General features: G+C 68.3%; 49 protein-coding genes (2 of these 49 only partly in view). 27 read left to right on the forward strand and 22 right to left on the reverse strand.

From position 1 onward, the window contains the following. The 5 genes from EV147_RS09855 to EV147_RS09875 form a co-directional block, all read left to right on the forward strand. Positions 1 to 2,515, forward strand: the 3' portion of a protein-coding gene (locus tag EV147_RS09855) for a diguanylate cyclase (RefSeq protein ID WP_130390890.1). The gene continues 851 nt to the left of window position 1, outside the view; only the last 2,515 of its 3,366 coding nucleotides appear in the window; its start codon lies beyond the left edge, outside the window; it ends in the stop codon at positions 2,513 to 2,515. A gap of 340 nt (positions 2,516 to 2,855) precedes the next feature. Then, complete coding sequence (locus tag EV147_RS09860; RefSeq protein ID WP_130390891.1) at positions 2,856 to 4,163, forward strand: dicarboxylate/amino acid:cation symporter; 1,308 nt, start codon at positions 2,856 to 2,858, stop codon at positions 4,161 to 4,163. A gap of 238 nt (positions 4,164 to 4,401) precedes the next feature. Next, a complete protein-coding gene (locus EV147_RS09865; RefSeq protein ID WP_130390892.1) occupies positions 4,402 to 6,294 on the forward strand; it encodes a sensor histidine kinase in 1,893 nt (630 codons plus the stop codon). Then, complete coding sequence (locus EV147_RS09870; RefSeq protein ID WP_130390893.1) at positions 6,284 to 7,627, forward strand: sigma-54-dependent transcriptional regulator; 1,344 nt, start codon at positions 6,284 to 6,286, stop codon at positions 7,625 to 7,627. Before EV147_RS09865 ends, EV147_RS09870 begins: the two co-directional genes overlap by 11 nt. A gap of 515 nt (positions 7,628 to 8,142) precedes the next feature. Beyond that, the gene (locus EV147_RS09875; RefSeq protein ID WP_130390894.1) at positions 8,143 to 8,739 is read left to right on the forward strand and encodes a helix-turn-helix domain-containing protein; all 597 of its coding nucleotides are present in this window, start codon (positions 8,143 to 8,145) and stop codon (positions 8,737 to 8,739) included. A gap of 9 nt (positions 8,740 to 8,748) precedes the next feature. Here the strand turns inward: EV147_RS09875 and EV147_RS09880 are convergent, their stop codons facing one another. Both EV147_RS09880 and EV147_RS09885 read right to left on the reverse strand, forming a co-directional pair. Then, positions 8,749 to 9,816, reverse strand: coding sequence for an ornithine cyclodeaminase (locus EV147_RS09880; protein ID WP_198680197.1), 1,068 nt, complete (start codon positions 9,814 to 9,816; stop codon positions 8,749 to 8,751). Positions 9,817 to 9,870: 54 nt separating this feature from the next. Next, positions 9,871 to 10,749: a dimethylarginine dimethylaminohydrolase family protein gene (locus EV147_RS09885; RefSeq protein ID WP_130390895.1), complete on the reverse strand. Its 879-nt coding sequence runs from the start codon at positions 10,747 to 10,749 to the stop codon at positions 9,871 to 9,873. 154 nt (positions 10,750 to 10,903) lie between these two features. Here EV147_RS09885 and EV147_RS09890 point away from each other — a divergent pair, with 154 nt between their 5' ends. Continuing rightward, the gene (locus EV147_RS09890) at positions 10,904 to 11,326 is read left to right on the forward strand and encodes an Lrp/AsnC family transcriptional regulator (protein WP_130390896.1); all 423 of its coding nucleotides are present in this window, start codon (positions 10,904 to 10,906) and stop codon (positions 11,324 to 11,326) included. Here EV147_RS09890 and EV147_RS09895 read toward each other — a convergent pair. After that, positions 11,314 to 13,107, reverse strand: a complete 1,794-nt coding sequence (locus EV147_RS09895) for a chloride channel protein (RefSeq protein WP_130390897.1) — start codon at positions 13,105 to 13,107, stop codon at positions 11,314 to 11,316. The two genes, EV147_RS09890 and EV147_RS09895, sit on opposite strands and share 13 nt — an antisense overlap. A gap of 192 nt (positions 13,108 to 13,299) precedes the next feature. Between EV147_RS09895 and EV147_RS09900 the strand changes: the two genes are divergently transcribed. The 10 genes from EV147_RS09900 to EV147_RS09945 all read left to right on the forward strand — a co-directional run bounded on the left by EV147_RS09900 (position 13,300) and on the right by EV147_RS09945 (position 24,725). Next, complete coding sequence (locus tag EV147_RS09900; protein WP_130390898.1) at positions 13,300 to 14,457, forward strand: HPP family protein; 1,158 nt, start codon at positions 13,300 to 13,302, stop codon at positions 14,455 to 14,457. Between the two features lie 88 nt (positions 14,458 to 14,545). Then, positions 14,546 to 15,649, forward strand: a complete 1,104-nt coding sequence (locus EV147_RS09905; protein WP_130390899.1) for an AI-2E family transporter — start codon at positions 14,546 to 14,548, stop codon at positions 15,647 to 15,649. Further along, positions 15,646 to 16,329, forward strand: coding sequence for a paraquat-inducible protein A (locus tag EV147_RS09910; protein WP_130390900.1), 684 nt, complete (start codon positions 15,646 to 15,648; stop codon positions 16,327 to 16,329). Before EV147_RS09905 ends, EV147_RS09910 begins: the two co-directional genes overlap by 4 nt. Continuing rightward, positions 16,326 to 17,099 (forward strand): paraquat-inducible protein A, encoded by a 774-nt coding sequence (locus EV147_RS09915; protein ID WP_130390901.1) that lies wholly within the window; start codon positions 16,326 to 16,328, stop codon positions 17,097 to 17,099. The genes EV147_RS09910 and EV147_RS09915 overlap by 4 nt, the downstream gene beginning before the upstream one ends. Continuing rightward, positions 17,086 to 18,720, forward strand: coding sequence for a PqiB family protein (locus EV147_RS09920; RefSeq protein ID WP_130390902.1), 1,635 nt, complete (start codon positions 17,086 to 17,088; stop codon positions 18,718 to 18,720). The genes EV147_RS09915 and EV147_RS09920 overlap by 14 nt, the downstream gene beginning before the upstream one ends. Beyond that, the gene (locus EV147_RS09925) at positions 18,717 to 19,373 is read left to right on the forward strand and encodes a PqiC family protein (RefSeq protein WP_130390903.1); all 657 of its coding nucleotides are present in this window, start codon (positions 18,717 to 18,719) and stop codon (positions 19,371 to 19,373) included. Before EV147_RS09920 ends, EV147_RS09925 begins: the two co-directional genes overlap by 4 nt. A 342-nt stretch (positions 19,374 to 19,715) precedes the next feature. Beyond that, a complete protein-coding gene (locus EV147_RS09930; RefSeq protein WP_130390904.1) occupies positions 19,716 to 20,294 on the forward strand; it encodes a fimbrial protein in 579 nt (192 codons plus the stop codon). Positions 20,295 to 20,380: 86 nt separating this feature from the next. Beyond that, entirely contained in the window at positions 20,381 to 21,151 is a 771-nt protein-coding gene (locus EV147_RS09935) for a fimbrial biogenesis chaperone (RefSeq protein WP_130390905.1), read from the forward strand. Beyond that, a complete protein-coding gene (locus EV147_RS09940) occupies positions 21,148 to 23,712 on the forward strand; it encodes a fimbria/pilus outer membrane usher protein (protein WP_130390906.1) in 2,565 nt (854 codons plus the stop codon). Before EV147_RS09935 ends, EV147_RS09940 begins: the two co-directional genes overlap by 4 nt. Further along, complete coding sequence (locus EV147_RS09945) at positions 23,709 to 24,725, forward strand: fimbrial protein (RefSeq protein WP_130390907.1); 1,017 nt, start codon at positions 23,709 to 23,711, stop codon at positions 24,723 to 24,725. The genes EV147_RS09940 and EV147_RS09945 overlap by 4 nt, the downstream gene beginning before the upstream one ends. Here EV147_RS09945 and EV147_RS09950 read toward each other — a convergent pair. The 3 genes from EV147_RS09950 to EV147_RS09960 all read right to left on the reverse strand — a co-directional run bounded on the left by EV147_RS09950 (position 24,706) and on the right by EV147_RS09960 (position 28,205). Then, a complete protein-coding gene (locus EV147_RS09950; protein WP_130390908.1) occupies positions 24,706 to 25,227 on the reverse strand; it encodes a nucleoside 2-deoxyribosyltransferase in 522 nt (173 codons plus the stop codon). The genes EV147_RS09945 and EV147_RS09950 overlap by 20 nt on opposite strands. Before the next feature lie 70 nt (positions 25,228 to 25,297). Further along, complete coding sequence (locus tag EV147_RS09955; protein WP_130390909.1) at positions 25,298 to 26,116, reverse strand: tetratricopeptide repeat protein; 819 nt, start codon at positions 26,114 to 26,116, stop codon at positions 25,298 to 25,300. Positions 26,117 to 26,120: 4 nt separating this feature from the next. Beyond that, entirely contained in the window at positions 26,121 to 28,205 is a 2,085-nt protein-coding gene (locus EV147_RS09960) for a bifunctional 2',3'-cyclic-nucleotide 2'-phosphodiesterase/3'-nucleotidase (protein ID WP_130390910.1), read from the reverse strand. A 266-nt stretch (positions 28,206 to 28,471) separates the two neighbouring features. Between EV147_RS09960 and modA the strand changes: the two genes are divergently transcribed. Genes modA through EV147_RS09975 form a run of 3 tightly spaced genes read left to right on the forward strand, consistent with a single transcriptional unit; the run spans position 28,472 to position 30,708 of the window. Continuing rightward, positions 28,472 to 29,242: a molybdate ABC transporter substrate-binding protein gene (modA, locus tag EV147_RS09965; protein ID WP_130390911.1), complete on the forward strand. Its 771-nt coding sequence runs from the start codon at positions 28,472 to 28,474 to the stop codon at positions 29,240 to 29,242. Positions 29,243 to 29,261: 19 nt separating this feature from the next. Beyond that, a complete protein-coding gene (gene modB, locus EV147_RS09970) occupies positions 29,262 to 29,978 on the forward strand; it encodes a molybdate ABC transporter permease subunit (RefSeq protein ID WP_130390912.1) in 717 nt (238 codons plus the stop codon). Between the two features lie 7 nt (positions 29,979 to 29,985). Next, entirely contained in the window at positions 29,986 to 30,708 is a 723-nt protein-coding gene (locus tag EV147_RS09975; protein WP_130390913.1) for an ATP-binding cassette domain-containing protein, read from the forward strand. Here EV147_RS09975 and EV147_RS09980 read toward each other — a convergent pair. The 5 genes from EV147_RS09980 to EV147_RS10000 all read right to left on the reverse strand — a co-directional run bounded on the left by EV147_RS09980 (position 30,696) and on the right by EV147_RS10000 (position 35,457). Then, positions 30,696 to 31,217 (reverse strand): class IV adenylate cyclase, encoded by a 522-nt coding sequence (locus tag EV147_RS09980; protein WP_130390914.1) that lies wholly within the window; start codon positions 31,215 to 31,217, stop codon positions 30,696 to 30,698. The two genes, EV147_RS09975 and EV147_RS09980, sit on opposite strands and share 13 nt — an antisense overlap. Before the next feature lie 6 nt (positions 31,218 to 31,223). Beyond that, positions 31,224 to 32,030: a TOBE domain-containing protein gene (locus EV147_RS09985; RefSeq protein ID WP_130390915.1), complete on the reverse strand. Its 807-nt coding sequence runs from the start codon at positions 32,028 to 32,030 to the stop codon at positions 31,224 to 31,226. A 44-nt stretch (positions 32,031 to 32,074) separates the two neighbouring features. Beyond that, positions 32,075 to 32,317 (reverse strand): RNA recognition motif domain-containing protein, encoded by a 243-nt coding sequence (locus EV147_RS09990; protein WP_130390916.1) that lies wholly within the window; start codon positions 32,315 to 32,317, stop codon positions 32,075 to 32,077. Positions 32,318 to 32,407: 90 nt separating this feature from the next. Next, positions 32,408 to 33,187 carry an enoyl-ACP reductase FabI gene (fabI, locus tag EV147_RS09995; protein ID WP_130390917.1) on the reverse strand — a complete coding sequence of 260 codons (780 nt, stop codon included), beginning with the start codon at positions 33,185 to 33,187 and terminating at the stop codon, positions 32,408 to 32,410. Between the two features lie 2 nt (positions 33,188 to 33,189). Then, positions 33,190 to 35,457 (reverse strand): DUF3141 domain-containing protein, encoded by a 2,268-nt coding sequence (locus EV147_RS10000; protein WP_235844644.1) that lies wholly within the window; start codon positions 35,455 to 35,457, stop codon positions 33,190 to 33,192. Positions 35,458 to 35,727: 270 nt separating this feature from the next. On the opposite strand from EV147_RS10000, the gene EV147_RS10005 reads away from it, so the two are divergent. After that, on the forward strand, positions 35,728 to 36,675 hold the full coding sequence (locus EV147_RS10005) for a phosphate acetyltransferase (protein ID WP_130390918.1): 948 nt from the start codon (positions 35,728 to 35,730) through the stop codon (positions 36,673 to 36,675). 22 nt (positions 36,676 to 36,697) lie between these two features. After that, the gene (locus EV147_RS10010) at positions 36,698 to 37,987 is read left to right on the forward strand and encodes an acetate/propionate family kinase (protein WP_130390919.1); all 1,290 of its coding nucleotides are present in this window, start codon (positions 36,698 to 36,700) and stop codon (positions 37,985 to 37,987) included. Here the strand turns inward: EV147_RS10010 and EV147_RS10015 are convergent. After that, positions 37,972 to 38,748, reverse strand: coding sequence for a tyrosine-protein phosphatase (locus EV147_RS10015; protein ID WP_130390920.1), 777 nt, complete (start codon positions 38,746 to 38,748; stop codon positions 37,972 to 37,974). The two genes, EV147_RS10010 and EV147_RS10015, sit on opposite strands and share 16 nt — an antisense overlap. 62 nt (positions 38,749 to 38,810) lie before the next feature. Then, a complete protein-coding gene (locus EV147_RS10020) occupies positions 38,811 to 39,050 on the reverse strand; it encodes a hypothetical protein (RefSeq protein ID WP_130390921.1) in 240 nt (79 codons plus the stop codon). 11 nt (positions 39,051 to 39,061) lie between these two features. Here EV147_RS10020 and EV147_RS10025 point away from each other — a divergent pair, with 11 nt between their 5' ends. The 3 genes from EV147_RS10025 (at position 39,062) to EV147_RS10035 (ending at position 41,886) form a co-directional block, all read left to right on the forward strand. Continuing rightward, complete coding sequence (locus EV147_RS10025) at positions 39,062 to 40,567, forward strand: DASS family sodium-coupled anion symporter (RefSeq protein WP_130390922.1); 1,506 nt, start codon at positions 39,062 to 39,064, stop codon at positions 40,565 to 40,567. A gap of 57 nt (positions 40,568 to 40,624) precedes the next feature. Then, positions 40,625 to 41,320: a transglycosylase domain-containing protein gene (locus tag EV147_RS10030; protein WP_130390923.1), complete on the forward strand. Its 696-nt coding sequence runs from the start codon at positions 40,625 to 40,627 to the stop codon at positions 41,318 to 41,320. Between the two features lie 95 nt (positions 41,321 to 41,415). Next, positions 41,416 to 41,886: an MgtC/SapB family protein gene (locus tag EV147_RS10035; protein ID WP_130390924.1), complete on the forward strand. Its 471-nt coding sequence runs from the start codon at positions 41,416 to 41,418 to the stop codon at positions 41,884 to 41,886. On the opposite strand, the gene EV147_RS10040 is transcribed toward EV147_RS10035, so the two are convergent. The 5 genes from EV147_RS10040 to EV147_RS10060 form a co-directional block, all read right to left on the reverse strand. Then, positions 41,876 to 42,139, reverse strand: a complete 264-nt coding sequence (locus EV147_RS10040; RefSeq protein ID WP_130390925.1) for a formate dehydrogenase subunit delta — start codon at positions 42,137 to 42,139, stop codon at positions 41,876 to 41,878. The genes EV147_RS10035 and EV147_RS10040 overlap by 11 nt on opposite strands. A 10-nt stretch (positions 42,140 to 42,149) precedes the next feature. Continuing rightward, positions 42,150 to 42,998: a formate dehydrogenase accessory sulfurtransferase FdhD gene (fdhD, locus tag EV147_RS10045; protein ID WP_130390926.1), complete on the reverse strand. Its 849-nt coding sequence runs from the start codon at positions 42,996 to 42,998 to the stop codon at positions 42,150 to 42,152. Positions 42,999 to 43,018: 20 nt separating this feature from the next. Then, positions 43,019 to 45,892, reverse strand: a complete 2,874-nt coding sequence (fdhF, locus tag EV147_RS10050) for a formate dehydrogenase subunit alpha (protein ID WP_130390927.1) — start codon at positions 45,890 to 45,892, stop codon at positions 43,019 to 43,021. Between the two features lie 90 nt (positions 45,893 to 45,982). Next, positions 45,983 to 47,548 carry a formate dehydrogenase beta subunit gene (locus EV147_RS10055; RefSeq protein WP_130390928.1) on the reverse strand — a complete coding sequence of 522 codons (1,566 nt, stop codon included), beginning with the start codon at positions 47,546 to 47,548 and terminating at the stop codon, positions 45,983 to 45,985. Next, on the reverse strand, positions 47,545 to 48,069 hold the full coding sequence (locus tag EV147_RS10060; RefSeq protein WP_130390929.1) for a formate dehydrogenase subunit gamma: 525 nt from the start codon (positions 48,067 to 48,069) through the stop codon (positions 47,545 to 47,547). Before EV147_RS10060 ends, EV147_RS10055 begins: the two co-directional genes overlap by 4 nt. 135 nt (positions 48,070 to 48,204) lie before the next feature. On the opposite strand from EV147_RS10060, the gene EV147_RS10065 reads away from it, so the two are divergent. Beyond that, the gene (locus EV147_RS10065; RefSeq protein WP_130390930.1) at positions 48,205 to 49,296 is read left to right on the forward strand and encodes a helix-turn-helix transcriptional regulator; all 1,092 of its coding nucleotides are present in this window, start codon (positions 48,205 to 48,207) and stop codon (positions 49,294 to 49,296) included. A 6-nt stretch (positions 49,297 to 49,302) separates the two neighbouring features. Here the strand turns inward: EV147_RS10065 and EV147_RS10070 are convergent, their stop codons facing one another. From EV147_RS10070 to EV147_RS10085, 4 genes are all read right to left on the reverse strand, one after another. Continuing rightward, on the reverse strand, positions 49,303 to 51,006 hold the full coding sequence (locus EV147_RS10070) for a M30 family zinc metallopeptidase (RefSeq protein ID WP_130390931.1): 1,704 nt from the start codon (positions 51,004 to 51,006) through the stop codon (positions 49,303 to 49,305). Positions 51,007 to 51,241: 235 nt separating this feature from the next. Beyond that, positions 51,242 to 52,192, reverse strand: a complete 951-nt coding sequence (ppk2, locus tag EV147_RS10075) for a polyphosphate kinase 2 (RefSeq protein ID WP_130390932.1) — start codon at positions 52,190 to 52,192, stop codon at positions 51,242 to 51,244. A 117-nt stretch (positions 52,193 to 52,309) separates the two neighbouring features. After that, positions 52,310 to 53,359, reverse strand: a complete 1,050-nt coding sequence (locus tag EV147_RS10080; RefSeq protein WP_130390933.1) for a transporter — start codon at positions 53,357 to 53,359, stop codon at positions 52,310 to 52,312. 41 nt (positions 53,360 to 53,400) lie between these two features. After that, positions 53,401 to 55,002 (reverse strand): sigma-54 interaction domain-containing protein, encoded by a 1,602-nt coding sequence (locus EV147_RS10085; protein ID WP_130390934.1) that lies wholly within the window; start codon positions 55,000 to 55,002, stop codon positions 53,401 to 53,403. Between the two features lie 285 nt (positions 55,003 to 55,287). Between EV147_RS10085 and EV147_RS10090 the strand changes: the two genes are divergently transcribed. After that, a complete protein-coding gene (locus tag EV147_RS10090; protein ID WP_130390935.1) occupies positions 55,288 to 56,679 on the forward strand; it encodes a GntP family permease in 1,392 nt (463 codons plus the stop codon). A 10-nt stretch (positions 56,680 to 56,689) separates the two neighbouring features. Continuing rightward, positions 56,690 to 56,914: the start of a 3-hydroxybutyrate dehydrogenase gene (locus EV147_RS10095; RefSeq protein ID WP_130390936.1), read on the forward strand. 552 nt of this gene lie beyond the right edge of the window; only the first 225 of its 777 coding nucleotides appear in the window; the start codon lies at positions 56,690 to 56,692; its stop codon lies beyond the right edge, outside the window.

Raw genomic sequence — 56,914 nt, forward strand, 5'->3', positions numbered from 1 at the left:
GGTCTGCATCGCGTTCATGACCGAGCAGAACCGCAAGGGCCGGCATGACCTGCGCAGCAGCGAGCAGCGCTTCCGGCAGGCGCTCGAACATTCGGCCATCGGCATGGCCATCGTGGGACTGGACGGACGCTGGCAACTGGTGAACCGCGCCATGGTCGAACAGCTCGGCTATACCGCCGACGAACTGCGCGACCTGCCGTTCCAGCTGATGACCCACCCCGACGACCTGGCCGCCGACCTGCGCCAGATCGAGCGCATGCTGGCTGGCGAGATCGACTCGTACCGGCTGGAGAAGCGCTACCGCCACAAGGACGGCCACTATCTCTGGACGCTGCTGGCCGTCTCGCTGGTGCGCGACGACGACGGGCGCCCGGACCACTTCATCTCGCAGGTCGAAGACATCCACGCGCGCAAGCTCGCCCAGCAGCAGCTGGAGGAACTGGCGCGCCGCACGCAGCTCGCCGTGGAAGCGGGCGGCGTGGGCATCTGGGAATGGGATTTCTCGCAGGCGTCGATCACCTGGGATGCGCGCATGCACGGCCTCCACGGCACCCACCCCGAACTTGGCCCGCCCACGCTGGCGCAGTGGATCGCCATGGTGCACCCCGAGGATGTGAGCCGGGTCAGCACCGAGATGCGCCAGGCCATCCGTGGCGTGCGCCGCTTCGACACCGAATACCGCATCGTGCGTCCCACCGGCGAGATCCGCCACGTGCGCGCCATGGCCACCACCTCGCGCCACGACGACGACACCACCAACGCGCTGGTCGGCACCAACTGGGACATCACCGAGCAGCGCAACCTCACGCGCGCGCTGTTCGAGGAAAAGGAGCGGCTGCACATCACGCTGCGCTCGATCGGCGATGCCGTGATCTGCACGGACCCGGTCATGCGCGTGACGTTCATGAACCCGATCGCCGAACAGCTGACCGGCTGGAACATGGACGCCGCGATGGGCCAGCCGCTGGACCAGGTGTTCCGGATCGTCGACGAGGACACCGACCTGACCATTCCGAGCCCGGTCGAGCAGTGCCTGGAGACGCTGCGCCCGGCCTACCTGCAGGAAGGCGCGGTGCTGCAGAGCCTGACCGGCGAGCGCCACGACGTGCAGGATTCGGCCGCCCCGGTGCTGGCCAACGACGGCGGCGTGCTTGGTGCGGTGCTGGTGTTCCAGGACATCACCACGTCGCGCGCGCTGCAGCGCGAGCTCGCCCATTCGGCCACCCACGACGCACTGACCGGCCTGCCCAACCGCGCCTGGTTCGAGAAGCGGCTGCGTGAAGCGTGCGAGCAGGCCCGCTCGAACGGCCACCGCGCGGCGCTGTGCTTCATCGACCTGGACCGCTTCAAGATCGTCAACGACACCGCCGGCCACGGCGCCGGCGATGTGCTGCTGCGCGAACTCGGCCACGTGATCCGCCATCATGTGCGCCCCGACGACCTGCTGGCCCGCCTGGGTGGCGACGAATTCGCGCTGCTGCTCAAGGATTGCAGCATCGAGCACGCCGAGCAGGTCTGCCAGAAGGTCATCGACGCAGTGCGCGAGCGCCGCTTCCCGTGGAACGGCCGCGTCTACGACGTGGGCGCCAGCATCGGCATCGCCGCCATCGACCTCGACGTGCCGGCCGTGGGCGAACTGATGAGCCGCGCCGACGTGGCCTGCTACGCCGCCAAGGCGGCCGGCCGCAACCGCGTCTCGGTCTACCGCCGCGACGAGAGCGACGCGCGCCGCCATCACCGTGAACTGGAGGTGGCCGCGGGCATCCACTCGGCGCTCGATTCGAACCGCTTCCGGCTGTACGCGCAGGAGATCCGCTCGCTGCGCCCGGGCCAGGACGACGCCCAGCACGTGGAAATCCTGGTGCGCATGGTGGACGAACAGGGCACGCTGATCATGCCCGGCGCGTTCATCCCGGCCGCCGAGCGCTACGACCTGATGGGCCACATCGACCGCTGGGTGATCCGCAACGTGCTGCAGCAGTATGGCGAGCGGCTGGTGCGGGTGCCGGGGCTGTCGGTGTCGATCAACCTGTCGGCCAACTCGCTCGGCGAGCCATTCCTGCTGCCGTTCCTGCACGCCGCGCTGGAAGACTCGGCGCTGCCGGCCAACCGCATCCGGCTGGAAATCACCGAGACCGCGCTGATCAACAACATGACCGCCGCCAGCCGCGTGGTGGCCGACATGCGCAGCGCCGGTTGCACGGTGGCGCTCGACGACTTCGGCGCCGGCCTGTCGTCGTTCGCCTACCTCAAGCAGTTCCCGGTGGACTATCTGAAGATCGACGGCAGCTTTATCCGCAACCTGGCCCGCAACGCCGTGGACCGCGAGATCGTCAGCTCAATCAACGACATCGGCCACCGTCTGGGCGTGCGCACCGTGGCCGAGTGGGTGGAGGACGAATCCACGCTCCATACGCTGCGGGCCATCGGCGTGGACTACGCACAGGGCTACGCGATCGGCAAGCCGATGCCGCTGGAAGCGTTTCTCGATAGTTGCGAGAGCGCGGCGGCTTGAGCCTTGTGCTTCCCGGTCGGTTTTAGCTCCCCTCTCGCGCCATGCGGGAGAGGGGAACAAAAAAGGACGCGGGACAGGGGAGCCAACCAGGCATCACAAACGCCTGACCCAACGTTCGGAAACCCGAACACCCCACCCCTCCCCAGTTCGGATTCCCGGACATTACGTCATCGTCATACTAAAAATCCCTTTGTATTCATCGCCTTACCGGTGCATACAACCGCCCCGGAGCTGGCATGCCTCGTGCAATCTAGGCGCCGCCGCAGGGCCAACCGCCTGGCCGCGCCGCCACAGAGTGCCGTGCGCGCCATGCCAGAGACAAAGGAGGGATGTACCCACGATGACAAAACGACTGCCAACCCTGATCTTCATCGCGATGCTGCTCGGCGTGCTCGCCGGCACGGCCGCGCACAACCTGGCGCCCGATGCCGCCGCCGCCAAGGCCATCGCCGACAAGCTCTCGATCCTGACCGACGTGTTCCTGCGGATGATCAAGATGATCATCGGCCCGCTGGTGTTCGCCACGCTGGTGTCGGGCATCGCCAGCATGGGCGACGGCAAGGCGGTGGGCCGGATCGGCCTGAAGGCCATGGCCTGGTTCATGGCCGCCTCGATCACGTCGCTGCTGCTGGGCCTGATCATGGCCAACGCGCTGGCGCCGGGCCATGGCATGAACCTGCCGCTGCCGGCCGCCGACGCCGCGTCGAACCTCAAGACCGGCGCGCTGAACCTGCGCGACTTCATCGCCCACATGTTCCCGAAGAGCTTCGTCGAGGCGATGGCCACCAACGAGATCCTGCAGATCGTGGTGTTCTCGCTGTTCTTCGGCTTCGCGCTGGGCACGATCAAGGACGGCGTGGGCAAGCCCGTGCTGGCCGGCATCGACGGCCTGGGCCACATCATGCTCAAGGTCACCAACTACGTGATGGCCTTTGCGCCGTTCGGCGTGTTCGGCGCCGTGGCCGCCGTGATCACCGCCCAGGGCCTGGGCGTGCTGGTGGTGTACGCCAAGCTGCTGGGCGCCGTGTACCTGTCGCTGGGCCTGCTGTGGATCGCGCTGATCGCCGGGGGCTTCTTCTTCCTTGGCCGCGACATCTTCACGCTGATCCGCCAGTTGCGCGCGCCGCTGATGATCGGCTTCGCCACGGCCAGCTCGGAATCGGCCTACCCGAAGGTCATCGACCAGCTCACGCGCTTCGGCGTCAAGCCGCGCATCACCAATTTCGTGCTGCCGCTGGGCTACTCGTTCAACCTGGACGGCTCGATCATGTACACCTCGTTCGCCGCGCTGTTCGTGGCGCAGGTGTACGGCATCGAGCTGTCGCTGACCCAGCAGATCACGATGCTGCTGGTGCTGCTGGTCACGAGCAAGGGCATCGCCGGCGTGCCGCGCGCCTCGCTGGTGGTGGTCGCGGCCGTGCTGCCCATGTTTGGCCTGCCTGAGGCCGGCATCCTGCTGGTGCTCGGCATCGACCACGTGCTCGACATGGGCCGCACCGTTACCAATGTGCTGGGTAATGCCATCGCCACGACCGTTGTCGCCAAAAGCGAGAACGCGATCGGCGCACCGGAACTGGACGACGAGGAAAACACCTCGGCGGACGCCGCTTCCGGCCTGACACCGGTTCAGGCCCTGGCCAGCAAGTAAGCCGCTGGCAGGTGCGCCGGGGCCCGGTTGCCGATCAGGCGGCCGGGCCCTTTTTCTTTCGCGGAGCGCCTATTCGCGCACATCTCGTCCGGTTACCGCCCGCCTTGCGGAACCGTATCACCCGTTCGGGTCTTTGGCGGTAGCGCGGGTATGGTAAAACGTCGCCTTGCCGGTGCCGCGTGTCGGACCTCAAAATGCCCGATACGCCACCCGCAGTGCTCGCCATCGCCGATTCCGCATGATTTTTTCCCCTTCCGACGGCGCCCCGCCAGCCACCTCGCCGTGGCGCCGCATCGTCCCGTTTGTCGCCCTGCTCGCGCTGGCCATCCTGGTGACCGGGGCCGGCTGGCTGGGCTACCGCTATACGTATGACGCCGCGCTGGCGCGCCAGGCCGAGCGCGGCCAGGTGCAGATGCGGCTCTACGCGCAGGCGCTGGAAAGCGAACTGGCGCGCTACGACTATGTGCCGAGCCTGCTGTCGCTCGACGCCCGCATCGACGCCCTGCTGCGCCAGCCGGCCGCCCCGGGGCGCGTGGCGCAGGCCAACGACTACCTGGCCGCGCTCAATGGCCGCGCCGGCACCCGCGTGGTCTACGTGCTCGATGCGCGCGGCAAGGTACTGGCCACCAGCAACCATCAGCGCCCCGACAGCTACCTGGGCGAGGACCTGAGCTTCCGGCCGTACTTCCGCGCGGCCATCGAAGGCCAGCTGGGACGCTTCTACGGGGTGGGCACCACGCGCAGCGAATCGGGCTACTACCTCTCCGCGCCACTTGGCGACCGCGACAAACCCCTCGGCGTGGCCGTGGTCAAGATCGGGCTCGAACCGCTTGAAAACCGCTGGCAGGGCAACGACAGCCAGATGCTGCTGGCCGACGAGAACGGCGTGGTCATCCTGGCCTCCGACCCCTCATGGAAGCTCGCCGCGCTGCGCCCGCTCTCGCCCGAGCAACGGCAGACGCTGGACCGCTCGCTGCAGTACAACCGCGCCCCGCTGCCGCAACTGGCACTCTCCATGGTGCGCCCGCTGGCCAACGGACCGGCCCAGGGCGGCGACGCGCTGGTGCGGCTGCGCCAGGGTCCGCCGATGCTGGCGCAGCACCTGGCGCTGCCCGGCACCGACTGGGACCTGACGCTGCTGACCAACACCTCGCAGGCGCGCGTGGCCGCGCTGAACAGCGCCGCGCTGGCCGGTGTGCTGGCCGCGTTCGTGCTGCTGCTGGGCGCCGCCTGGAACGTGCGCCGGCGCATCGCCAGCGAACGGCTGGCCGCCCGCGCCGCGCTCGAGGCCGCCAACAGCGAACTGGAGCGCAAGGTGGCCGAGCGCACCGCCGACCTCTCGGCATCGAACCATCTGCTGCAGGCCGAAGTGGCCGAGCGGACGCGCACCGAAGCCTATCTGCGCCAGGCGCAGGACGGGCTGACCCAGGCCGGCAAGCTTGCCGCCGTGGGACAGATGTCGGCCGGCATCGCGCACGAACTGAACCAGCCGCTGGCCGCGCTGCGCACGCTGTCGGGCAATACTGGCAAGTTCCTGGCGCGCGGCGACTACGACACGGCACAGCAGAATCTTGAAAAAATCATCGGGCTGGTGGAGCGGATGGGCCGGATCACGGGCGCACTGAGATCGTTCGCGCGGAACCCGGCCGCCGGCCAGGGCCATGCCGCCAGGCTGGCAGACGCGGTCGACAACGCGCTGTTCCTGCTCGACACCCGCGTGGCCGCCGTGGCGCCGCGCATCGAGCGCGAGATCGCCCCGCACCTGGTGGTGGCCTGCGATCCGAACCGGCTCGAACAGGTCTTGGTCAACCTGATCGGCAACGCGCTCGACGCCATCAGGAACCAGCCCGCGCCGTTGCTGGCACTGCATGCGTACGAGGCGGGCGGCATGGTGCACCTGACCGTGCGCGACAACGGCCCGGGGCTGTCCGAGGCCGCCTTCGCACGGCTGTTCGAGCCGTTCTTCACGACCAAGCCCGCCGGCGAGGGACTGGGGCTCGGCCTCACGCTGTCGGCCGGCATCCTCAACGAGAACGGCGGCAACTTGACCGCGATCAACCATCCCGACGGCGGCGCCTGCTTCACGCTGGCACTGCCTCCCGCACACGAGGCCCCACGGCATGTCGGCTGAGAGGTACGACCACTCCAACCCGCTGGCCGTCCTGATCGTCGAGGACGATGCCGACGTGCGGCTGGGCTGCGAGCAGGCGCTGGCCCTGGAAGGCATCGCCACGCGCGCGGTGCCAAGCGCCGAGGCCGCGTGGCACGAGATCGGGGCCGGCTTCGCGGGCGTGGTGGTGACCGACATCCACCTGCCCGGCGCCGATGGCATGTCGCTGCTGCGCGACACCGTGGCGCGCGACGCCACGATGCCGGTGATCCTGATCACCGGCCATGGCGACATCACGCTGGCCGTGCAGGCCATGAAACAAGGCGCGTATGACTTCCTGGAGAAACCGTTCTCGCCGGAACGGCTGGTCGCCACGTGCCGCCGCGCACTCGACAAGCGCCGCCTGGCGCTGGAAGTGGCCGACCTGCGCGCCCGGCTGGCCAGCCGCGACGGCGCAGTCGCCAGCCTGATCGGGCATTCGCCGGCCATCGAACGGCTGCGGCGCATGATTGCCACGGTGGGCGGCACGGCGGCCAACATCCTGATCCACGGCGAGACCGGCACCGGCAAGGAACTGGTGGCCCGCTGCCTGCACGAGGCCAGCGCCCGGCGCACCCGGCATTTCGTGCCGATCAATTGCGGCGGCCTGCCCGAACAGCTGTTCGAGTCAGAGATCTTCGGCCACGAGGCCGGCGCGTTCACGGGCGCCGCGCGGCGCCGCATCGGCAAGATCGAGCACGCGGAGGGCGGCACGCTGTTCCTCGACGAGATCGAGAGCATGCCGATGCCGATGCAGATCAAGCTGTTGCGGGTGCTGCAGGAACGCGTGGTCGAACGGCTCGGCTCCAACCAGCCGGTGCCCGTGGATACCCGCGTGGTGGCCGCCACCAAGGCTGACCTGCGGACGCTGGCCGATGCCGGCCAGTTCCGCGCCGACCTGTATTACCGCCTCAACGTGGTGACGCTGGAACTGCCGCCGCTACGCGAGCGACGCGAGGATGTGCCGCTGCTGTTCGAGCATTTCGTGGCCCAGGCCGCGCTGCGCCACGAACTGGAAGCCGTGCCCGCCAGCCCCGCCGAACTGGCCGCACTGGTGGCGTATGCCTGGCCCGGCAACGTACGCGAGCTGCGCAACCTGGCCGAACGCCACGTGCTCGGCCTGGGCTGCGACCCGCGGCACGGCACCGGAGCCACCACGGCCATGCCGTTGCCGCAGGCCGTGGAACAGTTCGAGCGGGCGCTGATCGCCGATGCGCTGCGCCGCCACGACGGCAACCTGACGCGTACCGCCGAGGCATTGGGCGTGGCCAAGACCACGCTGTTCGACAAGGTTCGCAAATATGGACTGTCGTGATGGGAAAAGCCGCGACAGTGAGCGCTCATGTTGCGCCTGCCGCAGATCTCCAACGATCGCGCCGGCAACGATGCGGTTGTAGCAAATGTATTCCCGCAGGGAACCGCCGAGCGCCGCACGGAGTCTCTCTTGAGCGCGCATGGGCGCAGGCCATGTCTGCATACATGTCGATCGTCATCGGGTTGTCTACCGAATGGGCGCGATGTTCGTTAAACAACAAAAGTGTGACGCCAATCATTGCTTTCCCTGTGGCGACGAATCATCTTGAAGTCATACTATTCGCATCAGCGGTCCGGGCATGGCTGGCGCGCATATTCGCAGCAGACGCGCACGGCAACGTGTAGCGGTTGCTACGTCAACAGGTACCAAAGCAACAAAGGCCTGCCGGGGAGCGGGCTGCAAGCAGCAGGGTCAGAAATACAAACGGCAAGCCCGGCCTCAGGCCGGCGTGGCGTGTCCGAGGGCGCCACGCAGTGCAATGCACTGTGCTGCCGATCGACACTACGGGTGATTGGATGAAACTGGATCCGGAACTGGCTGAAAAGCCGTACTACAGCACGCGCACCGCCGCCAAGCTGCTCAATGTCTCGCTGGGAACGGTGCAGAAGATGGTCGAGCGCGGGGAACTCGGCGCATGGAAGACCAACGGCGGCCATCGCCGCATCCACAAGGAGACGGTGCACCGGCTGCTGGCGAGCCGGGCCATGCCCGACTCCGGCGTGGAGCACGACCTCGACCTCGTGGTCTTCCACCCGAACCATTCCGAGGCGCAGCGCATCAGCGCCCAGCTCGGCAAATGGTCGCTCCCCCTCAAGACGCAGGTGCTGGAGGATGTGGTCGACACGGTGATCACTTCCGTCGATGCCCATCCGCGCGTGGTGCTCTACTACGTCGAAGAACTCAACGACGCGGAATCCGCCACGATCGAGAAACTACAGAACTTCTTCGCGCGCCAGCGCGTGATCTTCGCGGTCATCACGAACCGCCAGGCGTACGAGGGCGTGGCCGATGCCCTGCAGCAATGGGGCATCATGGTCTTCCTGAAGACGCCGTCGCTGGAAGAGATCAAGGGCTTCCTGCGCGCCCAGCTGATGATGGGACGCGGGGGGTAACTGGAGAAATTACGATGCATAGAGCCCGGACACGAGTCCGGGCTTTTTTATTGGTTCTTCCGTCTCCCGAAGCATCCACCCATACAGATCCCTCGGCTCGGGCGGCATGGCAACCAGTTCGATGAACTGCCCGGCGTGCCGCGCCAGCGCCGTGGCGTGCAGCCAGCGCAGCGCCGAGTAGTCTTCCAGCGCAAACCCGACCGAATCGAACAACGTCACGTCCTCCGGCGCCACGCGGCCCGGCGCCGTGCCCGACAACACCTCCCACAGCTCGCTGACGGGCGCCTCCGGCCACTGCTGCACCTCGCCCTCGATGCGCGACTGCGGCGCATATTCCACGACGATGCGGGCGCGATGGAGGATGTCGGCATGCAGTTCGGTCTTGCCGGGGCAGTCGCCGCCCACTGCATTGAGATGCACGCCGGGACGGATCATGTCGGGCGACAAGATAGTTGCGCGTGTCTTGTCGGCAGTGACTGTCGTGACGATGTCGGCACCGTCGAGCGCATCGCGCACCGAACCGGCCGGCGTGATCGCAAGTCCGGGTACGTCCGCGAGGTTGCGAATCAGCCGGCGCGTGGCCACCGGATCGATGTCGAACGCACGGATAGTGGAGACGCCAAGCATGGCGTGAAACGCCAGTGACTGGAACTCGGCCTGGGCGCCGTTGCCGATCAGCGCCATGGCGCGCGCGCCGGGACGAGCCATGGCACGCGCGGCCAGCGCCGAGGTGGCGGCGGTACGCAGCGCGGTGGCGAGCGTCAGGTCGGCCAGCAGCAGCGGAAAGCCGGTCTGCACTTCCGCCAGCATCCCGCACGCCATGACGGTGGGCAGCGCATACACGGCATTGCGCGGATGGCCGTTGACGTACTTGAAAGCGAACTGCACGCCATCGCTGACCGGCATCAGTTCGATCACGCCAACCGGTGAATGGCTGGCGAGCCGCGCCGATTTTTCGAAGGCCGGCCAGCGCAGGAAATCCTGCCGCACGAAGTCGGCCATCTGCACGATGGCCTGGCTGACGCCCACGCCGCGCACCAGCGCCGCCACGGCACTGGCGTCGAGAAAGCGCGTCATCGCATTTTCCTTAAACTCGCGCGTTTTCATCATTTGTTTCATGATGGGCTCCGGTCACGCTGCCACGGCCCGGCGGGCGGGCGTGCTGGCGCGGTCGAGCCGCAGCGTCATGCAGTAGGCGCCGCCGCCGGACATCATGTACGGCGACAGGTCCACCTCGCGCAGCCGGTAGCCGCGCCGGCCCAGTTCGTGGCGCAGGTGCGGCGTGGTGCAGGTCATCACCACCTGGTCGTCGAGGTTGACCGCGTTGACGCTGAAATGGCGCAGGTCATCGGCGGTGGCCTCGATGCGCTGGCCTGCCGGCACGCGGGCGCGCAGCGTGGCCAGCGCGGCGTCGCTCAGCGCGGGCGGGAAATAGAGAATGTCGCCGCCCGCCAGCGGGCAGAAGCAGACGTCGAGGTGGTAGCTCTGCTCGGTGGCCAGTTCCAGCGCAACCACCTCCTGGCCGAAGTGGCGCGACATCGCATCGGCCGCCTCGCGCGACGAGCGCGGCCCATACCCGGCCCAGAAATGCCCGCGCCGGGCGTCCCAGATGCAATCGCCCGCGCCTTCCTGGAAGCAGCCAGCCGGCAGCGTCTCCACCGTATCGATCAGCCCCCGGCGGCGCAGCCCGTCGAAGATCGCCGCAAACGGCGCTTCCTCGCCGCGCCGCTGCGGGTAGCGGAAGCGCGCCAGCACCGCCTTGCCGTCGAGCACCACGGCGGCGTTGGCCGGGAACACCATGTCGGGCTGGCCCGGCGTGCCCTCGGCCACCTCGACCGCGAAGCCGGCGGCGCCCAGCGCCTCGTGCAGCGCATCGAACGACGCGCGGGCGCGGCCGTGCATGCCGGCCGGATCGCGCGACCACGCGGCAGGGTCCATCCACGGATTGATGCTGTAGGACACGTCGTAGAACGTGGGGGCAACCAGCAGGATGGTAGGGGTCTCGATCATGCGCGGGCTCCTGTGGGTAGTCGTTTCTCCATAAGTGAATTGTGGTGCCCGCACGCGTTAGCGAATAGTTGGCAGACTGGACAAATTGCGATGCCGATCTGACAATCCGCCACATCGGCCTGACATTTCGCCAGGCCGCTGCCAGGAGGCTGCGATGGATGCCACGGATCGTCAGTTGCTGGGGTTGCTGCGCGATAACGCCCGGATGCCGGTCACGGCGCTGGCCAAGGCGCTGCGCGTATCGCGCGCCACGGTACAGAACCGCATCGGCAAGCTGGAACAGGAGGGGCAGATCGTCGGCTATACGGTGCGGCTCAGGCCCGAGGCCGAACCGCACCGCATCCGCGCCTGGATGACGGTGGCGGTGGAGGGAAACAAGGCGCGCCAGGTGCTGCAGGCGCTGCGCGGCGATCCCAACGTGCAGACGCTGCACACCACCAATGGCCGCTGGGACATCATTGCCGAGTTGCGCGCCGATACACTGGAGCAGTTCGACCGGACGCTGGACCGCATTCGGCTGGTCGATGGCATCTCGGCCACCGAAACCAGCATCCTGCTGTCGACCTACAAGCTCTGAGCGCCGCGCAGCCGCTCGCGGCGCGTTTCCTCGTGCAGCACGTCGCCGCTCGGCGCCAGCAGGTCGCGCAACGACACCATGCCCACCAGCCGCATCGACGCCAGGCTGTCGACCACGGGCAGGCGCGCCACGCTCAAGGCCGCCATCTGGCCGGCGGCGGCACGGCCAGTCTGGTCTGGCAACAGGGCCGCCGCAGCGGCGCCGCCCTGCCCGGCCAGCAGGTCACCGCATCGTAGCTTCTCCAGATCGCCGGCCTCGGCCGCCAGCGCCGCGCTGCGGTGCAGCACGCCAAGCACGCGGCCGTCGGCCACCACGGGATAGGCGCGGTGCGCGGCATGATCGCCGAAGTAGCGCGGCAGCGCCTCGGCCAGCGGCAGCGCGGCGTCGATGGCTACCACGTCGCGCGTCATCAGGTCGGCCACGTGGGCGCGTTCGAGCGGGTCCACGCCGTACTCGCGATAGATATGCAGGCCGCGCCGCGCGATCTTCTCGGTCATGATGCCGCGCTTCATCGTCAGCACCGAGAAGCCGTAGGCCACCGCCGTGGTCAGCAGCAGCGGCAGCAGCGCCTCGCCGTCGTGGGTCAGGCCGAACGCGAACACGATGGCCGTCAGCGGGGCGCCGAGCACGCTGCCCAGCACGCCGGCCATGCAGACCAGCGCCCACAGCGCGGGCGAGCCACCCGGCAGCACCGGCGCCAGCACCACGCCCAGCCCTGCGCCCAGCATCAGTAGCGGCGCCAGTACCCCGCCCGACGTGCCCGAGCCCAGCGCGGCAATCCAGATCACGGCCTTGACCGTCAGCAGCGCCACGGCCACGCCAAGGGCCAGCCGGTTGTTGAGCAGATCGCCGATCACGTCGTACCCCACGCCCAGCGCGCGGGGCTCCAGATAGCCGCCGATGCCGACGATCAGGCCGCCGATGGCCGGCCACCACATCCAGTGCACGCGCAGCTGGCTGAAGGCGTCCTCGGTGCGGTACAGCGCCAGGGTCAGTGCCGCGCCCAGCATGCCGCACAGCAGCCCGGCCAGCACGCAGGAGCCCAGCGCCACGGTGCCGGCCGGCGCGGTCTGCAGCGGGAACAGCGGCCCGGCCTCGAACACGAACGGACGCAGGAAGCCGGCCACGGCACAGGCCAGCGCCACCGGCAGCAGGCTGCGCGGGCGCAGTTCGAACAGCAGCAACTCGATGGCCAGCAGCACCGCGGCCACCGGCGTGCCGAAGATCGCGGTCATGCCGGCGCAGGCGCCCGCCACCAGCAGCGTCTTGCGCTCGGCGGCGGTCAGGTGAAGGTATTGCGCCAGCAGCGAGGCGATCGAGCCGCCCGTCATGATGATCGGCCCTTCGGCACCGAACGGCCCACCGCTGCCAATCACGATGCCCGACGACAGCGGCTTGAGCACCGCCACTTTCGGCGACATCCGGCTCTTGCCAAACAGCACGGCCTCGATGGCCTCGGGGATGCCGTGGCCGCGGATCTTGTCGCTGCCGTAGCGGGCCATCAGCCCGACGACCAGCCCGCCAAGCGCCGGCACCAGCACGACCCAGGCGCCCAGCGTATGGTGGGCGGGCGAGCGCTCGGCGAACGACAGCGTCTGGAAGAAGAACAGGTTGGTGAAGAAGCGGATCAGGTTGACCAGCACGAACGCGGCGCCGGTGCTGATGGCGCCGATCAGCAGCGCAACGCCGGCCAGCATCGGCAAACGGCCGTTTGAGGCGTAATCGCGCTTCTGGGCGGCGTGCAAGGCATGCGGAACGGATGACACGGGCAATTTGGACATGGGGCGAGCAAGCCTTGAGCGGCTGGGAGATAATGCGGGGGCGTACAGCCGGCGCAATATATCATGCTGTGATATATTGCGCCGGCACCGCCAAGGCCCAATGCGGCCACAGAAGTCACGAATCGGCCCCCCGATTTGCTTCCGATTCGCCCCCGACAACCTGCCCCCGGCCGCCCCCAGCCCCCGACTTCGATGCCCACCGCATTCGACCCTACGCAATCCATTGCCGCCGCGCGTGACTGGCTGCGCACTTTTGTCCCGATGCCGATCGCCGCCAACCGGTTCGAGCGGCTCAAGAGCTGCCTTGGCGCGCTGATCGGCCTGGCGCTCACGGAGTGGATCTGCCGCCAGTTCCTGCAAGGCTTCAACCCATGGTTCATCGCGCCGATGGGCGCCTCGGCCGTGCTGCTGTTCGGCGTGCCGGCCAGCCCGCTGGCCCAGCCATGGTCGATCATCGGCGGCAATCTGGTGGCCGCCACGGTCGGCGTGGCCTGCGCGCGCTGGATTCCGGACCCCGGGCTGGCCGCCGGCGTGGCCGTGGCGGGCGCCATCGCGCTGATGTTCCAGTTGCGTTGCGTGCACCCGCCCAGCGGCGCGGTGGCCGTGACGGCGGTGTTCGGCGGACCGGCCGTCACCGCGCTGGGATTCGGCTTCGTGGTGATGCCGGTGGCCATCAACTCGATGCTGCTGCTGCTGACCGCGCTGGCCTTCAACAACCTGGCGCGGCGCCGCTATCCGCACCGCCCGCCCGAACCTGCCGCCCAGCACCACACCAAGGATGCACCGCCGAGCAAGCGGGTGGGCTTCACGCGATCCGACCTTGACGCCGTGCTGGCGGCGCGCGGCGAATTTCTCGACATCGAGGAAGACGACCTGGAAGCCATCCTGGTGGCGGCCGAGCTGCGCGCGTATTCGCGGCGCTTTGGTGATGTGCGCTGCGGCGACATCATGTCGCGCGACGTGGTGGCCGTGCGCCCCGGCCAGCTGGCCGCCGACGCCGCCGCGCTGCTCACGCGCCACCATATCAAGGCGCTGCCCGTGATCAATCGGCAGCGTCGGCTGCTCGGCATCCTGACCCAGAGCGATTTCTTCCACGCCCACCGGGTGAATTCCCGGCGCGTGAACGGGGCGGTGCGCGACCTGATGACGCGCACCGTGGTGACGGCGCGAGCCGACCAGCCGATCGTCGAACTGGCCCAGGCGTTCTCCGATGGCGGCCTGCACCACGTGCCCGTGCTCGACACCGACCGGCGCGTGGTGGGCATCCTCACGCAGTCCGACCTGGTCGCCGCGCTGCTGCGCAACACTGCCACGCCAACGTCACAGGAGGCGCCAGCCGCGGCCACCTGAACGGGGGCCGGGGAAAACCCGGAGAATCCATCGAATTCCGCTATGCTTACGGCGTTTTCCCCACCTGGACGCCTGGCGGCGCGCAACGATGAGTTCCGGACAACTGATTGAGAAGCTTGCCGCGGTCTTCGCGCTGATTGCGCTGATCGGCGGCTCGCTGCTGGTGCTGGCGCCATTTGCCACGGCCCTGGTCTGGGGCGCGATCCTGGCCTACAGCTCGTGGCACCCCTACACCGTGCTGTCGCGCTGGCTCGGCAACCGGCGCGGGCTGGCGGCGCTGGTCTGCGTGCTGCTGGCGGCCGTGATCGTGCTCGGCCCGTTCGTCTACGCCGGGGCCAGCTTCTCGGCCCACCTCGACGAGCTGACCGCCCTCTTCAACCGCTACACCGAGAACGGCTTCCCGCAACTGCCCGAGTGGCTCAGCGGCCTGCCCTACGTGGGCCCGCAGCTGCAGTCGGCCTACGACCAGGTCATCCACGCCGATTCCGAGATGGTGGCCAACCTGCGCAAGCTGATCGCCCCGGTGGGGCACCTGCTGCTGGGCGCGGGGCTGTCGATCGGCGGCGGCCTCGGGCAACTGGCGCTGTCGATCGTGCTGGCGTTCTTCTTCTACACGGGCGGCGAACTGGCCGTCGACTGGCTGCGCGGCGGCATGCGGCGCGTCAGCGGCGAGCGCGCCGACCACCTGCTGGCGCTGGCCGGCAACACCGTCAAGGGCGTGGTCTACGGCGTGCTGGGCACGGCGTTCATCCAGGCGGTGCTGGCCGGCGTAGGCTTCTGGATCGCCGGCGTGCCCGGCGCGGCCATCCTCGGCTTTGTCACATTCTTCCTGTCGGTGGTACCGATGGGCCCGCCGCTGGTCTGGATTCCGGCCGCGCTGTGGCTTTATCACGGCGGCGAGACGGGCTGGGCCATCTTCATGGTGGTGTGGGGTGCCGTGGTGGTCGGCATGGCCGACAACGTGATCAAGCCGCTGCTGATCAGCAAGGGCACCGGCCTGCCGCTGATCTGGATCATGATGGGGGTGCTGGGCGGCGCGCTGGCCTTCGGCTTCCTGGGGGTGTTCCTCGGCCCGACCGTGCTGGCGGTTGCCTACGCGCTGCTGCGCGACTGGACCATCGGCACGCAGGAACGGGCGCCGGTGACGGCGGTCACGCCCGCGCCGCCGACCCAACTGACACCCGACGCATGACGCAGCCGCAACCGGACGCCCCGCCCGGCGCAGCGCAGGATTTCCACCGCCTGGTGGCCTGCGAGTACTGCGACGCGCTCTACGAGCGCACCGCGCTGGCGCCGGGCGAGCGCGCCATCTGCCTGCGCTGCGGCGGCGCGCTGTACCGCGAAAGCTCGCGCGCCTACCGGCGGCTGCTGCCGCTGGTGGTCACGGCGCTGATCCTGTTCCTGATCTCCAACCTGTATCCGATCGTCGAGATGGACCTCAAGGGCGTGCGCACCGAGACCACGCTCTGGGGCGCCGTGCAGGCGCTGCATGCCGACCACATGACGCTGGTGGCGCTGCTGGTGTTCGGCACCACCATCCTGTTTCCGCTCTCGGAAATGCTGATGATGTGCTATCTGCTGATCCCGATGACGCAGCACCGCATGCCCTACGGCTTCGACCGCATCGTGCGCGGCATCCGCCAGACGCGGCCGTGGGGCATGATCGAGGTCTTCATGATCGGCGTGCTGGTGACCGTGGTGAAGCTCTCGACCATGGCCCAGGTGATTCCCGGCGTGGCGCTGTGGTCGTTCGGGGCGCTCGTGGTGGTGCTGGCCGCGATGCTGTCGTTCGATCCGCGCGAACTGTGGCACTACCTGGAGCCGGCCGGGGCTGACGAGGCCCCCGCGCGCCGGCCCGGAGACGCCGCGTGACCGCCCCGCTACGCCCTTCGCGCACCGCCCGGGCCCGCGAGCGCCTGGCCCGCTCGCGCCGCGCCGCCGCCGAGGTGGTGGCGGAACTGACCGACGACGACGAACGCACACCGCTGGCCGAGGTGCCCACGGCGGCCTCGCGCGGGCTGGTGTCGTGCCACGCCTGCGACCTGCTCAGCCCCGTGGCGCTCGACGGCGAGCCCTGCCCGCGCTGCGGCGCCACGCTGCACCGGCGCAAGCCTGCCAGCCTGGCGCGCGCCTGGGCCTTCCTGCTGTCGGCCTATATCCTGTACATTCCGGCCAACCTGCTGCCGGTGATGGTGACCGAGTCGATCCTCGGCACGCAGCGCGACACGATCATGTCCGGGATCATCTACCTGTGGCTGTCCGGTTCGCACCTGCTGGCCGGCGTGGTGCTGATCGCCAGCATCATGGTGCCGCTGCTCAAGATGATGATTCTGACGCTGCTGCTGGTGTCGGTGCATTTCAGGTCCACCTGGCGCATCCGCCAGCAAACCCGGCTCTACGGCCTGGTGGAAATCATCGGCCGCTGGTCGATGCTCGACATCTTCGTGGTGGCGCTGCTGGCCTCGCTGGTGCGGGCCGGGGCGCTGGCCACGATCATTCCCGGCGCGGGCGCGCTGGCCTTCGGTGCCGTTGTCGTGCTGACGATGCTGGCATCGCTGTCCTTCGACCCGCGCCTGCTCTGGGACGCCCTCGACGCGAAGGCCCCACCGAAATTGCCGGAACCCGACAATGCCCGATCCTGACAACCTCCCTCCGAATCCCGGCGTGCCGCAGCCGGCGCGCAGGCGCCGCGCCCGCTGGCTGCCGTCGCTGGTCTGGCTGATCCCGATCGTGGCGGCCGTGGTCGGCGTTTCGCTGCTGGTCAACACGCTGGCCTCGCGCGGCCCCGACATCACCGTCACGTTCCGTACCGCCGAGGGGCTGACGCCGGGCAAGACCGCCGTGCGCTACAAGGACGTCGATATCGGCCTGGTGAAGTCCGTGCGGCTGGCGCTGGACCGCTCGCACGTGGTGGCCAATATCGAACTGACCAAGGACGCCGAGAGCTTCGCGGTCAAGGACACGCGCTTCTGGGTGGTGCGGCCGCGCTTCGCCATCAGTGGCGTGTCGGGGCTGGAGACGCTGCTGTCGGGCGCCTATATCGGCGTGGACGCCGGCAAGTCAGTGGAAAGCACGCGCAGCTTCACCGGGCTGGAGGTGCCGCCCGTGGTCACGACCGATGCCTCGGGACGCCAGTTCGTGCTGCGCGCGCAGGAACTGGGCTCGCTCGACATCGGCTCGCCGGTCTACTACCGGCGCGTGCAGGTGGGCCAGGTGGTGGCGTACCAGCTCGAACCGAACGGGCGCGACATCACGCTGCGGGTCTTCGTCAACAAGCCCTACGACAAGCTCGTCACGGCCGATACGCGCTTCTGGCACGCCAGCGGCGTCGACCTGAAGCTCGACGCGGGCGGGCTCAAGCTGTCCACGCAGTCGCTGGTCACGGTGCTGCTGGGCGGCGTGGCCTTCCAGGCGCCGGAAAACACCACAGCCACCGATGCGGCCGCCGAGAACACCCAGTTCCTGCTGGCCGGCGACCAGGGCGAGGCCATGAAGGAGCCCGAGGAACTGGCGCCGACGCTGGCCGTGCTGAACTTCGACCAGTCGGTGCGCGGGCTGGCCCCGGGCGCCCCGGTGGACTTCCGCGGCGTGATCGTCGGGCAGGTACGCTCGATCGGCATCGAGTACCAGCGCGAGCGCAAGGCGTTCCGCATGCCGGTGGTGGTGGAGCTGTACCCGTCCCGGATGGGGTTCCGCGAGCGCGACGTGGCCGACCAGGCGCGCCAGCGCACCATCGTCCAGGGGCTGATCCAGCGCGGCATGCGCGCGCAGCTGCGCACGGGCAACCTGCTGACGGGCCAGCTCTACGTGGCGCTCGACTTCTTCCCGAAGGCGCCGCCGCCCCGCGACCTGAATCTGGACGCGCCGCTGCCGGAGTTCCCGACCACGCCGGGCACGTTCGACGAACTGCAGGCCAAGCTGGGCGACATCGTCAACAAGATCGACAAGGTGCCGTTCGACCAGATCGGCCAGGAGGCGCGCACGGCCATGGTATCGATGAACCGGATGCTGGACAGCGCCGACAAGCTCGTGGCGCAGCTGAACGGCGACGTGGCCCCGCAGGTGCTGGCCGCGCTGCAGGACGCGCGCCGCACGCTGACCGCCGCCAACGGCACGCTGGCTTCCGACGCGCCGCTGCAGCAGGACACGCGGCGCATGCTGCAGGAACTGACGCGCACGGCCACCTCGCTGCGCGCGCTGACCGACTATCTCGAACGCCATCCCGAGGCGCTGCTGCGCGGCAAGACGGAGGACCGGAAATGATCGCCAGAAACACCCCGGAGCGTGCCGCGGCACGCCCGCTCGCCGCGGCCGCGCTGGCCGCCCTGACGGTGGCCGTGCTGCAGGGCTGCGCCTCGCCCGAGCCGCGCTACTACACGCTGGCCACTGGCGCCATTGGCGCCACCGGCGCGGCCCGCCCGGCATCCGCCACCGCGCAGCCGCTCTGGATCGAGGTGGCGCCGGTGCGCGTGCCCGAGCGGCTCAACCGCGCGCAACTGGTGGTCAGCGACGGCAATCCCGGCGGCGTGCGGCTGCTCGACCAGTCGCGCTGGCTGTCCCCGCTGCCCGACGAGATGCGCGACGCGCTGTCGCAGCAGCTTCAGACCAATCTGGGCGCGGTTGACATCTACCAGCAAGGGTTGTCCGAAGTCGGCACGCTGTTCCGCATCACTACCGAGGTGGTGCGGCTCGATGCGGAGCCGGGCCAGCGCGCCGCCGCCAGCGTTGCCTGGACCGTGCGCCGCCTGCCGGACGGCAACCTCGTCAGCGGCCGTACCGAGGCCGAAGTGCCCGCACCGGGCCAGGTCGATGGCGTGGTGGCGGCCTACCGGCAGATCGTGGCCGCCACCGCCGCCGAGATCGCCGCGGGCGTGCAGTCGCTGCGCCAGCAACCGAACACCGCCACGGCACGCTGACCCTGGCCGGACGCGCCCCGTGCGCGTCCCTTCCCGCTGCCGGCCGCTCGCGCCGGCCAGGACTTGCGCTCCCCTTCTCCACCCCCTGTACTCGCCGAAGGCCCTTCAAGCGTCATGGCCGTCGTGCGTGCCGCGACATGACCTAGATCAGATTTTCCTCACGCGCGTTCAGATTTCTCCGAAGCTGCTTGATCGATATTTCGTAGCATTCCTATATCCGGTCAGCTTCTGAGGTCTTAGCCTTCGTCCGCCACGTTGCAAAAGTGAGCGGACAGGATGAGATGCCGTCCCGCCGCCACCGCAGCCCGTGACGACATTTCATTCACTCTCGAAGGCCAGAAAATGAAACATCTCAAGGCAACGCTCTGCGCGGCAGCAGCGACCCTCGCCACCATGGCGCCCCAGGCATTCGCCGCCGACGGCACCATCACCTTCACCGGCGCAGTCAGCGGCCAGACCTGCACGGTGAATGGCTCTACCAGCGGCTCCGACTTCACCGTGGCATTGCCCGCGGTCCGCGCCGCGTCGCTCGACGCCGATGGCGATACCGCCGGCCGCACGCCGTTCACCATCGCGCTGACGAGCTGCAACCCCACCACCGGCACCGTCGCCGTGCATTTCGAGACCGGCGCCAATACCGATGTCGTCACCGGACGCTTGCGCAATACGGTTGTCACCACGGCAGCCACGGAAACTGCCGCTGCTGTAACCGGCGCCGGCAACGTCCAGGTGGGCCTGCTGAACGCCGACCAGTCGGCGATCGTGCTCGGCGCGGCATTCGGTGCGCAGAACAGCCAGACCGTGGCACTGGCCTCGGGCGCGGCCAACCTGCAGTACTACGCCCAGTACGTGGCCACGGGCGCCGCCGCCACCGCCGGCACGCTGAGCACCTCGACGACCTACACGATCGTGTACCCGTAAGGGTTTCACCTTCACGCGGCATGCCGACGCATGCCGCGCTTTCGTCCTGCTCCGCAGGAACCGAACGCATTCCCGAGATAGCCGTCATGTCATGCATTGCAAAGATCCGGGCACCGCTCGCGGGCCTGCTGCTGGCCCTTGCCGCCCACTCCACGTCTGCATCGGTGGTCCTGACCGGCACCCGCGTGGTCTACCCGGCGGAGGATCATGAGGTCACGGTGAAGCTGACCAACGAGGGCCAGGCGCCCGCGCTGGTGCAGGCGTGGATCGACGACGGCGATGCCGGTACGGCGCCCGACGAATCGACCGCCCCATTCCTGATTGCACCGCCGCTGTTCCGGCTCGAACCGCAGAAAGGCCAGTCGCTGCGCATCATCGCGCTGGACACGTCGCAGCCGGCTGACCGTGAATCGGTCTACTACCTGAACGTACTCGAAGTACCGCCGATGGGCGATGCCAGCGGCGACACCGCGTCCAACACGCTGCAGTTCGCGCTCCGCTCCCGCGTCAAGCTGTTCTACCGGCCCACAGGGCTGGCGGGACGCGCCGACGATGCACCCACCCGCGTGACGTGGCGGTTTGCCCGTAACGCGGAGGGCCGCCCCGTACTGGCCGCCCACAACCCGTCGGCGTTCCACATCACGTTCACGCGCGTCCATGCCACGCTGGGCGCCCGCGAGTTCAGCAATGCCGATGGCGGCATGGTGGCGCCCGGCGGCACCATGGAATTCGCGGTAGGCGACGGGGCGCCTGCCGAAGGCCAGCCCGACCGCGTGCGCTTCATCACGATCAATGACTTTGGCGCGGACGCGACGGCGGAGTACGAACCCCGCCGCACGGGCGCCGCGGCAAGATGAGAGCCCGCCCGCAGAGACCGGCCGCGCCGCGCCGCCTGGTGGCGCACTGGCTGCTGGCCGCCGCGATGCCCGCTGCCGCAATGGCCGGCGAGGAGCCCGGCGGCATCAAGGTTGCCGAGGTCCAGTTCAACCCCGATTTCTTCCGCCGCCCCAACGGGTCGAGCGTCGACGTACGCCGCTTTGCGCGGGGGAACACCATCACGCCGGGCGATTATCCGGTGGACGTCTATCTGAACGGTCGATGGGAGGCGCGGCAGTCGGTGCGCTTCCGGACGCGGGACGGGGAGCGGCAGCCCACGCCGTGCATGGACCGGACGCTGCTCGGCACCCTCAACCTCGACGAGCGGGCGCTGTCGCCCGCGTACGCCGCCGTGATGGCTGGCGAGAACGGCGCCTGCGTGCAGCCCGCCGATATCGCCGATGACTTCACGTGGTCGTTCGATTTCAACGAACTGCGGCTCGACCTGAAGGTCGCGCAGACGCTGCTGCGCCGCAGCCCGCGCGGCACCGTGGACCCATCGCTGTGGGAAGAAGGCGTACCCTCGGCCACGGTAGCGTACAACCTCAACACCTTCCACGCCACCGGACAGGACAGCACCTACCTTGGCGTCGACAGCGGCATCAACATCGGCCGCTGGCACCTGCGCCAGCGCTCGTCGATGACCTGGCAGGGCGGCGCCGGCACGCGCTCCTACGACTATCAGAACATCGCCGCCTACGTGCAGCGCGACATCGAGCCGCTGCGCAGCCAGCTGACGCTGGGCGACGCCTTCACCGATGGCGCGGTCTTCGACAGCTTCTCGGTGCGGGGCGTCAACCTAGCCACCGACGACCGCATGCTGCCCGATTCGTCGCGCGGCTACGCGCCGGTCGTGCGCGGCGTGGCGCGCTCCAACGCACGCGTCACGGTCACGCAGAACGGCAACAAGCTCTACGAAACCACCGTGGCGCCCGGGCCGTTCGAGATCGACGATCTCTACGCCACCGGCTACGGCGGCAACCTGATCGTCACGGTGACCGAGGCCGACGGCAGCCAGAGCAGCTTCACGGTGCCCTATTCCTCGGTCGTGCAATTGCTGCGGCCCGGCACCACGCGGTACTCGGCCACCGTTGGCGAATACCGCAATGGCTCCTCCGGATCGAACAGCCGCGAGAAGCTGGTGCAGGCCACGGTGCAGCATGGCTTCAGCAATTTCGTCACGGGCTACGGGGGGCTGGTGATGTCGGAAGGCTATCAGGCCGGCATCGCCGGGGCGGCGTTCAACCTGCCCATCGGCGCGCTCGCCCTGGACGGCACCTATGCGCGCGCCAGCATTTCGGACACGGAACGCACGAGCGGCCAGAGCCTGCGCGTGAGCTACAGCAAGTACGTGCCATCGACCAGCACCAGCGTGGCGGTTGCGGCCTATCGCTACGCCACGCGGGGCTTCTGGACCATGCGGGACGCCTTCCAGGCCCGCTCGGACCCGGGGCGCGGCGCCTTCCTGGACCGCGCCCGCAGCCAGGTGCAGCTCACGCTGAACCAGAACCTTGGCGAGCGCTGGGGCAACGTGTACCTGACCGGTTCGTCGGTCACCTACTGGAACCGCGATACCTCGGCACTGACATTCCAGGCCGGCTACAGCAACGCGATGAACCTGCTGGGCCTGTCGGTCTCGTACAACCTGTCGGTCTCGCGCCAGCGGGACGCGTTCACCGGCAGCTACAGCACCCAGGCGTTCCTGAACCTGATCGTGCCGCTGGGAGGCGGCCGCCACGCGCCGATGCTCACGATGGGCGCCACGCGCGACGGCTCGGGCCAGACCTCGCAGCAGCTTCGCCTCAGTGGCACCGCCCTCGAAGACAATGCCTTCACCTACGGGCTGAACGCGGACCGCAACCGGGGATCGACAACGACGGGGGCCAATGTGCAGTACCGCAGCCCGTTCACCACGCTGTCGGCTTCGGTGACGCGGGCCGACAGCTACACGCAGTACTCCGGTGGCCTGCAGGGCGCGCTGGTGGCCCACGCGGGTGGCGTGACGCTGGCCAACTTCCTGGGCGACACGATTGGCATCGTCGAGGCCAAGGGCGCCGCCGGCGCGGCGGTGCTGAACTCGCCCGGCGTGCGCATCGACCCATTCGGCTATGCCATCGTTCCGTACCTCCAGCCGTACAACATGAACGCGATCGAACTCGATCCACGCGGCATGCCGCTCGACGTGTCGCTGGACGCTACCAGCATGAAGGTGGCGCCGCGCGCCAATGCGGCGGTGAAGATCGCCTTCGCCACGCTGAAGGGGCGCTCGGCCATCCTCTCCGCGCCGTTGCCCGATGGCACCCCGCTGCCGTTTGGCGCGGCCGTGGCGGACGGGAAAGGCGGCGAGGTCGGCATGGTGGGCCAGCGCGGCATCATCTTCGCGCGCGGGCTGGAGGATGTTGGCCGCCTGGAGGTGACGTGGGGCAAGGGCGCGGCCGAGCGCTGCGAGATCGCATACCGGCTGCCGGAGTCATCCGGCAAGGCTGCCAGTTACGCACGCGTCAAGGCCGTGTGCCGGACCAGCACCGAGGAGAAGTCATGAACCAGACCGTACGCCAGCCGATCCGGCTTGCATTGCCCGCTGCCGCCCTGGCCTTGCTGGCATTCGGCCCGTCCGGCGTCCTGGCCCAGGGGGTACAGTGCCAGATCACTACCTACCCCCGGCCGCTCGCGTTCCGTGACATCGCCATCGCCCGCGATGCGGCGGTGGGCGCTCCGATCAGTGAGGAACTGATGGTCCGCTCGCTGATCCGCTGTCCGCGCAACGCCAGCTTTGTGCGTGGCAGCGTCGGATTCGAGGTCCAGATGATCCCCACCCAGGGTGGTTCCCGCACCGTCAGCAATGCATGGGAGACAGGTATTCCGGGGATCGGAGTGCGTGTCTTCAGCGTGAGCCTTGGCAGGACGATTTCGGGCCCTTCCCCGGCGAACGCCATTCCCACCATCAACAACCGCAATCCCACCACGGCGAACTACTTTTTCCGGCATCAGCTGGTCAAGACGGGACCGATCTCGCTCACCGGAAACATCACCGGGCGCACGATCTATACGATGCGCAACCGGATCGCTTCCAGCGGCCGGATCACGGACACGCTGGACACCGTCAACCTGGGGACGCTGTCGGTGACCTCCCGCACCTGCACCGTCACCACGCCCAGCGTCAACGTGCCAATGTCTCGTGCGCTGGCGTCGACGCTGTCCCGGATTGGCGAGGTCACCGGCACCACGAACTTCACGATTGGCCTGCAGTGCGAGTCCGGATTCGCGGTACATATCACGCTGACCGACGCCACCACGCCAGGCAACCGTACGGACATCCTCACGCTGGCCCCGGCTTCCACGGCGGAGGGTGTGGGCATCCGCATCCGCAAGGCCGACAACATGCCAGTCAGCTTCGGACCGGATTCCGCCGTTCCCGAGAATACCAACCAGTGGCTGGTGGACGTATCGGATGGCCTGAGCAGTATTCCGATGACGGCCGAGTACGTGGCGACGGGCGCCGTCACGCCAGGCACCGTGCACGGCCTGGCGACCTTTACGATGAGCTACCAGTAGCGCGGCGCCCGGCTTCGGCCAGTGCCGCGAGGCATGCTTCGGCATCGCCGTGCACAAGGTGGACGCTGCACGCCAGCATCAGGTTCATGGGCAGGCCGAAGTCCTCGACCAGATAGCCGCGGGCGTCGTGCGCTTCGCCCTCGGCATTGATGCTGGCAGGCACGCGGTCCCGCAGCGTGCCGGCTTCGGCCGCATAGCCCCAGACAGGCTTCTGCAGGGCCACGGCGAAGCCCACTTCGAACGCCGTGCCGCTGTCCGGCTCGCCTGGGCCACGGAAGTCGCCGAGGTTGGCCAAGACCAGATCGGCACGGCGAATCAGCGCCACGTTGGCCTGGTAGATCCAGCGCGCGGTGTCGGGGCCGGAAAGCCCCTCGGGGGCCGCCTGGTCCAGCGGAAAAAGCCCTTCATAGCCATGGCGCGCGCACAGCGCCTTCAACTGCTCGCCCCAGGCCAGGGCATCCTTGCGGAACACGTCGAATCCGGCAAGGTAGATCGTCTTCATGGCGGCGGGTCCTCGGGGGGCTGGTGGGTTCGGGGAGGATACACCGCGGCTGGGATGGCTGGCTGGGTCTCTACGGATTCAACGCCGGATGCTTCAGCGCGTGGGCGGCCTCGGCCATGTGCTGCCGGTACTGGTCCTCATCCGGCGGCAGGTCGAGCTCGCCGTTGCGGTAGGCCATCGCCAACGCCTGCAGCGCGGCCGGATGCTCGCGTTCGCCGGCCGCCTCGTACCACGACACCGCGCGAGCGGTATCGCGCGCCACGCCGTCGCCGTCGCGGTAGGCATTGGCCAGCAGGAACATCGCCTGTGCCACGCCACCCTCGGCGGCCGCCTGGAACCAGCGCGCGGCGCGTGCCGGATCGGGCTGGCGGCCGTAACCGCCCCGGTACAGCAGGCCCAGATAGTAGGCCGCGCCGAGATCGCCCGACTTGGCGGCGGCATCGAGCCATTGCCACGCGAGCGGCAGGTCGGTGCGGCCAGCAGCCAGCGTGCCGAGCATCGCCGCCTTGCCGAGCACGAATTGGGCGCGATGGTGCCCCTTGCCAGCGGCCGCGCGCAGCCAGCGCTCGCCCTCGGCACGCGTGGCGGCATCGGCATGCGCCAGCAGCGTCTCGCCAAGCGCCGCCTGCCCCGCTGTCTCCCCGGCCGTTGCGGCCTGTTGCAAGCGCTGGAGCGCACCGGCATCGGCCGCCGTCGCAGCCAGGTGCTGCCATTGGGCGATGTCGGACTGGCGCGCATCAGCCTGATGGCGCCAGGCAGCGGCGCCGGCCACGCCCGTGGCGGCCACCACAACCGCCAGCGTGGCGGCCGCGAACAGCGGGTGGATACGGAAACCGCGGCGATGGCCAGCCAGGCCGGGCGGAACTGCGGAGGTGGCGTTGGCTTGCATGGCGTTACTGGTTCAGATCGATCTTGTACTTCGACAGGTTCTTGTTCGCGCCATCGTCGGCCGCCACCAGCGTCACCCCGGACACCCCGCCGGCCGACGCCTGCGCCAGCACACCCACGGCCGAGCTGAAGACCACGTCGCCGGCGGTGGCCACCTTGGTGAAATGCCAGCTGCGCGCGCTGCCGTTGGCCGCACGCGTGACGCCGCCGAGGTCCTTGATGTACTGGATCAGCACGTCGCGGTTGGCATCGGGCGAAGCATAAACAATCTTCGTGCCATCGAGCCCCGGGAAGCTGCCGCCGCCGCTGGCGCGGTAGTTGTTGGTGGCGACGATGAAGTCCTGCGCCGCCGTGACCGGCGTGCCCTGGTAGGTCAGGTTCCTGATGCGGTTGCCCACGGGCTGGGTGACGTCGATCTCGTACTGCATGTCGGCGTCGGTGAACATGTCGAAGTTGTAGCCCGGGAAGCTGCTGATCAGCTGCTGCTCGGTGGTCTTGGCCGGATCGATCTGGTTGAAGCGCCTGGCGGCCGTTTCCAGCCACGCCTTGACCTCGTCGCCGTTGACCTTCACTGCGTAGACCGTGTTCGGATACAGGTACAGGTCGGCCGCGTTGTTGATCGCCAGGTTGCCGGCAGCCACGTCGGTGTAGTCACTGCCGCCGCCAAAGCCGCTCTTGAACGGCGCCGACACCGACAGCACCGGCAGCGAGGCCAGCGCCGGCAGGTTGGCGGCGATGTACTGCTTCACGTAGGCGGCCTGCGCCAGGTTGACGATCTGGATCGCGCCCGGGTCGCCCACATCGGCGAAGTAGCTCGTCATGCGGTAGTCCGTGGTACCGATCGGCGTCTTCACGTACTGGATGGTGGCCTGGTGCTCGGTGTCGATGGCCGCGGCCACGCTGGCGTCGGCGGCCACGTAGGTCTTGTCGGCGTTCTGGATCGAACGCGCCTCGACCCGGGTGTTGGCGCGGTCGACGCTCCACTTCGTGCCGTCATGCGTCAGCGCCAGGCTGACCACGCCGAGGTGCTTGCCCCAATAGTTGGCCATCACGGTCGGCACGCCATTGACCGTGCCCTTGACCTTGTCGACGCCCGGCAGGTTGAACTGGCCCACCGTGCTGGCGGCGTCCGGGAAGATCTGGTGCGAGTGGCCGATCAGCATGGCGTCGACGCCGGCCACGTTCGACAGGTGGTAGCTGCCGTTCTCCATCGTCGGCGAGTACGTGGAGTTGTCTAGCCCGCCATGCGAGATCACCACGATCAGGTCGGCACCCTTGGCGCGCATTTCGGGGATGTACTTCCGGGCCGTTTCCACCACGCCCTCGGTGTAGACCTTGCCGTCGAGCCAGCGCTTGTCCCAGCTCAGGATGGCCGGCGGCGCGAAGCCGATGATGCCGACCCTGACCGGCGCGGTAACGGACTTGCCGTCCGGGCCCGTGGCCGTGATGGTGCGTTCGAGGATCGCGTAGGGCTGGAACAGCGGCGCGCGCGTCTTGACGCTGTAGACGTTGGCCAGCACCTGCGGGAACTTCGGACCGGCGCAGGTGGGCTGGGCGGCCGGCTCGGGCAGGCCGTCGACGTTGAAGCGGTTGCCCGTGACCTGGCTCAGGTACTGCAGGCCGTAGTTGAACTCGTGGTTGCCGATGCCACCGCCGTCGAAGTTCGCGGCGTTCATCACCTTGTACATCGCCAGCGTCTCCACGCAGCTCACGGGCTTCACGAGTGCCTGATAGTCCGACAGCGCGGTGCCCTGGATCGTGTCGCCGTTGTCGAGCAGCAGCGTGTTCGGAAACTCCGCGCGGGCGGCCTTGATCAGCGTGGAGACCCGCTCGAAGCCCATCGACTTGTCTTCGGCCAGCTTGAAGTAGTCGTAGCTGAGCACGTTGGTGTGCAGGTCGGTGGTCTCCAGCAGTGCCAGCGTGGCCCTGGTGCCGGCCGCCACGGTGCTGCCGCCATTGCCGCCGCCGTTGCCGCCGCCGCCGTTGTTGCCGCCGCCCGCGTTGTTGTCGTCGGAGCCGCACGCGGCCAGCGCCGTGGCGCCAGCCACCATGGCCGCCAGCATGGCGGTTCGGATGCCTCGGAATTGCATGGTCTCGGATTCCCTGTGGATGTTCTTGTGTGCTGTGCTGCTGCAACGGGGCATTTTGGGAAGACCGGATGGCAGGAAAGTGGCGAAATGGCGGCAATTCCATGACAGCGACGTCATATATGACATATTCGGCATATCTCCGGGCGAGCGACGGGCGACCCGGCCTATCCCCCGGCCAATTGCGCTCCGTTATATAGATCGGTATATTGCGCATGGAATCGCCGTGCCTTTGTCTTCTCTTTCCTGACTCTACGAGCCCGATCACCATGCGTCTGCCCTCCTTCCTGCGCCGCACCGTCTCCGGCGCCGCCCTGCTCGCCGTGGCCCTTGCCACAACGCCCGCCTCGGCCGCCGATCTCGTGGTGTCCGCCGCCGCCAGCCTGACCAATTCGTTCAAGGCGCTGGCCGAGCAGTACGAGCGCGCCCATCCGGGCACGAAGGTGGTACTGAATTTCGGGGCATCCGACGTGCTGATGCAGCAGATCGTGAAGGGTGCGCCCGCCGACGTGTTCGCCTCGGCCGACCAGGACGCGATGAACAAGGCCGCCGCCGAACAGGTAGTGCTGCCGGCCACGCGCAAGGACTTTGCCGCCAACGCCATCGTGCTGATCGTGCCGCGCGACAGCCGGCTCGGCATCGCCGGCCCGAAGGATCTGACCCGCGCCGAGGTCAGGCGCGTGGCGTACGGCAATCCGTCGTCGGTGCCGGTGGGCCGCTATACGAAGGGTGCGCTAGAGGCGCAGGGCCTCTGGGAGGCCGTCTCGGCCAAGGGCGTGCCGGCGCAGAACGTGCGGCAGGCGCTGGATTACGTGGCGCGTGGCGAGGTCGACGCCGGCTTCGTGTTCGCCACCGACGCCGCCGTGATGCCGGACAAGGTCACCGTGGCCGCGCGCGTGCCGGCCACCACACCCGTGACCTACCCGATCGCCGTCACCGCCCAGTCGAAACAGGCTCCGGCGGCCGGCAGCTTCGTCCAGTACGTGCTGTCGCCCGAGGGGCAGGCCACGCTGGCGAAGTTCGGCTTCCAGAAGCCCTGAACGGCGCCGCCTGACCGCCATGGATGCCGTCTGGGTGCCGCTGCTGCTGTCGCTGAAGGTGGCGGGCTGGGCCACGCTGCTGAATACGATCCTGGGAGTGGCTGCCGCCTACGCCATCGCGCGCTGGCGCTCGTCGGCACGCGATATCGTCGACGCCATCCTCACGCTGCCGCTGGTGCTGCCGCCCACGGTGCTCGGCTACTACCTGCTGGTGCTGGTGGGGCGGCGCGGCGTGTTCGGGGCGTGGCTCGAAAGCCTTGGCATCGAGCTGGTGTTCACGTGGCAGGGCGCCGTGCTCGCGTCGACCGTGGTGGCGTTCCCGCTGGTGCTGAAATCGGCACGCACCGCCTTCGAGGGGGTCGACCACCAGTTGGAAAACGCCGCGCGGGTGCTCGGCATCTCCGAGGCGGCGATCTTCTTCCGCGTGACGCTGCCGATGGCACTGCCCGGCATCGTGGCCGGCGTGCTGCTGGCTTTCGCCCGCGCGCTGGGCGAGTTCGGCGCCACGCTGATGGTGGCCGGCAACCTGCCGGGCCGCACCCAGACGCTGTCCGTGGCGATCTACGAGGCCGTGCAGGCCGGCAATGACGATACCGCCAACCTGCTCGTGCTGGTGACGTCGGTGACCTGCGTGGTGCTGCTGGTAGTGGCCGCGCGGCTCGTGCCGCCGGCGCAGCGCGGCACGGCCAACCTGTTCGAGCGCCGCCGCTTCCGGCGCGACGCCCGCGTCCGGTGAGCGCACGATGAGCATGCACATCGCCATCCGCAAGCAAATGGCATCGCAAGATCGCCAATTTGCGCTCGATATCGCCTTCGAATCCGACAGCGGCCGCATTGCGCTGTTCGGGCCGTCCGGCGCTGGCAAGAGTCTGACGCTGCGGGCCATTGCCGGCCTCATGGCCCCCGACAGCGGCCGCATCGTGCTGAACGGGCGCACGCTGTTCGACAGCGAGACCGGCGTCGATGTCCGGCCGCAGGAGCGCCGCGTGGCGTACCTGTTCCAGGATTACGCGCTGTTTCCGCACCTGACCGTCGCCCAGAACATCGGGTTCGGGCTGCGGCGCGGCTGGCGCAATCCCGCGCGCCGGTCGCTGCCGCCCGAGGCCGCACGCTGGGTCGAGGCGTTCGGGCTGCGCGAGATCGTCAACCAGTATCCGGCCCAGATCTCGGGCGGGCAGAAGCAGCGCGTGGCGCTGGCGCGTGCGCTGGCGGCACGGCCCGACATCCTGCTGCTCGACGAGCCGTTCTCGGCGCTCGACCCCGCGTTGCGGGCCCGCATGCGCACGGAACTGCGCGCGCTGCAGGAGAGCCTGGACGTGCCGATGCTGATGATCTCGCACGACCCCGAGGACGTCGAGGCGCTAGGCGACCACGTGCTGGAGATTCGCGACGGGCGCATCCACGCCAGCGGCCGCGATCATCGCCATCCGCCCGTCTACGCCCCCGCCCACGCTCAGGTGGTCTGACCCTGCCTCAACAGATCGAGGTAGGCGCCCTCGACCAGCGCGCCCGGCGCCACGCCAAGTTGCGCCATCAGCGCGTGGGCCTCAACCACGCCGGCGTCAGCCGTCTCGCCGTCGCCGAGCACCACCTCCAGCTCCAGGAAGTCGCCCAGCCCTTCCACGCGGTCCAGATGGATGCGCGTCCGCCCGGCCAGGAACAACGTGCGGTGCTTGCGCACCCGCCCGCTCGTGCCGTGCGCGGCGGTCAGCGCCTCGCGCAGCGTGTCGGGCGAGGATGTCGGCGACAGGATGTAGAAGCTCTCCTTGGGCCCGGCCTGGTCAGGCCGGGCGTAGAAGATCAGCTGGCCCTGCTGCCCGTTGAACGCCCGGAGCTTCAGCCGCCCATGCGGGCATGGAAAGAACGTGTCGTCCTGCTCGATCAGGTCCGGACCCTGCGTGGCGATGGCGGCGGCGCGTGGCGCCACGGCCTCGATGCTGTCGATACGCGCCTTGATTTCGATATTGCGGGCCATCGGCGCTCAGGACATCGTGCCAAGGATCACGCTGGACGCCTTGAAGATGGCCAGCGCGCGGACACCCTCCTTCAGGCCGAGATCGCTGACCGCGCCATTGGTGATGATGGCCGCCACCGTGCCGCCGCCGTCGAGGTCGAGCGCCACTTCGGCATTGACCGCACCGGGCGTCACGCGCGCCACCACGCCGGGCAGCTGGTTGCGCGCCGAGAGGCGCAGCGCGGGATCGGGCAGGCCGATCATCACCGATGACGCCTTGATCAGTGCAAAGGCTTCGGCGCCGGGCGCCAGGCCCAGTGTTTCCACGCTCTCGTGGGTAATGGTGGCTACGATACGCTGGCCGCCCGCCAGCGCGAGCGTGACTTCATCGTTGACGGCGCCGCCGCGCACGGCATCGACGCGGCCAAACAGCTTGTTGCGGGCACTGGTCTGGATCATGATTCGTTGCATCAGGTGAAGGTCGTCGGAATCGGCCTGCGCCATGGCGCTGCCGGCTTTTTCGAGATGGGCGATGAAGCGCGCGTGCTCGGCCTCCAGCGCGCGATAGGTGGCGATGAGCCGCTCGGCGCGCGCCGTGAGCCGCGTGCCGCCACCGCCCTTGCCGCCGGCGGCGCGTACCACCAGCGGCTCGCCGGCACTGTTGTTCATCGCGTCGATGGCATCCCAGGCACCCTTGTAGCTGATGCCTGCCGCGCGTGCGGCGGCGGTGATCGATCCATGTTCGCCGATGGCGGCCAGCAGCGCGATGCGCTCCTTGCCGCCCCAGGCGTGCTGGCCGGCGCGCAGCCAGAGGGCGCCCTGGAGTTCAAGCATGTGAGGTGGTTCCGGCAGTGGCAAATGCCGTATGGTAGCGCCTGTCAGCTCTGATGGGCGGGGATGTACCAGCGCATCACGCTGCCGGCAAAATACTGCTTGTCGAATTGCCGCAGCAGCCGCCAGGCGGTGAACGGGTCGATGGCCAGATCCACCCAGGCCCACGGCCGGTCCGGGTCGCCCTCACGCACGATTTCCACCGAATTGACCGGCGCGTAGTCCTTCAGCTTCTCGCGCAGCATTTCCTCGGTCACATCACGGTGCAGCCCGCGGATCAGTACCTGCATTGCAGCCTCTCCCTGTGCTGGAAGTGGTGATGCCTGTAGTGTAGGCCGCACGCCGGCGCCCGGCGCCGGCCGATGCGGCTATCGCACGAATCACGCCATGATGTGCACGCCCCCGTCCACGTAGACCGTATTGCCCGACAGGCGGCGCGCATACGGCGTGGCCAGGTAGGCCGTGGCGAACCCCACGTCCATGATGTCGACCAGCTCGCCGAGCGGCGCGCGGCCGGCGGCGTCGGCCAGCAGCAGGTCGAAATCCCTGAGCCCGGAGGCGGCACGCGTCTTCAGCGGCCCCGGCGACATCGCATGGACGCGAATGCCCTGCGGCCCGAGTTCGTGCGCCAGATAGCGGCAGCTGGCCTCCAGCGCGGCCTTGACCGGCCCCATCAGGTCGTAGTTCGGCACCACGCGGTTGGCGCCCTCGTAGCTCATGGCGAACAGCGTGCCGCCCTGCGTCATCAGCGGCGCCGCGCGGCGGGCCATGCGGATGAACGAATGGCACGAGATATCCATGGCCCGCGCGAAGCCCTGCGCCGACGAGTTGATCAGGCCATTCTGCAGGTCGTCCCTGGGCGCGAACGCCACCGAGTGGACGGCCGCGTCGAGCCGGCCCCAGACCTCGGCAAGGCGCGCGAACAGCGCGTCCATCTGGGTGTCGTCTTCCACGTCCAGCGGCATCAGGATCGGCGCGCCGATCTGCTCGGCCAGCGGCGCCACATGCGGACGGGCTTTCTCGTTGAGGTAGGTCATGGCCACCTCGGCACCGAGTTCGTGGAAGGCCCGCGCGCAGCCCCACGCGATCGAATCCTGGTTGGCCACGCCCACCACCAGTACGCGGGCGCCGGACAGCGGCGGATTGGGTACCTGGACCATGTTCAGTCTCCCGCCTTGTCGGCCTTGCCGCCGCCGTGGTCGGTGCCGAGCACCGCGGCCACCTCGCGATAGCGCGCCAGCCACTCGTCGTCGAGCGGGCCGCCGATGGTCAGCACGCGGTGCGCCAGCACCATAACCTGGCGGCGCGCCTTCATCTCCGGCACCAGTTCGGGCAGCGCGCGCAGCGCGGCTTCCGGATCGAGGCTGACGATATAGCTCTGGCGCCGCACCGACTCCTTGAACTCGGCCAGCGTGATGCGTGTCTCTGGCGGGTTCTCGCGCGCCAGCTTGCGCAGCAGGTTGAACGGCCGCTCCTCGATCGCCGAGCGCCCCTGCGTCACGTACGACAGCACGCGCAGGAACGCGTCCAGCGCCGTGCCGGTGCCGATCTGGCGCTGCGCCTCGCGCTGGCGCAGTTCGGCAACCTCCTTGCGCAGCGCCGTGATGGCAGGCGATTCGGCCCGCTTCGGCGAGGCACCCATGCCGAGCAGCGCCGGCAGCCATGGCCCCGCATAAATCGATTCGAACAGCCGCTCCTGGAACGCGTCGCGCGCATCGCGGTACTGGTCGAGCGACCGGACGATCTGCGCCGAGGCTGCCTGCTGCATCTGCAGGAACGGGTTCTCAGGCGACACCGGCTGGCGCGCGTCGCGCACCATGGGCGCCATGGCGGCCACCCACTGCATCCACGGGTTGGTGTCGCTCAGCGCCGAACGCTCGACACGCGACGGATGCACCGCCCGGATCGCCTCAGCCGTGGTCTCGTTCGACATCGCGCGCACGAACGGCGACGCGAAGGTGTCGTAGAGGTGCTGGTTGATTTCGGCCACCCGGCGCACCACCTCGAACGGCTGCTCGTCATCGCGGCCATCGTCGAGCGCGAGGATATCGTCGATGGTCCGGCGCTCGAAGCGCACCAGGTAGCGCCCTTCGATCAGTTCGCTGTGCGGGGAATCGGGCGCGAAATCCTCGATACGGGCCTCGTAGAGGCCAGGCGGCAGCACGTCGATCAGGTCCAGCGCGCAGAACAGCTCGGAGTGCTCCTTGTTGGCCACGCTGCCGGACACGAAGATGCCCAGGTGGCCTATCGACGGATGCAGGCAGTAGACGATGGTCTGGTCGTTGGCCACGATCTCGTCGACGTTCGCGTAGAGATCCGGAATCCAGTTCAGCGCCTGCTGCGGCGGCGTGATGTTGTCACCCCAGGACGCGAAGACGATCACCGGCGAGCGCACGTTGCGCAGGTCGATCACGTGCTCGCCGTCCTTGCTGCGCACCTCGCCGGCCGTCAGGTGGTTGCCGACGAACAGGTTCTGCACGATCCAGTCGATCTCGGCACGGTTCATCAGGAAATGCCCGCCCCACCAGCGCTCGAACTCAAGGAAGCGCGGCCCTTCGGTATCGGCGCGGGCGTAGACGTTGTAGAGCTTCTCCCAGAGCGTATTCGAGGGGTTCAGGTTCTCGAAGTTCTGCACCAGCCAGGCGCCGTCGAAGCGCCCGTTGCCCATGTCCGCCGCGAGCGACGACAGCCACGTGCCGCCAAGCAGCCCGCCCGCGTAGCGCATCGGGTTCTTGCCGCGCACGCCGGACCAGTACGCCACGGGCGCGCCGGCGAGCAGGATCGGGCCGGTCACGTCGGGCGCCGCCGCCGCGAGCATCAGCAGCGCCCAGCCGGCCTGGCAGTTGCCCACCACGAACGGCTTGCCCGGCGCGTCGGGATGGCGGCTGGCCACCTCGCGCAGGAAGATGCCTTCGGTGCGCGCCACGTCCTCGATGGTCTGGCCCGGGCAGGGATCGCGGAAGAACGTGATGAAGTAGCACGGATGGCCCGAGCGGATGGCGTTGCCGATCTCGCTGTCGGCCTTGAAGCCGCCGATGCCGGGGCCGTGGCCGGCGCGTGGGTCCATCACCACGAATGGCCGGTTGGTCATGACCGTCGGGAACTCCGGCGCCGGCACGATGCGCAGCAGCGCGTAGTTCACCGGTCGCGGCAGGTCGCGCCCGTCGATCAGCACCTCGTGCCCGAAGGCCAGCACGGCCGGGAAGCCGCCGCGCTCATGTTCGAGGGTCTCGTTGCCGCGGCGACGCAGGATGTCGAGAAACAGGACCGAACGCTGCCAGGCGTCGATGCCGTATTCCCAGGCTGCGTGGGCAAGCGGGAGCGGCGCGAAGGCGGCGGGAAAGGACGGGACGGGGGCGGCGGAGCGGTCGGCCTCGGCAGGAACATCCTGCGTCGGCGCCTGCCCGGCCATGGGCTGGCGTGCATTCATTTCCGTTTCTCCTTGGGGATTGGCGGAGCCCTGCGGCTGCAGTGGGGCGCGAATTCGCTTGCTGCGATGCAACAGCAAAAATCTACCAGCGAAGCGGGCGCATGACAACCGGCGCGATGTCCCAGCCCGCTGACCGCGCCGAATATGACAGGTCGATGTCGTCCCCGCGGCACCCGCGTTCGCCTATACTGCCCGCAGACGTTTGCGCAACGCAGCATCCGCCTGGCCCCGGGATGCTGGCTCGCCACCCTTCCGTCACGGATGCCTGCCATGCCGACTCCCTCCACCACCGACAAGTACGCCCGCCTGCTCGCCCGCTGCGAGGGCCAGCCGCCGATTCCCACTGCCGTCGCGCATCCCTGCGACTATTCCTCGCTCGATGGCGCACTCGAAGCCGCCCGGCTCGGCCTGATCGTGCCGCTGCTCGTCGGCCCGCCCGACCGCATTCGGCAGGTGGCCCGCGAGCACGGGTTCGATCTCGGCAGCACGCAGATCATCGAGGCGCCGCACAGCCACGCCTCCGCCGAAGCCGCCGTCGAGGCCGTGCGCACCGGGCAGGCGGAACTGCTGATGAAGGGCAGCCTGCACAGCGACGAACTGCTGCAGGCGGTGACGCGCAGTACCAGCGGTCTGCGCACCGCGCGGCGCCTGTCGCACGTCTTTGCCATGGACGTGCCCAGCTACCACAAGCCGCTGTTCATCACCGATGCCGCGGTCAACATCTTCCCCACGCTCAACGACAAGGCCGACATCGTGCGCAACGCCATCGACCTCGTGCGCGTGCTCGGCATCGAGCGGCCCAAGGTGGCCATCCTCTCGGCGGTGGAGACAGTGACCGACAAGATCCCGTCGACGATCGAGGCCGCCGCGCTGTGCATGATGAGCCTGCGCGGCCAGATCGAAGGCGGCATCCTCGACGGCCCGCTGGCCTTCGACAACGCCATCAGCCGCGCTGCCGCGGACACCAAGGGCATCCGCTCCGACGTGGCCGGCGACCCCGACATCCTGCTCGTGCCCGACCTCGAAGCCGGCAACATGCTGGCCAAGCAGCTGACCTTCCTGGCCGGCGCCGAGGCCGCCGGCATCGTGCTCGGGGCGCGTGTCCCCATCGTGCTGACCAGCCGCGCCGACAGCGTGCGCGCCCGCATTGGCAGCTGCGCGATTGCGGTGCTGCTGGCCCACGCCCGCCGGGTCATGGACACGTCGGCCAAGGTCTGAACCCGCGTTTCGAGGAACGAGCATGAGCACTGCCCACGCTGCACACCCAGCCCACCACCACGCCAATCCGGTCATCCTGGTCGTCAATGCCGGGTCGTCGAGCATCAAGATCTCGATCTACGTGGTGCCCGACGCCGCGCACGACAACATCGACGTGCAGCCGACACTGGCCGCGCACGGCCAGATCGAAGGCATTGGCGTGGCCCCGCACCTCGTGGCGCGCATGGCCGACGGGCGCGTGGTGGCCGAGGAACACTTCCCGGTCGAGCAGGTGGCCGACCACAACGCCGCGTTCCGGCTCATCCGGCTGACGCTGAGCGTGGGCCTGCGCGATTCGCCGCCCGTGGCGATCGGGCATCGCGTGGTGCACGGTGGCATTGGCTATACCGACGCGGTGCGCATCGACGATGACGTGATCGCCACGCTCGAAGCACTGGTGCCGCTGGCCCCGCTGCACCAGCCGCACAACCTGACCGCGATCCGCGCGATCCGGGGTGCGGCGCCCGACCTGCTGCAGGTGGCCTGCTTCGACACCGCATTCCACGCCGGCCACGATCCGCTGGCGCAACTGATGGCGCTGCCGTACGAGTATTACGAGCGGGGCGTGCGCCGCTACGGCTTCCACGGCCTGTCGTATGCCTATATCGCCCGGCAGTTGCGGCAGGTGGCGCCGGACATCGCCTCGGGCCGCGTGGTGGTGGCGCACCTCGGCAACGGCGCCAGCCTGTGCGCGATGCGCGACGGCAGGAGCGTGGATTCGACAATGGGGCTGACTGCGCTCGACGGCATGCCGATGGGCACGCGCTGCGGCTCGATCGACCCCGGCGCGGTGCTCTACCTGGCCGCACACGGCATGGGGGCGGACGAGATCCAGGCGATGCTGTACGGCAAATCAGGGCTGCTCGGCATTTCCGGCATCAGCAGCGACATGCGCGCGCTGCTGGCCAGCGACGCGCCGCGCGCCCAACTCGCGATCGATTTCTACGCCTACCGCGCCGCGCAGGAGATCGGCAAGCTGGCGGTAACGCTGGGCGGCCTCGACGCGCTGGTCTTCACGGCCGGCGTCGGCGCCAACTCGCCCGAGGTGCGCGCGCGGATCTGCGCGCACCTGGCCGATATCTTCGGCGTAAGGCTCGACCCCGCCGCCAACCAGGAGAACCGCCAGCGCATCAGCAGCGCCAGCGCACGCGACGCGAGCCGCATCCCGGTACTCGTTCTGCCGACCGACGAGGAAGGGATGATCGCGCTCTCGACCGCACGCATCCTGCGCGAAAGCGGCGGCCTGCCCGGCGGGGGTCAGGCTTCGAGATAGTGTCCGCGCAGGCGGTCGAGGTCGATGCCCAGGTGATCGCCGACAAAGCCCTCGACGCTGCCGTACGCCGTGACGATGGCGTCCATTGACGCCTCCAGGTACTCGGGCCGCACGTCCAGCAGCGGCTTCATGGCCTCGGCCGACACGCCGTGGTGCGAGGCGCCAGCCAGCATGCGCTCGTTGAAGCCGGCGTTCCAGTGGTTCGATTCCAGATAGTTGGCGACGATATCGTCCTGCGCCACGCCCAGCGCCCCGAGCAGCAGAAGCGAGGCGAAGCCGGTGCGGTCCTTGCCGGCCGTGCAGTGGTACAGCAGCTTGCGGCCCGCCTCCGCGTGGCGCAGGAACGTGCCGAACGCGTCGCGGTAGCGGATCGGGAAGTCGCGGTAGATCTCGACCATGAACGCATGCATCTGCGCCGCCGTGCTGGCCCGCACACGCGGCATCAGCACGTCCATGGCCATGGCGCCTTCGAGCACCGGCACGGCCAGCCACTGGAAGCGCTGGCCGAACGCCGACTCCGCCGCCGACTTCTCGCCGGGCGAGCGGAAATCCACCACGATATCGAGTGCCAGCGCGTGCAGGGCATCGAGGTCGGCCGCGCAGGCCAGCGCCGGGTTGGCGCTGCGGAACAGCTTGCCGTGCGCCACACGGCGTCCGCCGCTGGCGGCAAGGCCGCCGAGATCGCGGGCGTTGGCGATGGTTTCCAGCGCCAGGCAGGGCCGCAGGGCTGCCATCGCGCGTGGTTCGGATCGATTGTTCATCTGGATCTGGGCTTGGGCGCGTCGGCAGACACGCGTTCGAAATTGTTCAGCATCGACGGCAATTATTTCAGATCGTCGCCCGGCAGGACACCCCGCGCGGGCAGATCGCCTGAGAACCATTGCCACACCTGCAACACGCCATTTGGATCGGCAGAATCCGACCGCGCAACGTTTTGATCCAGCGCAGAAACAGCGCTGGAGTGTCCTTGGCACTGTCCGATGGCGTTCACATAATGAACGCGTTGTCGGTGCGCAGCGGCGCCAATGCCGCCGCGCAGGCCCGACCGGCTGATCCAGATCAAAGGACTTCCAGATGCCTGATCCGCAACCGTCCACCGCCCCCGCCCTCGCGACACCTGCCGCGCCTCCGATCCGTATTCACTGGGGCCTCTACTTTGCCGTGGCCGTGCTGGTCGCGGTGCTGCTGATCCCGATGCCGCCCGACCTTCCCGAGGCCGGCCAGCGCATGCTGGCGATCCTGGCATTCGCCGTGGTCGTCTGGATTACCGAGGCGGTGTCGTACGAGACCAGCGCCATCATGATCACGTCGCTGATGGCGGGCCTGATCGGCTTCGCGCCGATGGTCAGCGACCCCACGACGATATACGGCACCTCCCGCGCGCTCGGCATGGCGCTGGCCGGCTTCTCGAACACCGCGCTGGCGCTCGTGGCGGCAGCCCTGTTCATCTCGGCGGCCATGACCGTCACCGGACTGGACCGCCGCATCGCGCTGGTCACACTGTCGGCCATCGGCACCAGCACGCGCCGCATCCTGATCGGCACCATCGCGGTGACGATGATCCTGAGCCTCGTCGTGCCGAGCGCCACCGCCCGCAGCGCCTGTACGGTGCCGATCATGATGGGCGTGATTGCCGCGTTCGGCGTGGACAGGAAGTCGAACACCGCCGCTGGCATCATGATCATGGTGGCCATGGCAACGAGCATCTGGAACGTCGGCATCCAGACCGCCGCCGCGCAGAACCTGCTGACCGCCGGCTTCATGGACAAGCTGCTCGGCGAGCGCGTGACGTGGCTGCAGTGGCTGATTGCCGGTGCGCCCTGGGCGCTCGTGATGTCGGCGGCGCTCTACTTCCTGATCCGGTGGCTGTTGCCGCCCGAAACCGATGCGATCGAGGGCGGCAAGGAAGCCGTGCAGCGCGAACTGGCCGCGCTCGGGCCCATGACTGGCGCGCAGAAGCGCCTCGCGGCGGTGTCGATCGGGCTGCTGCTGTTCTGGGCGACCGGCGGCAAGCTCCACAAGCTCGACACGGCGACGGTCACGTTCATCGGACTGGTGATCCTGATGATGCCGCGCATCGGCGTGATGGACTGGAAGACGATGCAGCAACGCACCCCGTGGGGCACGCTGATCGTGTTCGGCGTCGGCATCAGCCTGGGTACGGCACTGCTGTCGACCCAGGCCGGGCAGTGGCTCGGCCGCTTCGTGGTCACCCATACCGGGCTGGCCGAACACGGCACGATGATGGTGTTCGCGGTGCTGGCCGCGTTCCTGATCCTGATCCACCTGGGCTTTGCCAGCGCCACCGCGCTGACGGCGGCGCTGCTGCCGATCCTGATCTCGGTGCTGCAGACGCTGCCCGGCGACTTCAACAAAGTGGGCATGACGATGCTGCTGGGCTTCACGGTCAGCTTCGGCTTCATCCTGCCGATCAACGCGCCGCAGAACATGGTCTGCCTGGGCACCGACACATTCAATGGCCGGCAGTTTGCCAAGGTGGGCATTCCGCTGACGGTCATCGGCTACCTGCTGATGCTGCTGTTCGCGGCCACCTACTGGCGCTGGCTCGGCTGGGTCTGACGGCGCCGCCCCCGGGGCGTGGCGGGCCGGACACGCGGCGATGGCACAATACGCGCCATGCAACGTCTCTGGTCCGCCTTCATCAAGTTCGTGCTGCTCGCCATCGTGGGCGGCGCGCTGCTGCTCGCGTTTGCCGTGCTGATGGCCAGCCGGCAGCTTCCCTCGCTCGACGCGCTGATGGCGTTCCGGCACTCGCCCGGCTACGTCCAGCTCGCCGATTTCCCGCATACGCTGCCCGAGGCCGTGGTGGCCATCGAGGATGACCGCTTCTACCTGCACGATGGCGTGGACTACGTGGGCGTGATGCGCGCCGGCGTGGCCAACCTGTCCGACGAACTGTCGCAGGGCGCCTCGACCATCACCATGCAGGTGGCGCGCAACTTCTTCCTGTCGCGCAAGAAGACCTACACGCGCAAGCTCTACGAGATCCTGCTGGCCTACCGCATCGAGAATGCGCTGAGCAAGGACGAGATCCTGGAGCTGTATCTGAACAAGATCTACCTGGGCCAGGGCGCCTACGGCTTCGGCGAGGCCGCCGACACCTATTTCGGCAAGCCCGTGGAGCGGCTCACGCTGGCCGAATGCGCCATGCTGGCCGGGCTGCCCAAAGCCCCTTCCGCGAACAATCCCGTGGTCAATCCGCGCCGCGCCCGGCAGCGCCAGGCGTACATCCTGTTGCGCATGAAGGAGCTGGGCCGCATCACGGGTGCGCAATACGACGCAGCGCTGCTCGAACCACTGCGGCTGAAGTAGGCCGTGTCAGCCGCCCACCGACGGCGGCGCCGCCGGTGGCGTGCTAGCCTCGCTGCACCACCGGTACACCCCGGGCAGACAAGAACGAGGCAGCCATGGACGGAATCTGGAGCGAGGTTTACAGCACGCTGCGGTCTGAGTTTTCAGACGTGCCGAACGCCAGCGAACTCACGAAAATTCTCGTCAGGCTGACGCTGGCCTGCCTGCTTGGCGGCATGATCGGCTGGGAACGCGAGTCGGCCGGCAAGGCCGCCGGCCTGCGCACCCACATGCTGGTGGCGATGGGATCGGCGCTGTTCGTGCTGGTGCCGCTGCTGGCAGGCACCCAACTGGCCGACATGAGCCGCGTGCTGCAGGGCCTGATCGCCGGCATCGGCTTTCTGGGCGCGGGCGCCATCATCAAGCACAAGGACGAGCAGGACATCCGGGGCCTGACCACGGCCGCCAGCATCTGGACGACGGCAGCCATCGGCGTGGCCTGCGGGCTGGGCCGCGAGTCCACCGCCGTGATCGCCACGCTGTTCGGCCTGGCGATCCTGCAGGTGCTCTACCGCGTCAAGAAGTAGCCAGCGCGTCAGCGCGCGGCGTGCGCAGCGTCACCTCGAACTTGTCGGGGTGGCGCGCGAGCGCTTCGTGGACGATCGGGTCGACACCCTCGCCGCCCGCCTCCATGTGCGCCAGGAACGCACGCTTCATGCGCGGCTCCCAGAACTTCTTGATATGGCCGGCGATGTCGGCCAGCGCCTCGTCATGATCGGGCATGGCCTCGAAGAAGCTGCCGATCTGGTTGGCCATCTTGACCAGGTTCTCAATGTGCATTGCCAGACCCCTATGCAATCTGTAGTCGTTGGGGATGGGAGTAGACGACGAGGCTGCCGCCGCGCACGAAGCCGGCCAGCGTGATGCCGGCGGACTCCGCCAGCCGCACCGCCATCGCAGTGGGTCCGGACACCGCCGCCAGCACCCCGGCGCCAATGGCGGCCGTCTTCTGCACCATCTCGTAGCTCGCACGGCTCGTGACGATCACGGCGCCGCGCGCGATGTCTTCCTGCCCGCCACGTGCCAGCGCGCCGGCCAGCTTGTCGAGCGCGTTGTGGCGGCCTACGTCCTCGCGCACCAGCGCCAGTTCGCCATCGGCGCGCATCCAGCCCGCCGCATGGGTGGCGCCGGTATCCCGCAGCAGCGCCTGCCGCTTGTGCAGTGCGGAAAACGCATGCTCGAACACGGCGGGGTCGAATGTGGCTTCGCTGCTCACCGGGGCGGGCATGCGCATCACCTCGTCGAGCGATTCGGTGCCGCACAACCCGCAGCCCGTGCGTCCCGCGAGCGCGCGGCGCCGGCCCTTGAGCGCCACGAAGGCGCCCGTGGCGATCTCCACCCGTACCGTGATGCCCTGCGCGCCCGCCTCCACATCGATGCCGTAGAGATCGGCGGCCGCCTCCACGATGCCTTCGCTGAGGCTGAAGCCGATGGCGAAATCCTCCAGGTCGGCCGGCGTAGCCAGCATCACCGCATGCGAGATGCCGTTGTACTCCAGCGCCACGGGCACTTCCTCGGCCAGGTGGTCCACCTCCGTCCCGGCTGCGCCATGCCGCCAGCGGCGTACCGCGAAGGTACGCTGGGCCGGCATCTCGGCGGTGCCGGCCGCGCTGTCGGGAGATGGCACGTCGCGCTTCATCTTTCAGTCTCCTGCCTGCCTCAGCCGGCCGGGGCCGTCTCGCCTGCCGCGCGGAGGTGGGCCAGCTGTTCCTCGTTGAACGCCTGGTAGTTGCGCTGCCACGTGGAAGGCTGCGCCACCGGCATCACCTGCACCGCCGTCACCTTGTACTCGGGGCAGTTGGTGGCCCAGTCCGAGTTGTCGGTGGTGATCACGTTGGCGCCCGACTCGGGGAAGTGGAACGTCGTGTAGACCACACCCGGCTGCATGCGCCGGCTCACGATCGCCCGCAGCACCGTCTCGCCGGCGCGGCTTTGCACGCCCACCCAGTCGCCATCCTTGATGCCACGCTCCTCGGCATCGTGCGGATGGATCTCCAGGCGGTCCTCGTCGTGCCAGTGCACGTTGGCGGTGCGCCGCGTCTGCGCGCCCACGTTGTACTGCGACAGGATACGCCCGGTGGTCAGGATCAGCGGGAACTTGCGGTTCACCTTCTCGTCAGTGGCCACGTACTTGGTGATGATGAACTTGCCCTTGCCGCGCACGAAGCCATCGACGTGCATCGTCGGCGTGCCCTGCGGTGCCTCGGCGTTGCAAGGCCACTGGATGCTGCCCAGTTCTTCGAGCTTCTGGTAGCTCACGCCCGAGAAGGTCGGCGTCAGCGCCGCAATCTCGTCCATGATCTCGGACGGGTGGCTGTAGTTCATCGGATAGCCGAGCGCGTTCGACAGCAGGATGGTGGCTTCCCAGTCCGAGTAGCCGGCTTGCGGCGGCATCACCTTGCGCACGCGCGAGATGCGGCGCTCGGCGTTGGTGAACGTGCCGTCCTTCTCCAGGAACGACGAGCCCGGCAGGAATACGTGCGCGTACTTGGCCGTCTCGTTCAGGAAGATGTCCTGCACGACGATGCACTCCATCGACGACAGCGCCTCGGACACATGCTGCGTGTTCGGGTCCGACTGGACGATGTCCTCGCCCTGGCAGTACAGCCCCTTGAACGTGCCGCCCAGCGCGGCCTCGAACATGTTCGGGATGCGCAGGCCCGGCTCCGGATTGATGTCGACGCCCCAGGCGGCTTCGAACTGGCCGCGCACCGTGGAATCGGACACGTGGCGGTAGCCCGGCAGTTCGTGCGGGAACGAGCCGATGTCGCACGAGCCCTGCACGTTGTTCTGGCCGCGCAGCGGGTTCACGCCCACACCCTCGCGGCCGATGTTGCCGGTGGCCATGGCGAGGTTGGCGATGCCCATCACGGTCGTGGAGCCCTGTGCATGCTCGGTGACGCCCAGCCCGTAGTAAATGGCTGCGTTGCCGCCCGTGGCGTAGAGCCGCGCTGCGCCGCGCAGCAGGTCGGCCGGCACGCCGGTCACGGCCTCCATCGTCTCGGGCGAGTTCTCGGGCAGCGCCACGAAGTCACGCCACTGCTGGAAGGCACGGTCCTCGCAGCGCTCGGCGATGAACGCTTCGGCCAGCAGGCCCTCGGTCACGATCACATGCGCCAGCGACGTCACCAGCGCCACGTTCGTGCCCGGACGCAGTTGCAGGTGATAGTCGGCGCGGATGTGCGGGGAATCGACCAGGTCGATCTGGCGCGGATCGACGACAATCAGCTTCGCGCCGGCGCGCAGGCGGCGCTTCATGCGCGAGGCGAACACCGGGTGGCCGTCGCTCGGGTTGGCGCCGATCACCATGATCACGTCGGCCTTGGCCACCGAGCGGAAGGTCTGCGTGCCCGCCGATTCGCCGAGCGTGGTCTTCAGGCCATAGCCGGTGGGCGAGTGGCAGACGCGCGCGCAGGTATCCACGTTGTTGTTGCCGAACGCGGCCCGCACGAGCTTCTGCACGAGATAGCCTTCCTCGTTGGTGCAGCGCGACGAGACGATGCCGCCGATCGAGTCCTGGCCGTGCTCGGCCTGGATCTTGCGGAACTGCGAGGCCGCATAGCCGATGGCCTCTTCCCACGACACCTCGCGCCACGGATCGGTGATCTTCGCGCGGATCATCGGCTTCAGGATACGGTCCTTGTGCGTGGCATAGCCCCAGGCAAAGCGGCCCTTCACGCAGGCGTGGCCCTCGTTGGCGGCGCCGTCCTTGTACGGGACCATGCGCACCACCTCGTTACCCTTCATCTCGGCCTTGAACGAGCAGCCCACGCCGCAGTACGCGCACGTGGTGACCTTGCTGTGCGACGGCTGACCCAGCTGGATTACCGAGGTCTCGGTCAGCGTGGCCGTCGGGCAGGCCTGCACGCAGGCGCCGCACGAGACGCAATCCGACTCCATGAACGGCTGGTCGGTGCCGGCCGACACGCGCGACTCGAAGCCGCGCCCGCTGATGGTCAGTGCGAACGTGCCCTGGGTTTCCTCGCAGGCGCGCACGCAGCGGTTGCAGACGATGCACTTGGACGGGTCGTACGTGAAGTACGGGTTCGACTCGTCCTTCTTCATGTGCGTGTGCGTGGCGATCGGCGCGGCGCCGCCGGCGCCATCGGCATAGCGCACCTCGCGCAGGCCCACCACGCCGGCCATGTCCTGCAGTTCGCAGTTGCCGTTGGTCGGGCAGGTCAGGCAGTCGAGCGGGTGATCGGAGATATACAGCTCCATCACGCCGCGGCGCAGGTCGCCGAGCTTGCCGCTCTGCGTGCGCACCTTCATGCCGGCTTCGGCGGGTGTGGTGCACGACGCGGGGTAGCCGCGCCGGCCCTCGATCTCCACGAGGCACAGGCGGCAGGAGCCGAACGGCTCCAGCGAATCGGTGGCACAGAGCTTGGGCACGCCAATGCCGGCTTCGGCGGCGGCGCGCATCACGGATGTGCCGGCGGGTACGGTGACGGACACGCCGTCGATCTCCAGCGTGACCTGCGTGGCGGCCTCGATGGCCGGGGTACCGTAGTCAAAATCGTCGCGAGCGTTCAAGGACGTCTCCCGAAATACTGCTAGTGAGGATGCGCACCCCTGAGGGATGCGTCGGTCTGTTTCTTGCCGTTGCCGGCGCGCCGGTCGGGGCTAGGCCGCCTGGGCCGGCTTGGGCTGCAGCCCGAAGTCTTCCGGGAACTCGTTCAGCGCCGACAATACCGGGTAAGGCGTCATGCCGCCCATCGCGCAGAGCGAGCCGTTGAGCATCGTGTCGCAGAGGTCGCGCACCAGCGCCACGTGCTTGACGGGCTGGTCGCCGGCCATGATGCGGTCGATGACCTCCACGCCGCGCGTCGACCCGATCCGGCACGGCGTGCACTTGCCGCACGACTCGATGGCGCAGAACTCCATCGCGTAGCGCGCCATCTTCGCCATGTCCACGGTTTCGTCGAACACCACAATGCCGCCGTGCCCCACGACCGCACCGAACGCGGCATATGCCTCGTAGTCGAGCGGCGCGTCGAAGCGCGATTCCGGCAGATAGGCGCCCAGCGGACCGCCCACCTGCACGGCACGGATGGCCCGGCCGCTGCGCGTGCCGCCGCCGAAATCCACCAGCAGTTCGCGCAGCGTCACGCCGAATGCCTTCTCCACGAGCCCGCCCTGGCGGATATTGCCGGCCAGCTGGAACGGCAGCGTGCCGCGCGAGCGGCCCATGCCGTAATCCTTGTAGAACGTGGCGCCACGCGCGAGGATGATCGGCACCGTGGCCAGCGAAATCACGTTGTTGATCACCGTGGGCTGGCCGAACAAACCCTTGAGCGCCGGCAGCGGCGGCTTGGCGCGCACCACGCCGCGCTTGCCTTCCAGGCTTTCGAGCAGCGCCGTTTCCTCGCCGCACACGTAGGCACCGGCCCCCTTGCGCACTTCCAGGCGGAAGCGCCGGCCGCTGCCGCGGATGTTGTCGCCAAGCCAGCCGGCCTGCGTGGCCGTCTCGATCGCGGCCTCGGTGGCGGCAATCGCGTGCGGGTATTCGGAACGCGTGTAGATGTAGCCCTGCTCGGCGCCCACGGCCAGCCCGGCAATCGTCATGCCTTCGATCAGCATGAACGGATCGTCCTCCATGACCATGCGGTCGGAGAACGTGCCCGAGTCGCCTTCGTCGGCGTTGCAGACGATGTACTTGACCGGCGATTGCGCAGCCAGCACCGTCTTCCACTTGATGCCGGTCGGGAACGCCGCACCGCCCCGGCCGCGCAGGCCGGAGTCGAGCACTTCCTGGACGATCTGCTCGGGCGCCATCGACAGCGCACGGGTCAGGCCGGCAAAGCCTTCGTGGGCGATGTAGTCGTCGAGCGAGAGCGGATCGGTGATGCCAAGCCGCGCAAAGGTCAGGCGCTCCTGGTTCTTCAGGAACGGGATGTCGTCGGTCAACCCATGCGCCAGGGCATGCTGGCCGCCCGTGAGGAACGCTGCGTCGAAGAGGCCGGGCACATCGTCCTCGGTAACGGGGCCATAGGCCACGCGGCCGGCGTCCGTCTGCACCTCGACCAGCGGTTCGAGCCAGAACATGCCGCGCGAACCGTTGCGCACAATGCGCACGTCGGCGCCGCGCCGGGTTGCCTCGGCCGCGATGGTCTGCGCCACTTCGTCGGCACCGAGCGACAGTGCCGTGGAATCGCGCGGCACGAAGATCGTGATGGGAGACGTGCTCATGCGCGGGCCTCCTCGTCTTCGCGTGCCGCCTCGATCAGGCGGTCGAAGCGCCGGGCATCGACCCGCGCGTGGAGCCGGTCGCCAATCATCATGGCCGGGCCCGTCGCGCACTGGCCAAGGCAGTAGACCGGTTCCAGCGTGAACTGGCCGTCTGCCGTGGTCTCGTGGAAATCGCATCCCAGCGACTGGCACGCGTGCGCGGCCAGGCCGTCAGCGCCCACCGACTGGCAGGCTTCGGCGCGGCACACCTGCACCACGTGGCGCCCGGCCGGATGATCGCGGAAATGGTGGTAGAACGTGATCACGCCATGCACCTCGGCGCGCGACAGGTTCAGCGCCTTGGCGATGACCGGCACCGCGCCGGGCGGGATATAACCCTGGCTGTCCTGGATCTCGTGCAGGATCGGCAGCAGCGCGCCGGGCATGTCGCGCCGGGCTGCCACAATGGCCGCGATGGCCGCCGTGCCGGCAGCCGCGTCGTCATTGCCGGCGGGCGCCGTGGGGATGGCGATTTCTGGCATCTTGTCTCCATTTGTCGTATCGGCCCCGATATCGGCTTTTTTGTTCATATTCGGGACCAACCCAGCGGGCTTCGAGGCCGCTTTATGCGACTATAGGACCGTGTTTTGCACCGTTCAATATGCTATTTTCCGCATATGCTACGCATCTCGATCCTCCCCCACCTGCAGATCCGCGACGACACCTCCCCGGCGCCCGCGCCAGCGCTCGATGTGTCACGTCTGGTCGCCCTTTTGAGCCTGATAGAGTCCACCGGCAACATCGCGCAATCAGCGGAAGCCATGACGTTGTCATATCGCTACGCCTGGGGCATCCTGCGCGACGCCGAGACATTGTTTGGCGGCGCGCTGATTGCCAAGACCCGGGGCCGGGGGTCGACGCTGACCCCGATGGCCCAGCAACTGGTCTGGGCCAGCAAGCGCATTGCCGCCCGCCTGACGCCGACGCTGGACAGCCTGGCGTCCGAGCTAGAAATCGAACTCAAGAAGCTGATGGCGGCATCCGACCCGGCGGTACGCATCCACGCCAGCCATGGTTTCGCCGTTGCTGCACTGCGGGATTTTCTCGACGAGCAGAAGGTGCGCCACGACCTGAAGTACTGCGGCAGCCTCGAAGCTACCGCCGCGCTGGCCGAGGGCGCCTGCGATGTGGCGGGTTTCCACGTACCGATCGGCGAGTTCGAGGAAGAAACGCTACGTGGCTTCGCGCGCTGGCTCCATCCCGACAAACACTGCCTGATCCACCTGGCCACGCGCCAGCAGGGCCTGTTCGTCCGGCCCGGCAATCCGCTCGGCATCACGTCGCTCGAAGACCTCGTCCGCTCCGACGTACGGTTCGTGAACCGGCAACTCGGCTCCGGCACGCGGCTGCTGCTGGATCTGATGCTGGCGCGGCGTGGCATCGACACCACGCGCATCGAAGGCTTCAACAACGGCGAATTCACCCACGCGGCCGTGGCGGCCTACATCGGCAGCGGCATGGCCGACGTGGGGTTCGGCGTGGAAACCGCCGCCCGCCGCTTCGGCCTGGAGTTTGTCCCGGTGCTGCAGGAACGCTACTTCTTCGCGCTGGAAAAAGAGGCCCTGCGCAGCCCCGCGCTGCAGGGCGCGGTAGGCGCGATGAAAAGCGGCATGTTCCGCGAACGCGTCAACGCCCTGCCGGGCTACGACGGCACGCGGACCGGGCTGGTGCAGACGTTCGAGGAAGCGTTTCCGGGGGTGGTTTTGTAGTCCCGCTCAATACACCACCACCGACAACGTCACCCCCGCCGGCACCCTCACCTTGTCGCTGTACACGCCGTTGCTGTCGCTGCGCGGGGCGATGTAGCTGCCCAGGCTCAGCAGCGCCGCCGGCGCGGTGGCGGGCAGTTTGCGCAGCGTGGTGTACTTGCTGGCCGAGGGATCGAGGGCGGGCAGCGTGAAGGTGCCGTCGGTCCAGGCCGGATAGCCGTATTCGTCCGGGGTGCGGGCGGCGGGCATGCTGCTGTTCGTGGTGGCGCGCCAGTTCACGAACGCCGTGTCGAACGTCCAGCCGGGCCGGGCAGCGGAGATGGCTTCGCCGAGCACCTGTTTCGAGTTGGCCGTGCGGCGCGTGAGCAGGTCGCGGAAGAACGCCACGCCAAGCTGGCGGTTCAGGAAGCCGCCGAAGCTGCCCGACACCGCGTAGCTCTCGCATGTCGCGCCGAAGCCCGTGAAATCGAGCAGGTTGCAGTTGTAGTCGCTGTAGCGGTAATAATCGGGCAGGCGTACGTCGCCGATGGGGTTGTAGCCCGACACGATGGCGCCGCTCAGGAAGTCCTCCATCTGCATGGCCGTCATTTCCTCTAGCCAGGCGTCGTAGGCGAACTCGCTGCCCATGCTGACCTGGCGACGGTAGAAGTTCTGCATGTGCGTCCCCTCGTGGGCCATCGTGGTCTTGATCGACTGCATGCCGCCCGTGGCGCCGAGCGACAGCGTCTCGCTGTCGAGGTACAGCGAGACCGCCTCGTTGCTCCTGGCCTCCCTTGCCTTCAGGAAGTTGTGCACGCCCCAGAAGTAGCCCACGGTGCCGTAGGGCTTGTTGTCGTGGTTGAAGTTCAGCACGACGATGTCGATCGGCATCCCGGCAGGCAGCAGCGTGCCGTTGAACGCGTTCGCGCCCCACACCGCGCCGCCGACGTTGACGAGGCGGTCGTACAGCAGGCCGGGGCCGGCAAACGTGTTGGCGAGTTCGAGGACCATGTTGTTGGTCACGGCGGCCGATTCGGCCGTCTCCACCCAGATATTGACCCGGGTGCCGTCGCCGGTGGTCACCTGCCTGCGCAGCGTGGCCGGCCGGAGCGTGCCATCGGTGTGATACCAGCTGCGCGACGCGCCCTCGGTCATGCCGGCGGTGCCGAGCGAGGCCGCCAGCGGCGCTGGCGCGGCCAGCGTGCTCTTCATGGCGCCGGACGCGGCCTGCGTGCCATCGACCCAGCCCTTGCGGTTGAATTCGCGGATCGCGCGCTGGGTGGCTTCCTCGTCCGATTCGACACTGAGCGATTGGGGCGAGAGCCGCTCGGCCATCACGCTCGCCGAAAGCGTCGGCAGCGCCACGCCATTCGCGCCCAGGTTGGCGAGTTGCAGCGCGATGGTCTTGCCTGCCACGCCGGTGATCGCGTACTGCACGTCCACGTCGCCGCCCGTGGTGTTGGGGTAGCCCCAGGTGCCGACGCCACCGCCGGCATAGGTGCTGCTCGTGGCAGCACCGCAGCCGGAGCAGGTCTGCGAGAGCCCTGTCACCAGGAGCGGGCCCGCCGGCGCCTCGGCCGGTGCGGCCGCAGCCTGTGCGGTGGTCGCCGCAGCACCGTCGTCGCCCCCGCCTCCTCCGCACGCGGCCAGCGCCAGTGCGGCGGCAGCGGCAACGAAACGCAGACCAGGGGGAACAGGGTGGCGCAGGGGGCGCAGGGGCAGGAAACGCATCGCGGAACTCCGGAAACAGGTACGGTCTCCGGAACGGCAACGCGCGTGGCGCCGGCTCCGGACAATCCATCAATAACGACGCGCAACGCCCGCCTTTGAGCGCAACCTGCGTCGTCCGGACCATGTTTCGTCCCTACGATCGTTTCAATCTGTTGTCATCCGCACCCAGCGCCGGGCACGAAAAAAGGCACGGCAGAGCGCCGTGCCTTGGGGGTGGAGCAAACCCGGCGAACGCTTAATAGATCTCCGGGATGACCATGGTCGAGGGCACCGGCTGGCGCGTGTAGTCCGCATGGCGCTCGCGATCGGGCAGCACGATGCTCGGCTGCGACGGCTCGACATACGGCATCTGCGCGAGCAGGTGGTGGATACAGTTCAGGCGGGCGCGCTTCTTGTCCACGGCCTGCACCACCCACCACGGCGCCTCCTCGATATGGGTGCGCTCGAGCATGATCTCCTTGGCGCGCGTGTAGTCTTCCCAGCGGCGGCGCGACTCCAGGTCCATCGGGCTCAGCTTCCACTGCTTGAGCGGATCGTGGATGCGACTCAGGAAGCGCAGGTGCTGCTCCTCGTCGGTGATCGAGAACCAGTACTTGATGACCTGGATGCCCGAGCGCACCAGCATGCGCTCGAACTCCGGCACCGACCGGAAGAATTCCTCGTACTGGTCGTCGGTGCAGAAGCCCATCACGCGCTCCACGCCGGCGCGGTTGTACCAGCTGCGGTCGAACAGCACCATCTCGCCCGCCGCCGGCAGGTGCGAGACGTAGCGCTGGAAGTACCACTGCGTGCGTTCGCGGTCATTGGGCGCCGGCAGCGCGGCCACGCGGCAGACGCGCGGGTTCAGGCGCTGCGTGATGCGCTTGATGACGCCGCCCTTGCCGGCCGCGTCGCGCCCCTCGAACAGGATCACGACCTTGTGGCCCGTGGCCACCACCCAGCTCTGCAGCTTGACCAGTTCGCCCTGGAGCCGGAACAGTTCCCGGAAGTACATGTGACGCTCGGCCCGCTCGGCCTCGTCGCCATTGAGGTTGCTGCTGTCGCCGGGGCCGCCGGCGTCGCCAGCCAGCACCCGCTGCACCAGCGCGGGATCGCGGTCCTCGAGTTCCAGTTCGAGTTCCTCGTCGTAGTAGTCGGCCACCTCGCGGTGAATGCGCTGGATCAGCGTTTCGTCGTTGTAGTCCATGGCTTTCCTCCGTCACATGCGCCCGAACAGACGCATGGCTATGGCCAACCATCCTACGCTTGTTACATTTCAAATGGGTGACTTGTCATATACCCGGGGCGGGGCTTGGGGTGCGGCTCAGTGCTGCTGCTGCTTGCGGAATGCCCAGCGGCCGGCCAGCGCCGTGAAGCTGGCCACCAGCGCCACCAGCACCCAGAAACCGTGCGGATGCTCGGCCAGCGGGATGCCACCGACGTTCATGCCGAAGAAGCCGGCCACGATGTTGATAGGCAGGGCCAGCACCGTGACCATCGTCAGGGTGAACAGCGTGCGGTTGGTCTGCTCGTTGAGCTTGGCGGCGATTTCTTCCTGGAGCAGCTTGATCCGCTCGACCAGCGCGGCCAGATCGCTCAGCACCAGCGAAAATTCCTCGGTCGACTCACGCAGTTCCTGCAGGTCGGTCTCCTGCAGCCAGGCCGGCGGCCGGTTCAGCAGCCGGAACAGCGCGCCGGGTTCGGGCGCCAGCAGACGCTGCAGCCGCACCAGCCCGCGCCGCATGGCACCCACATCGGCGCGCGTGGACTGCAGCCGCTGTGACAGCAGTTGATCCTCGATCTGGTCGACATTGACGCCGGTCTCGCGCACGATCTGCACCAGCACGTCGGCCTGGTCGCGCAGCAGGTGCACCACCAGATCGAGCGGCGAGCGGAACGATTCGCCCCGTCGCACCGCCGCCCGCAGGCGGTCCACCGAGCGCAGCGGCCGGGCGCGGGCCGTGACCAGCAGCCGGTGGTCGGCATGGGCCCACATCGTGGCGATGTCGGTCGAGGTCACGCCGAAGTTGTAGATCACGTCATTGACCACGGCCAGCAGCGCGGCGTCCTGGCGTTCGATGCGCGTGGAATGCGAGCCCTGGCGCAGAGCTTCGAAGAAATCGTCGGGCAAGCCGAGCTGGCCGCGCATCCAGCGTTCGCAGGCGCTGTGCGCGAGGTTGAAGTGCAACCAGACGAAGGGCTGCGCGACGGGCTGGCCCGCGCTGGCTGCCGGCGTGGTCGCCTGGGCCTGCAGCCAGCCCGCTGCCTCGCGGGAATCGATCTCGCGGACCGGCTGGCCCGGTACGAACAGGAAACCGCTGATCAGCCCGACCGGGTCGGATCCATAGCCGGCTTCGACAATGCCCGATTGCATGAACTCTCCTGTGACCTTTGACCTGTGGCGCTCGCGCGACGTTAGCACGCCGGCGTGACGCTGCCCCGGGCGCGCGCCGCGGCGAGCTTCTTGTAGAAGGCGGCGCGGCTGATGCCGACGCGGGCGGCGGCGTCCGCGACGCGGCCGTCGCAGGCGTCCAGTGCCTGGGCCAGGAAGGCGGCTTCGAAATCGGCGAGGGCGTCGGCGTAGGTGGTGGGGGCGGATCCGGGCGTGGTCGGAGACCGGGACGCCTTGCCCTCATCCCCGGACCCACTCCCGCTCGCGGAAGCGGGAGCGGGGAGCAAACCGCCAGCATCGGCGACGCCGTGGGTGTTCTCCCCTCGCTCGCCTGCGAAAGAGCGGCCGGGGTTGAGAGACGGCGCATCGATACCTGCCGTCCCCCGCCGCGACCCCAGCAACGGCCCCAACACCTCCGCATCGACAAAGTCCTCGTCGCACATCAGCACCACGCGCTCCAGCACGTTACGCAGTTCGCGCACGTTGCCGGGCCAGTGGTAGTCGTGCAGCAGCGTCAGCGCATCGTCGCGCAGCCCGATCGGGTGGCGCTCGGCACGCAGGCAGAGTTCCTCGATGATCGCGTAGGCCAGCGGCAGCAGGTCGGCACGGCGCTCGCGCAGCGGCGGCAGGTCGATCGACAGCACGTTGAGCCGGTAGAACAGGTCGGCGCGGAACTGGCCGGCGGCCACCAGCGCCGGCAGGTCCGCCGAGGTGGCGGCAATGATCCGCACATCGCTGCGCACGATGCGGTTCGACCCCAGCGGCTCGAACTCGTGATCCTGCAGCGCGCGCAGCAGCTTGCTCTGCAGCGCCAGCGGCATGTCGCCGATCTCGTCGAGGAACAGCGTGCCGCCATCGGCCAGTTCGAACTTGCCTACCCTGCCCTTGCGGTCCACGCCGGTATAGGCGCCCGGCGCCGCGCCGAAGAATTCCACCTCCAGCAGCGTCTCGGGAATGGCCGCCACATTGACCGTGACCAGCGGCTGTTCAGCGCGCGCCGAGCCTGCGTGAATGCCATGCGCCAGCAGTTCCTTGCCGGTGCCGGTCTCGCCAAGCAGCAGCACCGGCGACTCCGCCAGCGCGGCCCGGCGTGCCTGGCGCTTGACCTCCTGCGCGGCGGGACTGGTGCCGACGAAGCTGGCGAACGTGTACTTGGCGCGCCGCGCATGGTCGAGCGAGCGCCGCGCGGCGGCCAGTTCGGCCTGGGCGCGCGAGTAATGGGCAAAGATCGGGGTCAGCGCCTTGAGTTCGTCGAACAGGGCGAACCCCACGCCGCCGATGATCCGGCCAGCGTCGTCCTTGATCGGCAGCCGCGTCACGATCATCGGCTCCCGGTCGGTTTCCAGCAGATCCAGCAGGATTGGCTTGCCCGTGGTCACCACCTCGCGCATCAGGCTGTTCGGGATGACCTGCTCGCAGTCCAGCCCGATTGCCGCCTCGGGGTCAGTGAAACCGAACCGCGCCGCGTAGCGCTTGTTGATCCAGACCACCCGGGCGAGCTCGTCCACCACGAAGGTGCCTTCGCTGAAGTTTTCAAACGTCCGGAACAGCGATTCCATCGCGCGGCGCGCCACGTCGTCGTAATCGAACAGCAGGCCGCCGCCTGGCTCGGCAATTTTTTGCATGGCCGATGTCTCTTTTCTTGTTGCTTCTTGTTGGGTCTCGGATTCGAGACGCGAAGTGTCTCACATTGGAGATTTTCAGGTCTTGCGCGCCCCTTGTTTTGTCTCAAAGAAGAGACATGGCCACTGGAACTACACTTCTGGCGCCGTTTTCGTAACTCTCGGGTGTGGCACGGACCCTGCTAAGCAAGCGTCCCCTTGTCATCTTCACAGGGGAAGCTTTGCCAAGGCGGCTACCGGCATCACGCATGCCGCCGGCCGCATCCAAGAACAAGCAATGGAGACCCCATGTCTTTTGTCGTTGTCATCGCCGCGCTGGCGTTTCTGATGTTTGCCGCCTATCGCGGCTACAGCGTGATCCTGTTCGCACCGCTTGCGGCACTGGGCGCCGTGCTGCTGACCGACCCGTCGGCCGTGGCCCCCGTCTTTACCGGCATCTTCATGGAGAAGATGGTCGGCTTCGTGAAGCTGTACTTCCCCGTGTTCATGCTCGGCGCCGTGTTCGGCAAGGTCATCGAACTGTCGGGCTTCTCGGAGGCCATCGTGGCCGCCGCCATCCGCTACATCGGCCGCTCGCGCGCCAATGCGGTGATCGTGGCGGTCTGCGCGCTGCTGACCTACGGCGGCGTGTCGCTGTTCGTGGTGGTATTCGCCGTGTACCCGTTCGCCGCCGAGTTGTACCGCCAGAGCAATATCCCGAAGCGGCTGATGCCGGGCGCCATTGCGCTGGGCGCGTTCTCGTTCACCATGGATTCGCTGCCGGGCACGCCGCAGATCCAGAACATCATTCCGACCACGTTCTTCAACACGACGTCGTGGGCCGCGCCGGTGCTCGGCGTGATCGGCTCGCTGTTCATCATCGTGGTGGGCCTGTCGTACCTGGAATGGCGCCGCCGCGCCGCTGCGGCGCGCGGCGAGGGCTACGGCACCAACCTCGTCAACGAACCCACGCGCATGGAAGGCGGCAAGCTGCCGCCGCCGTGGCTGGCCATCCTGCCGCTGATCGTGGTCGGTGTGTCGAACTTCTGGCTCACGCGCATGATTCCGCTCTGGTACGGCCAGGCGCACAGCGTGTCGCTGCCGGGCCTGCCGAAACCGGTGGAAACCAAGATCGCCAGCGTGACCGCCATCTGGGCCGTCGAGGGCGCGCTGATCCTGGGCATCCTCGTGGTGCTGGTGACCGCGTTTGGCACCGTGCGCCAGCGTTTCGCCGAAGGCACCAAGGCTGCCGTGGGCGGCGCGCTGCTGGCGTCGATGAATACGGCATCGGAGTACGGCTTCGGCGGCGTGATCGCCGCGCTGCCGGGCTTCCTGGTGGTCAGCGACGCACTGCGCAGCATTCCGAACCCGCTGGTCAACGCCGCCGTCTCGGTCAGCACGCTGGCCGGCATCACGGGCTCGGCGTCGGGCGGCATGAGCATCGCACTGGCCGCAATGTCCGAAACGTTCATCCAGGGCGCCCACGCCGCGCAGATCCCGCTGGAAGTGCTGCACCGCGTGGTGTCGATGGCCAGCGGCGGCATGGATACGCTGCCGCACAACGGCGCGGTGATCACGCTGCTGGCGGTGACCGGGCTGACACACCGCGAGTCGTACCGCGACATCTTCGCCATCACCGTGATCAAGACGCTGGCCGTCTTCTTCGTGATCGCCGTGTTCTACATGACCGGCCTTGTCTGAGGAGTTCTCCATGATCGATCTGCAAGGCAAGACCGCCCTGGTCACCGGCTCCACGAGCGGCATCGGCCTCGGCATCGCCGAGTCGCTGGCCCGGGCCGGCGCCAACATCGTCCTGAACGGCTTCGGCGACGTGGACGCGGCGCTGGCGGCCATCACCGCCACCGGTGCCCGGGCCGTGCACCACTCCGCCGACATGCGCCGCCCCGACGAGATCGAGGCCATGTTCGCGCTGGCG

Source organism: Cupriavidus agavae, from assembly GCF_004217045.1.
GTDB lineage: Bacteria > Pseudomonadota > Gammaproteobacteria > Burkholderiales > Burkholderiaceae > Cupriavidus > Cupriavidus agavae.

What these genes read in the sequence shown, in the direction of transcription:
- EV147_RS10065 (WP_130390930.1), top strand. Translation starts at nt 48,205, where the DNA reads ATGCTACGCATCTCGATCCTCCCCCACCTGCAGATCCGCGACGACACC.
- EV147_RS09900 (WP_130390898.1), top strand. Translation starts at nt 13,300, where the DNA reads ATGCCCACCGCATTCGACCCTACGCAATCCATTGCCGCCGCGCGTGAC.
- EV147_RS09875 (WP_130390894.1), top strand. Translation starts at nt 8,143, where the DNA reads ATGAAACTGGATCCGGAACTGGCTGAAAAGCCGTACTACAGCACGCGC.
- EV147_RS09865 (WP_130390892.1), top strand. Translation starts at nt 4,402, where the DNA reads ATGATTTTTTCCCCTTCCGACGGCGCCCCGCCAGCCACCTCGCCGTGG.
- EV147_RS09930 (WP_130390904.1), top strand. Translation starts at nt 19,716, where the DNA reads ATGAAACATCTCAAGGCAACGCTCTGCGCGGCAGCAGCGACCCTCGCC.
- EV147_RS10080 (WP_130390933.1), bottom strand. Translation starts at nt 53,359, where the DNA reads ATGCAATCGGGCATTGTCGAAGCCGGCTATGGATCCGACCCGGTCGGG.
- EV147_RS09910 (WP_130390900.1), top strand. Translation starts at nt 15,646, where the DNA reads ATGACGCAGCCGCAACCGGACGCCCCGCCCGGCGCAGCGCAGGATTTC.
- EV147_RS09940 (WP_130390906.1), top strand. Translation starts at nt 21,148, where the DNA reads ATGAGAGCCCGCCCGCAGAGACCGGCCGCGCCGCGCCGCCTGGTGGCG.
- EV147_RS10035 (WP_130390924.1), top strand. Translation starts at nt 41,416, where the DNA reads ATGGACGGAATCTGGAGCGAGGTTTACAGCACGCTGCGGTCTGAGTTT.
- EV147_RS10025 (WP_130390922.1), top strand. Translation starts at nt 39,062, where the DNA reads ATGCCTGATCCGCAACCGTCCACCGCCCCCGCCCTCGCGACACCTGCC.
- EV147_RS09950 (WP_130390908.1), bottom strand. Translation starts at nt 25,227, where the DNA reads ATGAAGACGATCTACCTTGCCGGATTCGACGTGTTCCGCAAGGATGCC.
- fabI (WP_130390917.1), bottom strand. Translation starts at nt 33,187, where the DNA reads ATGGTCCAGGTACCCAATCCGCCGCTGTCCGGCGCCCGCGTACTGGTG.
- EV147_RS10030 (WP_130390923.1), top strand. Translation starts at nt 40,625, where the DNA reads ATGCAACGTCTCTGGTCCGCCTTCATCAAGTTCGTGCTGCTCGCCATC.
- EV147_RS09990 (WP_130390916.1), bottom strand. Translation starts at nt 32,317, where the DNA reads ATGCAGGTACTGATCCGCGGGCTGCACCGTGATGTGACCGAGGAAATG.
- EV147_RS09860 (WP_130390891.1), top strand. Translation starts at nt 2,856, where the DNA reads ATGACAAAACGACTGCCAACCCTGATCTTCATCGCGATGCTGCTCGGC.
- EV147_RS09960 (WP_130390910.1), bottom strand. Translation starts at nt 28,205, where the DNA reads ATGCAATTCCGAGGCATCCGAACCGCCATGCTGGCGGCCATGGTGGCT.
- EV147_RS10015 (WP_130390920.1), bottom strand. Translation starts at nt 38,748, where the DNA reads ATGAACAATCGATCCGAACCACGCGCGATGGCAGCCCTGCGGCCCTGC.
- EV147_RS09890 (WP_130390896.1), top strand. Translation starts at nt 10,904, where the DNA reads ATGGATGCCACGGATCGTCAGTTGCTGGGGTTGCTGCGCGATAACGCC.
- EV147_RS09895 (WP_130390897.1), bottom strand. Translation starts at nt 13,107, where the DNA reads ATGTCCAAATTGCCCGTGTCATCCGTTCCGCATGCCTTGCACGCCGCC.
- EV147_RS09955 (WP_130390909.1), bottom strand. Translation starts at nt 26,116, where the DNA reads ATGCAAGCCAACGCCACCTCCGCAGTTCCGCCCGGCCTGGCTGGCCAT.
- EV147_RS10090 (WP_130390935.1), top strand. Translation starts at nt 55,288, where the DNA reads ATGTCTTTTGTCGTTGTCATCGCCGCGCTGGCGTTTCTGATGTTTGCC.
- EV147_RS09925 (WP_130390903.1), top strand. Translation starts at nt 18,717, where the DNA reads ATGATCGCCAGAAACACCCCGGAGCGTGCCGCGGCACGCCCGCTCGCC.
- EV147_RS10070 (WP_130390931.1), bottom strand. Translation starts at nt 51,006, where the DNA reads ATGCGTTTCCTGCCCCTGCGCCCCCTGCGCCACCCTGTTCCCCCTGGT.
- modB (WP_130390912.1), top strand. Translation starts at nt 29,262, where the DNA reads ATGGATGCCGTCTGGGTGCCGCTGCTGCTGTCGCTGAAGGTGGCGGGC.
- EV147_RS09880 (WP_198680197.1), bottom strand. Translation starts at nt 9,816, where the DNA reads ATGACGCGCTTTCTCGACGCCAGTGCCGTGGCGGCGCTGGTGCGCGGC.
- EV147_RS10060 (WP_130390929.1), bottom strand. Translation starts at nt 48,069, where the DNA reads ATGCCAGAAATCGCCATCCCCACGGCGCCCGCCGGCAATGACGACGCG.
- modA (WP_130390911.1), top strand. Translation starts at nt 28,472, where the DNA reads ATGCGTCTGCCCTCCTTCCTGCGCCGCACCGTCTCCGGCGCCGCCCTG.
- ppk2 (WP_130390932.1), bottom strand. Translation starts at nt 52,192, where the DNA reads ATGGACTACAACGACGAAACGCTGATCCAGCGCATTCACCGCGAGGTG.
- fdhD (WP_130390926.1), bottom strand. Translation starts at nt 42,998, where the DNA reads ATGAAGCGCGACGTGCCATCTCCCGACAGCGCGGCCGGCACCGCCGAG.
- EV147_RS09975 (WP_130390913.1), top strand. Translation starts at nt 29,986, where the DNA reads ATGAGCATGCACATCGCCATCCGCAAGCAAATGGCATCGCAAGATCGC.
- EV147_RS09885 (WP_130390895.1), bottom strand. Translation starts at nt 10,749, where the DNA reads ATGATCGAGACCCCTACCATCCTGCTGGTTGCCCCCACGTTCTACGAC.
- EV147_RS09920 (WP_130390902.1), top strand. Translation starts at nt 17,086, where the DNA reads ATGCCCGATCCTGACAACCTCCCTCCGAATCCCGGCGTGCCGCAGCCG.
- EV147_RS09905 (WP_130390899.1), top strand. Translation starts at nt 14,546, where the DNA reads ATGAGTTCCGGACAACTGATTGAGAAGCTTGCCGCGGTCTTCGCGCTG.
- EV147_RS10085 (WP_130390934.1), bottom strand. Translation starts at nt 55,002, where the DNA reads ATGCAAAAAATTGCCGAGCCAGGCGGCGGCCTGCTGTTCGATTACGAC.
- EV147_RS09935 (WP_130390905.1), top strand. Translation starts at nt 20,381, where the DNA reads ATGTCATGCATTGCAAAGATCCGGGCACCGCTCGCGGGCCTGCTGCTG.
- EV147_RS10000 (WP_235844644.1), bottom strand. Translation starts at nt 35,457, where the DNA reads ATGAATGCACGCCAGCCCATGGCCGGGCAGGCGCCGACGCAGGATGTT.
- EV147_RS10040 (WP_130390925.1), bottom strand. Translation starts at nt 42,139, where the DNA reads ATGCACATTGAGAACCTGGTCAAGATGGCCAACCAGATCGGCAGCTTC.
- EV147_RS10055 (WP_130390928.1), bottom strand. Translation starts at nt 47,548, where the DNA reads ATGAGCACGTCTCCCATCACGATCTTCGTGCCGCGCGATTCCACGGCA.
- EV147_RS09945 (WP_130390907.1), top strand. Translation starts at nt 23,709, where the DNA reads ATGAACCAGACCGTACGCCAGCCGATCCGGCTTGCATTGCCCGCTGCC.
- EV147_RS09870 (WP_130390893.1), top strand. Translation starts at nt 6,284, where the DNA reads ATGTCGGCTGAGAGGTACGACCACTCCAACCCGCTGGCCGTCCTGATC.
- EV147_RS10010 (WP_130390919.1), top strand. Translation starts at nt 36,698, where the DNA reads ATGAGCACTGCCCACGCTGCACACCCAGCCCACCACCACGCCAATCCG.
- EV147_RS10005 (WP_130390918.1), top strand. Translation starts at nt 35,728, where the DNA reads ATGCCGACTCCCTCCACCACCGACAAGTACGCCCGCCTGCTCGCCCGC.
- EV147_RS09985 (WP_130390915.1), bottom strand. Translation starts at nt 32,030, where the DNA reads ATGCTTGAACTCCAGGGCGCCCTCTGGCTGCGCGCCGGCCAGCACGCC.
- EV147_RS09980 (WP_130390914.1), bottom strand. Translation starts at nt 31,217, where the DNA reads ATGGCCCGCAATATCGAAATCAAGGCGCGTATCGACAGCATCGAGGCC.